Source organism: Sphingomonas sp. Ell38C01, from assembly GCF_055231975.1.
Genome location: NZ_JBUYVA010000001.1, coordinates 2,524,929 through 2,577,562, shown reverse-complemented (window position 1 = coordinate 2,577,562; position 52,634 = coordinate 2,524,929). Strand labels below are relative to the sequence as shown.

60 protein-coding genes and 2 tRNA genes (2 of these 62 cut by a window edge) are annotated in these 52,634 nt (G+C 68.7%); 32 read left to right on the top strand and 30 right to left on the bottom strand.

Translation table 11 applies throughout. From position 1 onward, the window contains the following. From ACV7NO_RS12170 to ACV7NO_RS12160, 3 genes are all read right to left on the bottom strand, one after another. Positions 1 to 252, bottom strand: partial view of a DUF2490 domain-containing protein gene (locus ACV7NO_RS12170; RefSeq protein WP_463406253.1) — the start only. Its footprint begins 417 nt before the window's first position; 252 of the gene's 669 nt are visible here — the first part of the coding sequence; its start codon is at positions 250 to 252; its stop codon lies beyond the left edge, outside the window. Beyond that, a complete protein-coding gene (astD, locus tag ACV7NO_RS12165) occupies positions 249 to 1,664 on the bottom strand; it encodes a succinylglutamate-semialdehyde dehydrogenase (protein ID WP_463407334.1) in 1,416 nt (471 codons plus the stop codon). Before astD ends, ACV7NO_RS12170 begins: the two co-directional genes overlap by 4 nt. 68 nt (positions 1,665 to 1,732) lie before the next feature. Further along, a complete protein-coding gene (locus tag ACV7NO_RS12160) occupies positions 1,733 to 3,097 on the bottom strand; it encodes a protein adenylyltransferase SelO (protein WP_463406252.1) in 1,365 nt (454 codons plus the stop codon). Positions 3,098 to 3,134: 37 nt separating this feature from the next. On the opposite strand from ACV7NO_RS12160, the gene ACV7NO_RS12155 reads away from it, so the two are divergent. The 5 genes from ACV7NO_RS12155 to ACV7NO_RS12135 all read left to right on the top strand — a co-directional run bounded on the left by ACV7NO_RS12155 (position 3,135) and on the right by ACV7NO_RS12135 (position 8,656). Beyond that, positions 3,135 to 4,010, top strand: coding sequence for an alpha/beta fold hydrolase (locus ACV7NO_RS12155; RefSeq protein WP_463406251.1), 876 nt, complete (start codon positions 3,135 to 3,137; stop codon positions 4,008 to 4,010). Between the two features lie 37 nt (positions 4,011 to 4,047). Further along, positions 4,048 to 4,800 (top strand): SDR family oxidoreductase, encoded by a 753-nt coding sequence (locus ACV7NO_RS12150; RefSeq protein ID WP_463406250.1) that lies wholly within the window; start codon positions 4,048 to 4,050, stop codon positions 4,798 to 4,800. Continuing rightward, positions 4,797 to 5,912: a glycoside hydrolase family 130 protein gene (locus tag ACV7NO_RS12145; RefSeq protein ID WP_463406249.1), complete on the top strand. Its 1,116-nt coding sequence runs from the start codon at positions 4,797 to 4,799 to the stop codon at positions 5,910 to 5,912. The genes ACV7NO_RS12150 and ACV7NO_RS12145 overlap by 4 nt, the downstream gene beginning before the upstream one ends. Positions 5,913 to 5,990: 78 nt before the next feature. Continuing rightward, on the top strand, positions 5,991 to 7,169 hold the full coding sequence (locus tag ACV7NO_RS12140; RefSeq protein WP_463406248.1) for a glycosyltransferase: 1,179 nt from the start codon (positions 5,991 to 5,993) through the stop codon (positions 7,167 to 7,169). An 83-nt stretch (positions 7,170 to 7,252) separates the two neighbouring features. Then, on the top strand, positions 7,253 to 8,656 hold the full coding sequence (locus ACV7NO_RS12135) for an NAD(P)H-dependent flavin oxidoreductase (protein WP_463406247.1): 1,404 nt from the start codon (positions 7,253 to 7,255) through the stop codon (positions 8,654 to 8,656). 109 nt (positions 8,657 to 8,765) lie between these two features. Here the strand turns inward: ACV7NO_RS12135 and ACV7NO_RS12130 are convergent, their stop codons facing one another. Together ACV7NO_RS12130 and ACV7NO_RS12125 are read right to left on the bottom strand one after the other, a co-directional pair. Further along, on the bottom strand, positions 8,766 to 9,170 hold the full coding sequence (locus tag ACV7NO_RS12130) for an acyl-CoA thioesterase (protein WP_463406246.1): 405 nt from the start codon (positions 9,168 to 9,170) through the stop codon (positions 8,766 to 8,768). A 50-nt stretch (positions 9,171 to 9,220) separates the two neighbouring features. After that, complete coding sequence (locus ACV7NO_RS12125) at positions 9,221 to 10,231, bottom strand: 2-hydroxyacid dehydrogenase (RefSeq protein ID WP_463406245.1); 1,011 nt, start codon at positions 10,229 to 10,231, stop codon at positions 9,221 to 9,223. A gap of 109 nt (positions 10,232 to 10,340) precedes the next feature. On the opposite strand from ACV7NO_RS12125, the gene ACV7NO_RS12120 reads away from it, so the two are divergent. The 4 genes from ACV7NO_RS12120 to ACV7NO_RS12105 all read left to right on the top strand — a co-directional run bounded on the left by ACV7NO_RS12120 (position 10,341) and on the right by ACV7NO_RS12105 (position 13,043). Continuing rightward, on the top strand, positions 10,341 to 10,838 hold the full coding sequence (locus ACV7NO_RS12120; protein WP_463406244.1) for an SH3 domain-containing protein: 498 nt from the start codon (positions 10,341 to 10,343) through the stop codon (positions 10,836 to 10,838). 154 nt (positions 10,839 to 10,992) lie between these two features. After that, positions 10,993 to 11,838 carry a carboxylating nicotinate-nucleotide diphosphorylase gene (gene nadC / locus ACV7NO_RS12115; protein WP_463406243.1) on the top strand — a complete coding sequence of 282 codons (846 nt, stop codon included), beginning with the start codon at positions 10,993 to 10,995 and terminating at the stop codon, positions 11,836 to 11,838. 42 nt (positions 11,839 to 11,880) lie between these two features. Continuing rightward, complete coding sequence (locus tag ACV7NO_RS12110; RefSeq protein WP_463406242.1) at positions 11,881 to 12,336, top strand: hypothetical protein; 456 nt, start codon at positions 11,881 to 11,883, stop codon at positions 12,334 to 12,336. Further along, positions 12,333 to 13,043, top strand: coding sequence for a ribonuclease T2 family protein (locus ACV7NO_RS12105; RefSeq protein ID WP_463406241.1), 711 nt, complete (start codon positions 12,333 to 12,335; stop codon positions 13,041 to 13,043). Before ACV7NO_RS12110 ends, ACV7NO_RS12105 begins: the two co-directional genes overlap by 4 nt. Positions 13,044 to 13,052: 9 nt before the next feature. On the opposite strand, the gene ACV7NO_RS12100 is transcribed toward ACV7NO_RS12105, so the two are convergent. The 7 genes from ACV7NO_RS12100 to aroA form a co-directional block, all read right to left on the bottom strand. Further along, a complete protein-coding gene (locus ACV7NO_RS12100) occupies positions 13,053 to 13,478 on the bottom strand; it encodes a DUF4112 domain-containing protein (protein WP_463406240.1) in 426 nt (141 codons plus the stop codon). Positions 13,479 to 13,483: 5 nt separating this feature from the next. Beyond that, positions 13,484 to 14,926 carry an ABC transporter substrate-binding protein gene (locus tag ACV7NO_RS12095; protein ID WP_463406239.1) on the bottom strand — a complete coding sequence of 481 codons (1,443 nt, stop codon included), beginning with the start codon at positions 14,924 to 14,926 and terminating at the stop codon, positions 13,484 to 13,486. 14 nt (positions 14,927 to 14,940) lie between these two features. Then, positions 14,941 to 15,027 (bottom strand) — tRNA-Leu (locus ACV7NO_RS12090). A gap of 55 nt (positions 15,028 to 15,082) precedes the next feature. Then, positions 15,083 to 15,361, bottom strand: a complete 279-nt coding sequence (locus ACV7NO_RS12085) for an integration host factor subunit beta (RefSeq protein WP_463406238.1) — start codon at positions 15,359 to 15,361, stop codon at positions 15,083 to 15,085. Between the two features lie 180 nt (positions 15,362 to 15,541). After that, on the bottom strand, positions 15,542 to 17,251 hold the full coding sequence (rpsA, locus tag ACV7NO_RS12080; RefSeq protein ID WP_463406237.1) for a 30S ribosomal protein S1: 1,710 nt from the start codon (positions 17,249 to 17,251) through the stop codon (positions 15,542 to 15,544). Between the two features lie 360 nt (positions 17,252 to 17,611). Then, a complete protein-coding gene (gene cmk / locus ACV7NO_RS12075) occupies positions 17,612 to 18,256 on the bottom strand; it encodes a (d)CMP kinase (protein WP_463406236.1) in 645 nt (214 codons plus the stop codon). Then, complete coding sequence (gene aroA / locus ACV7NO_RS12070) at positions 18,253 to 19,587, bottom strand: 3-phosphoshikimate 1-carboxyvinyltransferase (protein ID WP_463406235.1); 1,335 nt, start codon at positions 19,585 to 19,587, stop codon at positions 18,253 to 18,255. The genes cmk and aroA overlap by 4 nt, the downstream gene beginning before the upstream one ends. A 100-nt stretch (positions 19,588 to 19,687) precedes the next feature. On the opposite strand from aroA, the gene ACV7NO_RS12065 reads away from it, so the two are divergent. Both ACV7NO_RS12065 and ACV7NO_RS12060 read left to right on the top strand, forming a co-directional pair. After that, positions 19,688 to 20,011: a TIGR02300 family protein gene (locus tag ACV7NO_RS12065; RefSeq protein WP_463406234.1), complete on the top strand. Its 324-nt coding sequence runs from the start codon at positions 19,688 to 19,690 to the stop codon at positions 20,009 to 20,011. A gap of 151 nt (positions 20,012 to 20,162) precedes the next feature. Next, a tRNA-Ala gene (locus tag ACV7NO_RS12060) sits at positions 20,163 to 20,238 on the top strand. A gap of 54 nt (positions 20,239 to 20,292) precedes the next feature. On the opposite strand, the gene ACV7NO_RS12055 is transcribed toward ACV7NO_RS12060, so the two are convergent. Then, on the bottom strand, positions 20,293 to 20,760 hold the full coding sequence (locus ACV7NO_RS12055) for a GreA/GreB family elongation factor (protein WP_463406233.1): 468 nt from the start codon (positions 20,758 to 20,760) through the stop codon (positions 20,293 to 20,295). Between the two features lie 105 nt (positions 20,761 to 20,865). On the opposite strand from ACV7NO_RS12055, the gene ACV7NO_RS12050 reads away from it, so the two are divergent. Further along, the gene (locus ACV7NO_RS12050) at positions 20,866 to 21,027 is read left to right on the top strand and encodes a hypothetical protein (protein ID WP_463406232.1); all 162 of its coding nucleotides are present in this window, start codon (positions 20,866 to 20,868) and stop codon (positions 21,025 to 21,027) included. A gap of 6 nt (positions 21,028 to 21,033) precedes the next feature. Here the strand turns inward: ACV7NO_RS12050 and ACV7NO_RS12045 are convergent, their stop codons facing one another. Then, on the bottom strand, positions 21,034 to 22,347 hold the full coding sequence (locus ACV7NO_RS12045; protein WP_463406231.1) for an MFS transporter: 1,314 nt from the start codon (positions 22,345 to 22,347) through the stop codon (positions 21,034 to 21,036). A gap of 140 nt (positions 22,348 to 22,487) precedes the next feature. On the opposite strand from ACV7NO_RS12045, the gene pgsA reads away from it, so the two are divergent. From pgsA to ACV7NO_RS12030, 3 genes are read left to right on the top strand one after another with little or no spacing between them, the layout of a single operon-like run. After that, positions 22,488 to 23,039 carry a CDP-diacylglycerol--glycerol-3-phosphate 3-phosphatidyltransferase gene (gene pgsA, locus ACV7NO_RS12040; protein ID WP_463406230.1) on the top strand — a complete coding sequence of 184 codons (552 nt, stop codon included), beginning with the start codon at positions 22,488 to 22,490 and terminating at the stop codon, positions 23,037 to 23,039. Positions 23,040 to 23,044: 5 nt separating this feature from the next. Beyond that, positions 23,045 to 23,302 (top strand): molybdopterin converting factor subunit 1, encoded by a 258-nt coding sequence (gene moaD / locus ACV7NO_RS12035; RefSeq protein ID WP_463406229.1) that lies wholly within the window; start codon positions 23,045 to 23,047, stop codon positions 23,300 to 23,302. After that, complete coding sequence (locus ACV7NO_RS12030) at positions 23,299 to 23,733, top strand: molybdenum cofactor biosynthesis protein MoaE (protein WP_463406228.1); 435 nt, start codon at positions 23,299 to 23,301, stop codon at positions 23,731 to 23,733. Before moaD ends, ACV7NO_RS12030 begins: the two co-directional genes overlap by 4 nt. 169 nt (positions 23,734 to 23,902) lie before the next feature. Here ACV7NO_RS12030 and ACV7NO_RS12025 read toward each other — a convergent pair whose 3' ends face one another. Then, positions 23,903 to 24,538 (bottom strand): fasciclin domain-containing protein, encoded by a 636-nt coding sequence (locus tag ACV7NO_RS12025; RefSeq protein WP_463406227.1) that lies wholly within the window; start codon positions 24,536 to 24,538, stop codon positions 23,903 to 23,905. 47 nt (positions 24,539 to 24,585) lie between these two features. Further along, complete coding sequence (locus tag ACV7NO_RS12020) at positions 24,586 to 25,500, bottom strand: hydrogen peroxide-inducible genes activator (RefSeq protein ID WP_463406226.1); 915 nt, start codon at positions 25,498 to 25,500, stop codon at positions 24,586 to 24,588. 155 nt (positions 25,501 to 25,655) lie between these two features. Here ACV7NO_RS12020 and ACV7NO_RS12015 point away from each other — a divergent pair, with 155 nt between their 5' ends. Together ACV7NO_RS12015 and ACV7NO_RS12010 are read left to right on the top strand one after the other, a co-directional pair. After that, positions 25,656 to 26,201, top strand: a complete 546-nt coding sequence (locus ACV7NO_RS12015; protein WP_463406225.1) for a peroxiredoxin — start codon at positions 25,656 to 25,658, stop codon at positions 26,199 to 26,201. Between the two features lie 162 nt (positions 26,202 to 26,363). Then, positions 26,364 to 26,885: a carboxymuconolactone decarboxylase family protein gene (locus ACV7NO_RS12010; protein ID WP_463406224.1), complete on the top strand. Its 522-nt coding sequence runs from the start codon at positions 26,364 to 26,366 to the stop codon at positions 26,883 to 26,885. Between the two features lie 21 nt (positions 26,886 to 26,906). Here ACV7NO_RS12010 and ACV7NO_RS12005 read toward each other — a convergent pair whose 3' ends face one another. Continuing rightward, a complete protein-coding gene (locus ACV7NO_RS12005) occupies positions 26,907 to 27,677 on the bottom strand; it encodes a sulfite exporter TauE/SafE family protein (protein WP_463406223.1) in 771 nt (256 codons plus the stop codon). A 160-nt stretch (positions 27,678 to 27,837) separates the two neighbouring features. Here ACV7NO_RS12005 and epsC point away from each other — a divergent pair, with 160 nt between their 5' ends. After that, on the top strand, positions 27,838 to 28,524 hold the full coding sequence (gene epsC / locus ACV7NO_RS12000; RefSeq protein WP_463406222.1) for a serine O-acetyltransferase EpsC: 687 nt from the start codon (positions 27,838 to 27,840) through the stop codon (positions 28,522 to 28,524). Further along, positions 28,524 to 28,868: a DUF2794 domain-containing protein gene (locus tag ACV7NO_RS11995; RefSeq protein WP_463406221.1), complete on the top strand. Its 345-nt coding sequence runs from the start codon at positions 28,524 to 28,526 to the stop codon at positions 28,866 to 28,868. The genes epsC and ACV7NO_RS11995 overlap by 1 nt, the downstream gene beginning before the upstream one ends. Positions 28,869 to 29,066: 198 nt before the next feature. On the opposite strand, the gene ACV7NO_RS11990 is transcribed toward ACV7NO_RS11995, so the two are convergent. After that, positions 29,067 to 30,557, bottom strand: coding sequence for a serralysin family metalloprotease (locus ACV7NO_RS11990; RefSeq protein WP_463406220.1), 1,491 nt, complete (start codon positions 30,555 to 30,557; stop codon positions 29,067 to 29,069). 240 nt (positions 30,558 to 30,797) lie between these two features. Here ACV7NO_RS11990 and ACV7NO_RS11985 point away from each other — a divergent pair, with 240 nt between their 5' ends. Further along, positions 30,798 to 31,127, top strand: a complete 330-nt coding sequence (locus ACV7NO_RS11985; protein WP_463406219.1) for an AprI/Inh family metalloprotease inhibitor — start codon at positions 30,798 to 30,800, stop codon at positions 31,125 to 31,127. Here the strand turns inward: ACV7NO_RS11985 and ACV7NO_RS11980 are convergent. The 10 genes from ACV7NO_RS11980 to ACV7NO_RS11935 form a co-directional block, all read right to left on the bottom strand. After that, on the bottom strand, positions 31,115 to 32,140 hold the full coding sequence (locus ACV7NO_RS11980) for a hypothetical protein (protein ID WP_463406218.1): 1,026 nt from the start codon (positions 32,138 to 32,140) through the stop codon (positions 31,115 to 31,117). The genes ACV7NO_RS11985 and ACV7NO_RS11980 overlap by 13 nt on opposite strands. A gap of 249 nt (positions 32,141 to 32,389) precedes the next feature. Then, a complete protein-coding gene (locus ACV7NO_RS11975; protein WP_463406217.1) occupies positions 32,390 to 33,295 on the bottom strand; it encodes an SDR family NAD(P)-dependent oxidoreductase in 906 nt (301 codons plus the stop codon). Positions 33,296 to 33,391: 96 nt separating this feature from the next. Then, positions 33,392 to 33,826 carry a hypothetical protein gene (locus ACV7NO_RS11970; protein ID WP_463406216.1) on the bottom strand — a complete coding sequence of 145 codons (435 nt, stop codon included), beginning with the start codon at positions 33,824 to 33,826 and terminating at the stop codon, positions 33,392 to 33,394. A 264-nt stretch (positions 33,827 to 34,090) separates the two neighbouring features. After that, complete coding sequence (phoB, locus tag ACV7NO_RS11965) at positions 34,091 to 34,783, bottom strand: phosphate regulon transcriptional regulator PhoB (protein ID WP_463406215.1); 693 nt, start codon at positions 34,781 to 34,783, stop codon at positions 34,091 to 34,093. Between the two features lie 2 nt (positions 34,784 to 34,785). Beyond that, positions 34,786 to 35,484 carry a phosphate signaling complex protein PhoU gene (gene phoU / locus ACV7NO_RS11960; protein ID WP_463406214.1) on the bottom strand — a complete coding sequence of 233 codons (699 nt, stop codon included), beginning with the start codon at positions 35,482 to 35,484 and terminating at the stop codon, positions 34,786 to 34,788. A gap of 11 nt (positions 35,485 to 35,495) precedes the next feature. Then, positions 35,496 to 36,260, bottom strand: a complete 765-nt coding sequence (pstB, locus tag ACV7NO_RS11955; RefSeq protein WP_463406213.1) for a phosphate ABC transporter ATP-binding protein PstB — start codon at positions 36,258 to 36,260, stop codon at positions 35,496 to 35,498. Continuing rightward, positions 36,257 to 37,519, bottom strand: coding sequence for a phosphate ABC transporter permease PstA (gene pstA, locus ACV7NO_RS11950; protein WP_463406212.1), 1,263 nt, complete (start codon positions 37,517 to 37,519; stop codon positions 36,257 to 36,259). The genes pstB and pstA overlap by 4 nt, the downstream gene beginning before the upstream one ends. Then, positions 37,512 to 38,885 carry a phosphate ABC transporter permease subunit PstC gene (pstC, locus tag ACV7NO_RS11945; RefSeq protein ID WP_463406211.1) on the bottom strand — a complete coding sequence of 458 codons (1,374 nt, stop codon included), beginning with the start codon at positions 38,883 to 38,885 and terminating at the stop codon, positions 37,512 to 37,514. The genes pstA and pstC overlap by 8 nt, the downstream gene beginning before the upstream one ends. Then, positions 38,882 to 39,973, bottom strand: a complete 1,092-nt coding sequence (locus ACV7NO_RS11940) for a substrate-binding domain-containing protein (protein ID WP_463406210.1) — start codon at positions 39,971 to 39,973, stop codon at positions 38,882 to 38,884. Before ACV7NO_RS11940 ends, pstC begins: the two co-directional genes overlap by 4 nt. Before the next feature lie 67 nt (positions 39,974 to 40,040). Continuing rightward, positions 40,041 to 41,252 (bottom strand): sensor histidine kinase, encoded by a 1,212-nt coding sequence (locus tag ACV7NO_RS11935; protein WP_463406209.1) that lies wholly within the window; start codon positions 41,250 to 41,252, stop codon positions 40,041 to 40,043. Between the two features lie 281 nt (positions 41,253 to 41,533). On the opposite strand from ACV7NO_RS11935, the gene ACV7NO_RS11930 reads away from it, so the two are divergent. Genes ACV7NO_RS11930 through ACV7NO_RS11915 form a run of 4 tightly spaced genes read left to right on the top strand, consistent with a single transcriptional unit; the run spans position 41,534 to position 44,116 of the window. After that, the gene (locus ACV7NO_RS11930; protein WP_463406208.1) at positions 41,534 to 41,965 is read left to right on the top strand and encodes a hypothetical protein; all 432 of its coding nucleotides are present in this window, start codon (positions 41,534 to 41,536) and stop codon (positions 41,963 to 41,965) included. 5 nt (positions 41,966 to 41,970) lie between these two features. Continuing rightward, entirely contained in the window at positions 41,971 to 42,255 is a 285-nt protein-coding gene (locus ACV7NO_RS11925) for an HPr-rel-A system PqqD family peptide chaperone (RefSeq protein WP_463406207.1), read from the top strand. After that, positions 42,252 to 43,106, top strand: coding sequence for an HprK-related kinase A (locus tag ACV7NO_RS11920; protein WP_463406206.1), 855 nt, complete (start codon positions 42,252 to 42,254; stop codon positions 43,104 to 43,106). Before ACV7NO_RS11925 ends, ACV7NO_RS11920 begins: the two co-directional genes overlap by 4 nt. Further along, entirely contained in the window at positions 43,106 to 44,116 is a 1,011-nt protein-coding gene (locus ACV7NO_RS11915; RefSeq protein WP_463407333.1) for a nucleotidyltransferase domain-containing protein, read from the top strand. Before ACV7NO_RS11920 ends, ACV7NO_RS11915 begins: the two co-directional genes overlap by 1 nt. Here the strand turns inward: ACV7NO_RS11915 and ACV7NO_RS11910 are convergent. Together ACV7NO_RS11910 and ACV7NO_RS11905 are read right to left on the bottom strand one after the other, a co-directional pair. After that, entirely contained in the window at positions 44,097 to 44,462 is a 366-nt protein-coding gene (locus ACV7NO_RS11910) for a VanZ family protein (RefSeq protein ID WP_463406205.1), read from the bottom strand. The two genes, ACV7NO_RS11915 and ACV7NO_RS11910, sit on opposite strands and share 20 nt — an antisense overlap. Next, positions 44,459 to 45,154: an HAD hydrolase-like protein gene (locus ACV7NO_RS11905; RefSeq protein WP_463406204.1), complete on the bottom strand. Its 696-nt coding sequence runs from the start codon at positions 45,152 to 45,154 to the stop codon at positions 44,459 to 44,461. The genes ACV7NO_RS11910 and ACV7NO_RS11905 overlap by 4 nt, the downstream gene beginning before the upstream one ends. A gap of 82 nt (positions 45,155 to 45,236) precedes the next feature. Here ACV7NO_RS11905 and glmU point away from each other — a divergent pair, with 82 nt between their 5' ends. From glmU to ACV7NO_RS11865, 8 genes are all read left to right on the top strand, one after another. Beyond that, positions 45,237 to 46,601, top strand: coding sequence for a bifunctional UDP-N-acetylglucosamine diphosphorylase/glucosamine-1-phosphate N-acetyltransferase GlmU (gene glmU / locus ACV7NO_RS11900; protein WP_463406203.1), 1,365 nt, complete (start codon positions 45,237 to 45,239; stop codon positions 46,599 to 46,601). Next, positions 46,602 to 48,425, top strand: coding sequence for a glutamine--fructose-6-phosphate transaminase (isomerizing) (glmS, locus tag ACV7NO_RS11895; protein ID WP_463406202.1), 1,824 nt, complete (start codon positions 46,602 to 46,604; stop codon positions 48,423 to 48,425). It begins immediately after the preceding gene. A 64-nt stretch (positions 48,426 to 48,489) separates the two neighbouring features. Then, positions 48,490 to 50,412 carry a 1-deoxy-D-xylulose-5-phosphate synthase gene (gene dxs / locus ACV7NO_RS11890; protein ID WP_463406201.1) on the top strand — a complete coding sequence of 641 codons (1,923 nt, stop codon included), beginning with the start codon at positions 48,490 to 48,492 and terminating at the stop codon, positions 50,410 to 50,412. Continuing rightward, entirely contained in the window at positions 50,409 to 50,555 is a 147-nt protein-coding gene (locus ACV7NO_RS11885) for a hypothetical protein (protein WP_463406200.1), read from the top strand. The genes dxs and ACV7NO_RS11885 overlap by 4 nt, the downstream gene beginning before the upstream one ends. Next, positions 50,539 to 50,847, top strand: coding sequence for a LuxR C-terminal-related transcriptional regulator (locus tag ACV7NO_RS11880; protein WP_463406199.1), 309 nt, complete (start codon positions 50,539 to 50,541; stop codon positions 50,845 to 50,847). Before ACV7NO_RS11885 ends, ACV7NO_RS11880 begins: the two co-directional genes overlap by 17 nt. Further along, positions 50,847 to 51,233: an Ig-like domain-containing domain gene (locus ACV7NO_RS11875; protein WP_463406198.1), complete on the top strand. Its 387-nt coding sequence runs from the start codon at positions 50,847 to 50,849 to the stop codon at positions 51,231 to 51,233. The genes ACV7NO_RS11880 and ACV7NO_RS11875 overlap by 1 nt, the downstream gene beginning before the upstream one ends. A gap of 74 nt (positions 51,234 to 51,307) precedes the next feature. Then, positions 51,308 to 52,297 carry a L,D-transpeptidase family protein gene (locus ACV7NO_RS11870; RefSeq protein ID WP_463406197.1) on the top strand — a complete coding sequence of 330 codons (990 nt, stop codon included), beginning with the start codon at positions 51,308 to 51,310 and terminating at the stop codon, positions 52,295 to 52,297. A 16-nt stretch (positions 52,298 to 52,313) separates the two neighbouring features. Continuing rightward, positions 52,314 to 52,634, top strand: the 5' portion of a protein-coding gene (locus ACV7NO_RS11865) for a M23 family metallopeptidase (protein WP_463406196.1). 267 nt of this gene lie beyond the right edge of the window; the window shows 321 of its 588 coding nt (coding positions 1-321); the start codon lies at positions 52,314 to 52,316; its stop codon lies beyond the right edge, outside the window.

Sequence of the window (52,634 nt, the reverse complement as noted above, 5' to 3'; positions counted from 1 at the left end):
GTCGATGACGCGGGCATAGCCCTGGTACAGCGTGACCGTGTCGGTCAGCTTCCAGCCGAGCGCGCCGCGCGCGATGAGCTGGCCGAGCCGCGAGACACCGTCGTGGAGACGCGGCTGGACCTCGGCGAAATAGACGACGCGGTCCTTGACCGGGCCCTGGACCGTGACGTTGATCCACGCCGCCTCGTCCTTCGTGACTTGTGCGGCTGCCGGAGTCGCGACCAGCAACAGGGGCAGGACGATATGCTTCACGAGTCGCGCAGTCCAAGGCCGATCGACGCGCGTGCAGCCTCCGCCTCGTTCGAGGCGACCGGATAGGCGCAGTAATCCGCGGCATAATAGGCGCTGGGGCGGTGGTTGCCCGACCAGCCGATGCCGCCGAATGGCGCGCCCGAGGAGGCGCCGTTGGTCGGCTTGTTCCAGTTGACGATGCCCGCGCGGATGTTCGCCCAGAAACGGTCGTAGAGCGACGGCGTCTGGCTGATGAGGCTGGCGGACAGCCCGTAGCGGGTGTTGTTCGCCTCCGCGATCGCGGCGTCGAAATCGGCGACGCGGATGACCTGGAGGATCGGGCCGAACAGCTCGACATCGGGGCGATCCGCGACGTCGGTGGTGTCGATGATGCCGGGGGTGAGAAACGGCCGGCCCTCGATCGGGCGGCCGAGATGGCGCAGCGGGCGGCCGCCGCGCATCAGCAGCGTCAGGAAGCTTTCACCGAGTTCGTCCGCCGCCTCGTTGTCGATCACCGGGCCCATGAAGGGGGCGGGATCGGCGTGGGGCTCGCCGACGATGATCCGCGCGACGATCTTGTCGAGCTCGACCATCAACGGTTCGTAGATCGACTCGCCGACGATCAGACGGCGCGCGGCGGTGCAGCGCTGCCCCGCCGAGGTGAAGGCGGACTGCACGATGAGGACCGCGGCGGAATAGAGATCGGGCGTGTCCCAGACGACGATCGGGTTGTTGCCGCCCATTTCCAGCGCCAACATCTTCTCGGGCTTTTCGGCGAAGGCGCGGTTGAGCGCGAGGCCGGTGCGCGCGGAGCCGGTGAAGAGCAGCCCGTCGATCCCGGCATGCGCGGCGAGCGCCTTGCCCTCCGCAGGGCCGCCGACGACGAGGCGGACGCAGGCTTCGGGCACGCCGGCGGCGTGATAGCAGTCGACGAGGAACTTGCCCGCTGCGGGGGTCTTTTCCGACGGCTTGAAGACGACCGCGTTGCCCGCGATCAGCGCAGGCACGATGTGTCCGTTGGGGAGATGCGCGGGGAAGTTGTAGGGGCCGAGCACCGCGAGCACGCCGTGCGGCTTGTGGCGCACCGCCATGCGGCTGCCCATCGGCGCGTCGAGCCGGCGCTGCGCGGTGCGATCGGCATAGGCACTGACGGAGATGTCGACCTTGGCGACGACGCTCTCGACTTCGGTCCGGGCTTCCCACAGCGGCTTGCCCGTCTCGCGTGCGATCAGGTCCGCGAAGGCGTCGGCACGCTGGCGGACGATGTTGGCGAAGCGGCGCAGCGTCTCGACCCGGTTGGTCAGCGGGCGCGCGGCCCAGGCGGCCCAGCCCGAGCGCGCGGTCGCGACCTCTTGGTCGACGTCGCTGATCGCGCCGCGCCACAGCGTGGCACCGGTCGCCGGCTCGGTCGAGACGAGTTCGATCGCGCTCATGCTGGTTCCGTGCTCCATGTGCGACCGTTACGCATCCGGCGGCTCTTGCCGCAACGCGCGCGGGATTTCTACCCGTCTCTCAGGGCGGCGCCCATCGCGCGGATCGCGGCGACCTTGGCGTGGAAGGGGGACCAGTCGTCGTCGGCGTCGATCGCGCGCCAGATCGCCTCGACCTCCTCGATCGGCATGCCGCAGGGGGTTTCCTGCCAATAGGCTTGGCCACGGGCGGCGCGCGGGGTGTAGCCGGCAAGGGCGGCGCGGACGGCGTCCCATTCCGTGCCGTAGCTGGCGGGCAGGGTGCCGGGAAAGGCGTCGAAGAAGACGTTGTCGATATTCGCGCCGGTTTCGCGGAGCGCGCGTTCGAGATGCTGGACGAGCGCCGTATCGTCGGCGGTGCCGTGGGGCGTGACGCCGAGACGCCAGAGGATCGCGTCGGCGACGGCGGGCTGATAGCGGTCGGCGAAGGTTTCGAGCGTGGCGATCAACGGCTCGGCGTCGCAGATGGGGCGGAGCGAGACCGCGAGTTGCATCGCGTTCCAGTGGATCGCCTCGGGCTGGCGGCCAAAGGCGTAGAGACCGGCATGGTCGAAATAGGCGGCGGTAAAGGTAGGGTCCCAAGTCTGCGCGAACCGCCATGGGCCGTAGTCGAAGCTCTCGCCGGTGACGTTGATGTTGTCGGTGTTGAGTACGCCGTGAACGAATCCGGCGGCCATGTAGCGCGCGGCCAGCGTCGCGGTGCGCGCGACGACGAGGTCGAGGAGGCGGATGGGATCGTCGGACTCCTCGCCGTAGAGATTGCGCAGAACATAGGCGGTGAGGCGGCGCAGCCCGTCGTCATCGCGGAGGTAAGCCAGCCGCTGGAAGGTGCCGATGCGGATATGGCCGTGGCTGAGCCGGACGAGGACGGCGGAGCGGGTGGGGGAGGGCTCGTCGCCGCGATCGAGTGCCTCGCCCGTCTCGATCAGCGACAGCGAGCGCGAGGTGGTGACGCCGAGCGCCTCGAGCATCTCGCTCGCCAGCACCTCGCGGACGCCGCCCTTGAGCGTCAGCCGGCCGTCGCCGAACCGGCTCCACGGCGTGGTGCCCGAGCCCTTGGTGCCGAGGTCCATCAGCCGTCCCCCGACATCGCGCATCTGCGCGAAGGTGAAGCCGCGGCCGTCGCCGATCTCGGGGTTGTAGGTGCGGAACTGGTGGCCGTGATAGCGCAGCGCCAGCGGGTGCGGGAGCGTGCCCGGAAGCGGCACGAACCGACCGAAATGCCCGGTCCATTCGGCGTCGTCGAGTGTGTCGACGCCGATCCCGGCGGCGGCGCGATCGTTGCGGAAACGCAGGCGCGTCTCGGGAAAGTCGGCGGCGACGACGGGGTCGTAGAAGTCGTCGCCGAGGGACAGGATCGCGGTTTCGGGACGCCAGGCTTGCGGGTGTACGGGCATCCGGCGATATGGGGCATCGCCAACGCGGGACGCAACCATGCCAGCTTACGAAAATCGGTACTGGTGGTCGAACGACGGCCTGCGCCTTCATGCGCGCGACTATCCCGGCGGCGCGGACGGGCGGCCGCCGATCCTGTGCATGGCCGGGCTGACGCGCAACGCGCGCGACTTCGCCGACCTGGCCGAGCGGCTGGCGGGGCAATGGCGCGTCATCGCGATCGATTTCCGTGGACGCGGCGAAAGCGCCTATTCGAAGGATCCGATGACGTACGTCCCGCTCACATACGTGCAGGATGTCGAGGCGCTGCTGGGGGAGCTGGCGATCGATCGCTACATCGCGTTCGGGACGTCGCTGGGCGGGATCGTGACGATGCTGCTCGCGGGGACGGCACAGGCGCGGCTTGCGGGCGCGCTGCTCAACGATGTGGGGCCGGAGATCGAGGCGGCGGGGCTGTCGCGGATCCGCGGCTATGTCGGCAAGTCGAGCGTCTGGCCGACCTGGATGCACGCGGCGCGCGCGGTGCAGGATGCGAACCGGGACGTGTATCCCGACTGGGGCGTCGAGGCGTGGCTGGCGATGGCGAAGCGGCTGTACCGGCTCAACAGCTCGGGGCGGATCGTGCTCGACTACGACCTGAAGATCGCGGAGCCGTTCCGGGTTCCGGGCAACGAGGCGGGGCCGGATATGTGGAAGGCGCTGGCTTCGCTGAAGCAGGTGCCGACTCTGGTGGTGCGCGGGGCGCGGTCCGACGTGCTGTCGGCGCGGGTCGCGGAGCGGATGGTGGGCGCGCTCGACCGTGCCGAGCTGGTGACGGTGCCGGGGGTTGGGCATACTCCGACGCTGGTCGAGCCCGCACTCCACGCGCCCATCGAGCGGCTGCTGGCACGCGCGACGGAACCCGCCCCCGCCTGACGCGCTTGTCGGCGACACCCCAAACGCCGGAGCCGCCATGATCGATCTAGCCGACGCGCATACCCATGTCGTACCCCTCAAGGGAAAACGCGTGCTCGTTACCGGGGGCACGACCGGGATCGGGCGCGCGATCGCGGTGCTGCTGGCGAGCGAGGGGGCCAAGGTCTTCATCTGCGGGCGCGACCAGCAGCATCTCGCCGACGCGCTGGCGCGGATCCGGGAGGTGGGCGAGGGCAACGGCATCGCGATCGACCTGGCCGAGGCGGACAATGTCGGTGCGTTCTTCGAGGCGGGGCTTGCCTATCTGGGCGGGCTCGACGTGGCGGTGGTCAACGCGGCGAAGCATGCCGAGGGGCTGACCGAGATGAGCGAGGAGGATCTTCGCTATACGATCGGCAGCAACTTTACCGCCTATCTGCTGAGCGCGCAGCGCGCTGCGGGGGCGATGGAGGGTGAAGGCGACATCGTCCTGATCGGATCGATGAGCGCCTATGTTCTGGGGCCGGGCTCGACCGTCTATGCGGGGATCAAGTACGGCATCCAGGGGTTCGCGATCGCGCTGCGGCGCGAACTGGGGACGCAGGGGATCAAGGTGTCGCTGGTCGAGCCGGGGCTGACCGGGAGCGACATGCAGACCGACCCGCCCGAAAAGCAGCGCGAGAAGATCGCGAAGGACGAATCGCTGCGCGCCGAGGATATCGCGGTGGGCGTCCACTATCTGCTGACCCAGCCGCGCCGTGCGGTCGTCCAGCAGCTGACCATTTCGCCACGGATGCAGGATCAGGAATGACCTACCCCCTCGACCATCTCGTCTTCGCACCCGACGATATCGACCTGTCGCGCTCCCCGCTGGCGGGGAAGATCGACGCGGAAACCTACATTCTCGGCGCGTTCAATCCCGGCATGACGCGGCTGCCGAATGGCAACCTGTTGCTGATGGTGCGCGTGGCGGAAGCATTGCGGACGCCGGTGTTCGACGGCAATGTCAATGCGATCCGCTGGGACGATAGTGGCTATGCGCTCGATCCGTGGCCCCTCCAGCTGGTCGACACCGCCGATCCGCGCAAGTTCATGATGCGCGGCGGCGGGTGGAAGGTGATGGCGCTGACGTCGCTGTCGTGGCTGTTGCCGATCGAGCTCGACGTCGAGGGGCGCCGCGTCGAGGCGGTACATTACGATCGCGCGATCGTGCCGCGCGCGTCTTACCAGTGCTATGGCGTCGAGGATGCGCGGATCAGCCGGGTGGGCGAGCGGTACTTCATGACGTCATGCTCAGTGAGCCCGGAGCGGCATGCGACGGCGCTCTACACCTCGGACGATGCGGTCGACTGGCGGCTCGACGGGATCGTGCTCGACCACCAGAACAAGGACATGCTGATCTTCGAGGGGCTGATCGGCGGGAAATACTGGGCGCAGACAAGGCCGCTGGGCGACCTGTATTTCGCCTATCCGCCGGGGAGCGACTATCGCGCCGGGCCGTCGATCAACCTCGCCTCTTCGCCCGACGCGCTGCACTGGAAGCCGTGCGACAAGCCGGGCATCCGTCCACACGCGGATACGGTGGCGACCGCGCGGATGGGCGGCGGCGCGCAGCCGGTACTGACCGACCGGGGCTGGCTGACGCTGTGGCACGGGGTGGAACCGTCGGGGATGGTGGGCATCTACCGCACCTACTGGACGCTGCTCGACCGCGACGATCCGAGCGTGACGATCGCGACGGGGCATGCCCCGCTGTTGGAGCCCGCGCCGACGCTGACCGAGCCGATCGCGCACCAGATGTATCTCGATAACGTCGTCTTCACGACGGGGTTGGTCGATGGCGGTGACGTGTGGATCGTCGCGAGCGGAGAGGCGGACCTGGCGTGCCGGATCACGCATATTCCCAAGGATGCGATCGGGTAACGAATGGCGTCATGCCGGGCTCGTCCCGGCAGGCGTGTTCGGCTATCGGATGCGGACCGTCCCGCGCGCGCGTGGTGGATGTCGGGAAGAGCCCGGCATGACGGGTGCTACGGAGTTCACGGGTTGTCCGTACCGCATATCCTTCACCTCCATTCCAGTTTCGATCTTGGCGGCAAGGAGGCGCGCGCGGTCCGGCTGATGAACGCGTTCGGAGACCGGGCGCGGCACACGATCGTGTCGGGCGTACCCGAGGCGCTGGGCGCCCGCGCGGCGATCGACAAACGCGTGAAGTACGAGATCGCGCAGGATCCGCCGCCGCTCAAGGGGCGGCTGTCGGTGGCGCGATTCCAGGCGGTCGCGCGGTACATGCAGCGGTTCGATCTGGTGCTGACGTACAACTGGGGCGCGATCGACGGGGTGATGGCGCGGCAGGTGTTCGCGAAGGGCGCGCCGCCGCTGGTGCACCACGAGGACGGGTTCAACGAGGACGAGGCCAACGGGCTGAAGCGAGAGCGGAATTACTACCGCCGCATCGCGCTGGGCGCGGCGCATGCGCTGGTGGTGCCGAGCCGGACGCTCGAGATGATCGCGCTGGAAACGTGGAAGCAGCCGCGCGCGCGGGTCCACCGGATCGTCAACGGTATCCTAACGATGCAGTACGCGAATGCACCCGATCCCAAGGCGATACCGGGGTTCGTTCGCAACGAACGCGAAGTCGTGATCGGGACGGTCGCGGGGTTGCGCGCGGTGAAGGACCTGCCTGCGCTGGTGCGCGCGGCGGGTGGGCTGTCGGGGCAGTTCCGGCTTGTGATCGTCGGCGAGGGGCCGGAGCGGCAGGCGATCCTCGATGCGGCGGAGGCGATGGGGATCGAGGACCGGGTGGTGTTGCCGGGATTCCTCGACCGACCCTATCGCTATTTCGGGCATTTCGACCTTTTGGCGATGTCGTCCCGCTCCGAGCAGTTCCCGATCGCGATCGTCGAGGCGATGGCGGCGGGGCTGCCGGTGGTCGCGCCGCCGGTGGGCGACATCGCCGCCATGGTCGCGGCGGAGAACGCGCCATTCATCACGAAGCATGGCGGCGAAGTGCGGCTGCGCGACGCCATGCAGGCGCTGATCGACGATCCCGCGATGCGCGCGTCGATCGGCGCGGCGAACCGGGAGAAGGCGCGCGCGGAGTATGACGAGGGGGTGATGATCGCGCGCTATGCCGCGCTCTATGCTGAGGCGATGGGGCGGCCGGGCATCCTCGGCTAGGCCCTAAGCGTATTTCCTCGCGTCGCGGCGGCGTTTCGCTATATGGGGCCGCGAAAATTGTGTTCGAAAGGTGTCGTTCCGTCGTGTTCAAGGGCCTGAAGCCGATCGTCTATGGAGGCCGCGAGGTCTGGCCGCTCGTCGAGGGCGGGAAGGGCGTCGCCGCGACCAACCACGCGTCCGCGGGCGCCTGGGCGGCGGCGGGCGGGATCGGGACGGTCAGCGCGGTCAATGCCGACAGCTATGACCCCGACGGCAAGATCATCCCCCAGATCTACAGCGCGCTGACCCGGCGTGCGCGCCACGAGGAACTCGTGGAGTACGCGATCGAGGGCGCGGTCCAGCAGGTCGAGCGCGCGCACGACATCGCGGGCGGCAAGGGCGCGATCAACATCAACGTGCTGTGGGAAATGGGCGGCGCGGAGCGGATCCTCCATGGCGTGCTCGAACGCACGCGCGGATTGGTGGCGGGGGTGACGTGCGGCGCGGGTATGCCGTACAAGCTGTCGGCGATCACCGCATCCTACGGCGTCAGCTATCTGCCGATCGTCAGTTCGGGACGGGCGTTCAGCGCGCTGTGGAAGCGCGCCTATTCCAAGGCCGCGGAGTGGCTGTCGGCGGTGGTCTATGAAGATCCGTGGCTGGCGGGCGGGCATAACGGGCTGTCGAACGCGGAAAATCCGTTGCAGCCGCAGGATCCGTACCCGCGCGTGAAGATACTGCGCGAGACGATGCGCGCGGGCGGGATTCCCGACAGCACCCCGATCGTGATGGCGGGGGGCGTCTGGTATCTGCGCGACTGGAACGACTGGATCGACAATCCGGAACTGGGATCGATCATGTTCCAGTACGGCACGCGCCCGCTGCTGACGCGGGAGAGCCCGATCCCCGAGGGATGGAAGGCGAAGCTGACGCAGATCGAGGAGGGTGAGGTGCTGCTCCACCGCTTCTCGCCGACCGGCTTCTATTCGTCGGCGGTGCGCAACCCGTTCCTGCGCGCATTGGAAGCGCGCAGCGAGCGGCAGATCGCGTTTTCCACGCAGGAGGCAGGGGACCATGTCTTCCAGCTCGACGTGGGGGTGAAGGGCAAGAATTTCTGGGTGACGAAGGGCGACCTGCTGCGCGCGCGCGAGTGGTTCGGTCATGGCTTCACCGATGCGCTGAAGACCCCGGACAACACGCTGGTGTTCGTGTCGCCGGGCGAAAAACAGGACATCCGCAAGGATCAGGCGGATTGCATGGGCTGTCTGTCGCAGTGCCTGTTCTCGAGCTGGGCGGATACCGAGACGAACTCGACCGGACGGCTGGCGGATCCGCGCAGCTTCTGCATCCAGAAGACGCTGCAGGATATCGCGCATGGCGGCGATATCGAACAGAACCTGATGTTCGCCGGGCATGCGGCGTACAACTTCAAGCGCGATCCCTTCTATTCGAACGGGTTCGTGCCGACGGTGAAGCAGTTGGTGGACCGGATCCTGACGGGCGATTGAGAACGCGTCATCCCGGCGAACGCTGGGATCTGTTTTTGCACGCGCCGTCCTTGCTGCACGAGATCCCAGCTTTCGCTGGAATGACAGTTTTGGCCGTGGTGACGGCCGCTCAATCTTTCGGGAAGAACCGTTCCACCACGTTCGCCGCGAGCCTGGCCGGGCGCAGCGTCTCCGCATCGAGGCAGCACCAGCTCGACTTCACTTCCGCGAGAACCTCTTCACCGCGGCGTATGATCGTCTCGTAGAAGGCGCGTGCGCCGTGGACCTTTTCGAGGAGGACGGTGGCAATCACCTCGTCGTCGAGAAAGGCGGGCTTGCGGTAGGTGATCTCGTGCTTGAGCGCCACCCATGCATGGGTGGCGACGGCTTCTGCCGGCGCCAGCCGCTGCCAGTGGCTGATGACCGCGTCCTGCACCCACTTCAGGTAGCTGGCGTTGTTGACGTGCCCCATGAAATCGATATCGGCCGGATCGATGCCGATCGGGAAGTGATGGGGGGCGGGCGCTGTAGTCACCCGGACGATATAGCAGGTCACGGAGGCGTTTGCGACGGCCCTCGTGAAATTCAGGCCCAGCCTTCGAGCACCTGGTCGGGCGGGCGGTGGCCGTCGGCCCACATACGGATATTCTGGATCACCTTGTCCCCGGTCGCGAGACGGCCTTCATAGGTGGCCGACCCCATGTGCGGCGTCATGACGACGTTGGAGAGTGCGAGCAGGCGCGGATCGATCGCGGGTTCATGGCACCACACGTCGAGCCCGGCGCCGGCGAGGCGACCGGCTTCCAGTGCCTCGACCATCGCATCCTCGTCGACGATGCCGCCGCGGCTGGCGTTGATGAGGTAGACGTGGGGGCGGAGCAGCGCGATCCGCGCGCGGTCGATCAGGTTCTCGCTGTCCGCGTTGCGTGGAGTGTGGATCGTCAGAATGTCGATCGCGGCGAGCATCTCGTCGAGATGGGGGTGCCACTGCGCGCCGAGTTCGGCCTCGACCATCTTGGGCAGGCGGTGGCGGTTGTGATAGTGAATCGTGAGCCCGAAGGCGCGCGCGCGGCGGGCGACCGCCTGGCCGATGCGGCCCATCCCGACGATGCCCAGCGCCTTGCCGCCGATCCGGTGGCCGAGCATCCCGCCGGGGCTCCACCCGGTCCACTCGCCCGAGCGGACGAGCTTCTCGCCCTCCGCCAGGCGCCGGGGGACCGAGACGATCAGCGCCATCGTCATGTCCGCAGTATCCTCGGTCAGGACGCCGGGGGTGTTGGTGACGATGATCCCGCGGGCGCGGGCGGCCTTGAGATCAATATGATTCACACCCGCGCCGAAATTGGCGATCAGCTTCAGCCGCTCGCCCGCGCCCGCGATCAGGCCCGCATCGATCGTGTCGGTGACGGTGGGGACGAGGACCTCGCACTCCGCCATCGCCGCAGCGAGCGCGGCGCGGTCCATCACAGCGTCGGCGCGGTTGTTGCGTGCGTCGAACAGCGCCTCGAGCCGGTCCATCACCGTATCCGGCAACTCGCGGGTGACGATCACGCGAGGAGTGGTCCGAGGATTCACGGGGCGGTTCGGCTCGACCATGCGAGTTGGATTGGCGAAGCGCGTGCCGGGCGTCAACCGGTGGTTGCTGCAAGGGGGCGCCGGGCGCTACAGGAGGACGGCGCAGGCAGACGCGACAGGGGTGAAGAAGATGCGGCGAAACAGGGGCTTGATGGCGGCGGCGCTCGCGCTGGGCGCGGCGGCGCTGGTATCGGACGGAGCCGGCGCGGCGGACGCGAAGCGCAAGACGCCGTATTTCGCCTCGATCAGCGCGGGCAAGGCGCGGATGCGCACCGGGCCGGGCCGCACCTATCCCGCAAGCTGGCTTTACGTACGCCCCGACCTGCCGGTGAAGGTGGTCGACGTGTTCAAGGAGTGGCGCAAGGTCGAGGACCCGGGCGGCACGCAGGGCTGGATGCTTGCCGCGCTGGTCAGCGAGACGCGCACCGCGATGGTTCAGGGCGGCGTGGTCGAACTGCGCGAAGGGCCGAACGGCAGCGCCAAGGTGGCATGGCGCGCGGAGCCCGGCGTGGTCGGACGGGTGACGCAGTGCACCGGCGGCTGGTGCCGGCTCGACGTGCGCGGGCAGGCGGGGTTCGTCGAGGCTGCGCGGCTGTGGGGCGTGGGGGCGGACGAGGCGTTGCCTTGATCGGGTTGGTTTTGCGTCTGCGCTGAGCTTGTCGGAAGGACGTCTTTCCTTTTGCCGTCCGACGAGAGAAGGACGGTGCCCTTCGACTGCCTGCCAAGGCAGGCGCTCAGGACAGGCTTCGACAAGCTCGGCACGAACGGATATGGGCCGTGCCATGACCTTCTCGCTCTCCGGTTTCAATCTCGACGCCTTCGTTGCCGCCACGCTCGCCGAGGATCTGGGCGAGGGCGGAGACGTGACGTCCGACGCCGTCATACCCGCCGACGCGCGGTTCGATGGCGTCATGGACTCGCGCGATGCGATCGTCGTGGCGGGGCTGGGGATCGCGGAGGCGTTCTTCCGGGCGCTCGACCCCGCTGTGCGCGTCGAGATGCTCGCGGTGGACGGCGACCGGGTGGCGAAGGGCAGCGACGTGATGCGGATCGCGGGCAATGCGCGCGCGCTGCTGACTGCGGAGCGGTCCGCGCTCAACACCGTCCAGCATCTGTCCGGGATTGCGACGATGACGCGGGCCTATGTCGACGCGATGCGGGGCACGGGCGCGACGCTGCTCGATACGCGCAAGACGATCCCCGGGCTTCGCGTGCTCGAGAAGTACGCGACGCGGATGGGCGGCGCGAAGAACCACCGCATGGGGCTGTGGGATGCGGCGATGATAAAGGACAATCACGTCGCGGTGGCGGGCGATGTGGGCGAGGCGGTGCGGCGCGCGAAGGCGGCCGGCATCGCGCAGATCATCGTCGAGGTCGACCGCGTCGACCAGATCGAGCCTGCGCTGGCCGCGGGCGCGACGCACCTGCTGCTCGACAACATGCCGCCGCCGGTGTTGCGCGGCGCGGTGACGCTGGTCGGCGGGCGCGTGCCGACCGAGGCGTCGGGCGGCGTGACGCTGGAGACGATCCGCGCGATCGCGGAAACGGGGGTGACCTATGTGTCGGTCGGGCGGCTGACGCAGTCGGCGCCGGCGGCGGACCTGGGGCTCGACTTCGCAGCGGCGTGACCGGCTTGGCGCGGCGCGCTGCGCGGGTTAGCCTTGGGCGGCATGACAGGGGGACATGATTCGATGCGGCCAAGGGCGATCGTCACCTACGAGCGGCTCTATTGGGCGGCCTATGCTCTGCTGTTCGTCGGCACCGCGATGAGCTGGAAGGCCGGGCAGGCGGCGCTGGCGGCCAATCCGATGATGTCCGACATGGCTTGGGTGATGCCGATGACGCAGGTGCTGCGGATCGCGATCGCTGTACTGCTGTGGTATTTCACCGCGCGGGTGCCGAACGTGGTGACCAAGTGGATCGTGGCGGTGTTCGCCGCGTTGGCCGCGATCGGCGTCCTGCTGGGCGGGTTCGGGCTGCTGACCGGGACGACTCCGGCGCCGCTCGGTACGATCTTCGGGATCGTGGCGAATATCGTCTACGCAGTGGCGGCATCGTTGCTGTTCAAACCCGAGGCGAAGGCTTGGTTCGGCGAGGATCGTGACGAGGGCGGGGTGACGACATGAAGGCGGTTCTGCTCGGATTGGCGGCGGTATTCGCCCCCGCGGTCGCGTCGGCGCAGGCCTACAGTTGCGCGGTGCCATCGACGATCCCGCGACCGCGGCCCGACCTGCCCTCGGCGAACCAGCCCGAGCGGCGGTTGCCGATCGGGAGCTATACGCTCGCGATCAGCTGGGCACCGCAATATTGCCACGAGGTGTCGCGGCGCGAAACGGCGCAATTCCAGTGCGGAAGCGGCAACCGATTCGGGTTCGTACTGCATGGCCTGTGGCCCGATGGCGTGGGCAAGGACTGGCCGCAATATTGTCGCGCGACTCCGCTGCTGTCGCGGCAGGTGATCGCGGCGAACCTGTGCTCGACGCCGTCGGCGCAGTTGCTCCAGCACGAATGGGCCAAGCACGGGACGTGCATGCCTGGGCTGGCGCCGGCGGACTATTTCGCGCGATCGACCGGGCTGTACGCGCGGCTGCGCTATCCCGACATGGACGCGCTGTCGCGTGCGCCGCTGACCGCAGGCGGGTTCGCGCAGGCGATGGCGCGCGCGAATCCGGGGCTTGGGGCGGACATGATGCGCGTCACCGCGAACCGGCGCGGCTGGCTCGACGAGGTTTGGATCTGCCTCGACAAGCGCTTCGCCTATATGCGGTGCTCGGCGGACAAGGGTGGGCTCGCACCGGGGGCGACGTTGAAGATCTGGCGTGGTGCGCGGTAACGACCGGACTCAGCGGTCGATCGTCACCGTGGCGGGGTGATGCTTGTCGAGGTGGCGCTTGATCGTCTTCAGGTTGCGGGTGTTCGAGCGGTAGAAGAAGTCCGCGGCGTCGCCGACGAACGGGATGATGCCGATCGCCGCGTCGAACGCGACGCGACCGAACATCCGCGTCATCTGGAAGCGGCTCATGCCCAGGTTGCGCGCTTCCCAGACCAGCCATGCGCCGAGCGCCGCGGCGGCGAGATCGCCGATGACAGGCACGAGGCCGAGGATCGCGTCGAGCCCGACCCGGCGGTTGATCCCCGGGATGACGAACATCCCCTCGAGCAGCTTCTCCATCGCCTCGACCCGCAGCCGGACCGAGGCGGGATCGTTGCCGAGCGGCAGGAGGCTGCCGATCGTGGCGGCGTCGAACGGGCGGGCGCGAGTTTCCATCGCGTTCACTTGGGGTCGGGACGCACCCGGTTCAACGGGTGCCACGCGCGCGGATTGGGCTGCCACGCGCGAAGACGGAGCGCGACGAGCGACCAGCGGAACGGGCGTGCGATGGGAATGAACGCCGAGTCCTCGGTCAGCGCCGCGTCCGCGGTCGCGATCGCGGCGGCGCGCGCGGGCAGCGTGGTCGCGAGGCGAGCGGCTTCCAGCGCGTCCTGCGCCTGGTCGCTGCACGCGATGCAGGCGGTGGCGAGATACCAGCGCGCGCTGTCATAGGGGGCGACCGCATCGATCAGGCGCAGGTCCGCCGCGGCGTCGTCGAGCGCGACACGGCGCGGCGTCACGCCGATCGCGATCAGCGACGCGGCGAGGCGGCCCCAGATCTGGGTCGCGCCCGGCCCGGCCGGCAGCGCGATCGCGAGCGTCGGGGCGCCCTGGCCCGGGTTGGCGGTTCGCCATGTCGCGACGCGCCGTACCGCGCCCGCTCGCCTCGCGTCGGAGGGCAGAGCGCTCCATGCAGGTGTGGCGGGGGCGTTGGCCGAATCGAGCTGTTCGGGCAGGATCTGTTCGGTCGGCTGCCATTCCGCAGCGATCGTGCCGGTGAGCGTCGCCCGATCGATCGTGGCGGCGATCGCGGCGCGCCCCGCGACATCGGCCAGCAGCCCCTCGCGACGGACGACCGCGAGGCCGAACAGCCCGGCTGCCGGATCGATGCGCCGGTTGGCGGGCGGCACCTCCGCGGCGGCGACGAGCGGCCAGTCGACGACCGTGCCGCCCGATACCAGATCCGAATCCTTCGCCACGAACCGCGCGATCGCCCGCGCGGGACGCTCGCCGATGAGGCGGACACGGTCCTCGGGGCGCGAGGGGCGGATTTCGTCCTCCGCGCGGTCGGGATCGATCACGGGGGCGAGCATCACCGCATCGCGTTGGGCGGTGGCGCGAAACGGGCCGCTGCCGCCGGGGGGGCGCAGCCGCAAAATCGCGAGTTCGGGCTGGGCGAACAGCTTGAGCAGATCGGGGCGCGGGCGCGACAGCTGGATCTCGATGACCTGCGGCGTCATCTCGACGATCGAATCGATCGCGGTGAGAAACGGCTTGAGCGGATTGCGCGAGGCGGGTGCGATCTGGCGGCGGAGAATCGCGACCACGTCGCGCGCGGTCACCGCGGACCCGTCGGGCCAAGTCGCGGCGCGCAGGCGGAAGATATAACTCATGCCGTCGTCGATGACGATCCAGCGCTCCGCGATGCCGGGCTCGATCTGGCCGCTGGCGTCGAACGCGACGAGACCCTGCGCGGTGGCGCCGGAAAGGGTGCGTTCGGCGGTGGTGAGCGGCCGCCGGCTGGCCTCCGCGAGCGCGGGACGGACGCCTATCACGCTGACGACGACCGGGCCGACATCGGGGCGACGATCGCACCCGGCGGTCGCGAGCAGCGCCGCGATCATTGCGGCGGTGGCAATGGTGCGGACGGCGGGGCTCGAACCCGCATACCCGTGAGGGCGGGGGATTTTAAGTCCCATGCGTCTACCAATTTCGCCACGTCCGCACATCGAGCGCCACGAAGCCGCTGGCGGTGGCGGCGTCAAGCCGGATGCGGCATTTCAGACGTTCAGGCGGACGCGCATTTCCTTGCCGGGCTTGAAATACGGCACACGCTTGGCCTCGACCGCGACGAGTTCGCCGGTGCGGGGATTGCGGCCAGTGCGGGCATCGCGGGGGCGGGTCGAAAAGGCGCCGAAGCCGCGCAGTTCCACCCGGCCGTCGGAAGCGAGACGACGGCTGATCTCGTCGAAGAAGGTGGTCACGATCGCCTCGATATCGCGCACGGCGAGACCGGGATTGTCGGCGACAAGTTTCTGCACCAGTTCCGAACGGATCATTGTCTTCACCCCATCACACAGGACCGGTCCGGCCGGATGTGTGTCGTCGGACTGATACAGGTTTATGGGTGCGGCGATAGGAGCGAAACGACATCGCCGCGCCGACCTGTGCAAAAAAATGGCCGGGAGCGAAGATTTTCGCGCCCGGCCAATAACTTGCCTACGTATTTCTACCTAGTCTCACTTCGTGTTGCGGGCTTTCAGCGCCTCGCCGAGGATGTCGCCCAGCGATGCACCCGAATCGGATGAACCGTACTGCGCCACGGCCTGCTTCTCTTCGGCGATCTGCATCGCCTTGATCGAGAAGGTGGGCTTCTTCGAACGATCGAAGCCGGTGACCATCGCGTCGAACTTCTGCCCGACCTGGAACCGCTCCGGGCGCTGCTCGTCACGGTCGCGGCCGAGATCGGTGCGCTTGATGAAGCCGGTCGCGCCATCGTCACCCTGCTGGACTTCGAGGCCCGCGTCGCGGACTTCGAGGACGGTGACGGTGACGATCGCGTTCTTGTTGAGGCGATCGCCCGCCGCTGCCGTGCCGCCGGCCGCCGGGCCGCCGCGCTCGAGCTGCTTCATGCCGAGCGAGATGCGCTCCTTCTCGGCATCGATGTCGAGCACCACGGCCTGGACGGTCTCGCCCTTGCGATGGAGGTTGAGCGCGTCTTCACCCGACACGCCCCAGGCGATGTCCGACATGTGGACCATGCCGTCGACGTCGTTGTCGAGCCCGATGAACAGGCCGAACTCGGTCGCGTTCTTGACTTCGCCCTCGACGGTCGAACCGACGGGATGCGCGGCCAGGAAGGCCTCCCACGGATTCGCCTGCGCCTGCTTGAGGCCGAGCGAGATGCGGCGCTTGTCCTGATCGACCTCGAGCACGACGACATCGACTTCCTGCGAGGTCGAGACGATCTTGCCCGGATGGACGTTCTTCTTGGTCCACGACATTTCGGACACGTGGACGAGGCCCTCGATACCGGCTTCCAGCTCGACGAACGCACCGTATTCGGTGATGTTCGTGACGCGGCCCGAGAGCTTGGCGCCGACCGGATACTTCGCACCCGCGCCATCCCAGGGATCGCTCTCCAGCTGCTTCATGCCGAGGCTGATGCGCTGGGTGTCCTTGTTGATGCGGATGATCTGCACCTTGACGGTGTCGCCGATGTTCAGGACTTCCGACGGATGCCCGACGCGCTTGTACGACAGGTCGGTGACGTGGAGCAGGCCGTCGATGCCGCCGAGGTCTACGAACGCACCGTAATCGGTGATGTTCTTGACGACGCCCTCGATGATCTGGCCCTCGGCCAGGCTCTGGATGAGGCCCGAGCGCTGCTCGGCGCGGGTTTCCTCGAGCACCGCGCGACGCGACACGACGATGTTGCCGCGCTTGCGGTCCATCTTCAGGATCTGGAACGGCTGCGGGATGTCCATCAACGGGGTGACGTCACGCACCGGACGAATATCGACCTGCGAACCGGGAAGGAACGCCACCGCGCCCGACAGGTCGACGGTGAAGCCGCCCTTGACGCGACCGAAGATCACGCCTTCGACGCGGGCCGACTTGCTGAACTCGAGCTCGAGCTTGTCCCAGGCGGCTTCGCGGCGTGCGCGATCGCGCGACAGCATCGCTTCGCCATGCATGTTCTCGACGCGGTCGACATAGACTTCGACTTCGTCGCCGACCTTCAGCTCGGCCTTCTGGCCCGGCGCTGCGAACTCGCGCAGCGGCACGCGGCCCTCGCTCTTGAGGCCGACGTCGATGACGGCCATGTCGTTCTCGATGCCGGTCACGGTGCCATGGACCACGCGGCCCTCGAAGCTGTCCGCGCCGCCGAACATCTCGTCGAGCATCGCCGAGAAGTCGTCGCGGGTCGGCATTACCTGGGTTGCCATAAAGATCTGTATTCCTAAGACTATTTCGGGCCAGCCGGTTGGGTCCGGCGGTCTTGGCCATCACGCCGTCGCGCACCGGACGTGCACGCGGCATCCCACGGATCGGGGACATGAAGACGACGTTCCCGCGAATGCGAAAAGGGCGCGTGAAGAGATCTTCCGCGCCACGCCTCCGCGAGCCCCAGCCCGCCGGACGGGGCGCGCTTAGCGCAGGAGCGGGCGAAAGGCAAGGTTGGGGCGGGGTGGCTTCCGTTTGCCCTAAGCCTGTCGAGGACCGGTCCTATCTCTTCAGCTCAGAGAAGAAGGACGGTGCTTCGACAGGCTGGGCACGAACGGCATTGGGAGGGCTGCGCGGTCAGGTCAGGTTCCGGCGGTCACCAGGCGCCCGGCGACGCGGGCGTCGACCAGCGCGATCGCCTTCTGGACCGAAGCTTCGATCGACAGGAAGCTGGTGTCGAGCGAGGCGGCGTCGGCGGCCGCGGTCAGCGGAGCGGCGGCGCGGGTGCTGTCGCGCAGATCGCGCGCGCGAATATCGGACAGGACCTTGTCGAAGGTCGCGTCGGCGCCGTGCGAGAGAAGCTCGGCGTGGCGACGCTTGGCGCGGATCGTGGGGGTGGCGCGGACGAAGAGCTTCGCATCGGCGTCCGGCGCGATCACGGTGCCGATGTCGCGCCCGTCGAGGACCGCGCCGCCCGGCTGGTGCGCGAACCGCTTCTGCCGCGACAGCAGTGCGGAGCGGACGAGCGGGTGCGCGGAGACGATCGAGGCGAGCTTGCCGATATGATCCTCGCGCAGCAGTGGCTCTGCGAGCACGCTGTCGTCGAAATCGCACGCGGCGACCGCGTCCGCCTCGATCGCGGGATCGAGCTCGAGCCGCAGCACCGTAGCGGCGACCGCGCGGTAGAGCAGCCCGGTGTCGAGGTGCGGGAGGCCATAGTGCCGGGCCAGCGCCTTGGCGATCGTGCCCTTGCCCGACGCCGCCGGGCCATCCACCGCGATAATCATTCAGTCCCCCCGGACAACAGGCCAAGCGTCTGGAAGAACGACGGATAACTCGTCGCGACCGGGCCGGCATCGTCGATGGTGACGGCGTCGCGCGCGTGAAGTCCAGCGACGACCATGCTCATTGCGATACGATGATCGAGTTTCGAGGCGACCCGTGCGCCACCCGCGATCGCGGCACCGGCCGAGCCGTCGATCGACAGCCCGTCCTCATGCTCGACGAGCGAGACGCCGTTGGCGGAGAGCGCGTCGCGCATCGCCGCGATCCGGTCCGATTCCTTGACGCGCAGTTCGTCGGCGCCGCGCGCGATCGTGCGGCCGTCGGCGAAGGCGGCGGCGACGAACAGGATGGGGTATTCGTCTATCATCGACGGGGCGAGATCGTGCGGGACCTCGATGCCCTTCAGTGCGGCGTGGCGGACGCGCAGGTCCGCGACGGGCTCGCCGCCGACGGTGCGCGGGTCGAGCTCGGTGATGTCCGCGCCCATCAGGCGCAGCGCGGTGACGAGGCCGGTGCGGGTGGGGTTCATGCCCACATTCTCGACGACGATGTCGCTGCCCGGTACGATCGACGCGGCGACGAGCCAGAAGGCGGCGGACGAGGGGTCGCCGGGAACGATGATCTGCTGCGGCTTCAGCTCGGCCTCTCCGCGGATCGAGATGACGCGGCCCTGCTGGGTGTGCTCGACGGTCAGGTCCGCGCCGAAGCCGGCCAGCATCCGCTCGCTGTGGTCGCGCGTGGCGACGGGTTCGATCACGCGGGTAATGCCCGGCGTGTTGAGCCCGGCGAGAAGGATCGCGGACTTCACCTGCGCGGAGGCGACGGGAAGCGTGTAGTCGATCGGCACCGCTGGGCACAGGCCGCGCAGCATCAGCGGCAACTTGCCGCCGGGCGACGCGGTGACGTCCGCCCCCATCCGCGACAGCGGCTCGATCACGCGACCCATTGGCCGCGCGGAGAGCGAGGCGTCGCCCACGAAGGTGGCGGTGATCGGGTGCGACGCGACGAGGCCCATCAGCAGCCGGGTCGAGGTGCCCGAATTGCCCATGTCGAGCGCGGTCGCGGGCTGGAGCAGGCCGCCGACGCCGACGCCCTGGATCGTCCAGACCGCGTCCGCGCTCCGCTCGATCGTCGCGCCCATCGCGCGCATCGCGGCGGCGGTGGCGAGCACATCCTCGCCCTCCAGCAGCCCTTCTACGCGCGTCTCGCCGACCGCGAGCGCGCCGAGCATCAGCGAGCGGTGGCTGATCGACTTGTCGCCGGGGACACGGACGCGTCCCGACAGGCGGGCGGCGGGACGGACGACATGGGGAACGGGGAGGGGGTGTTGCATCGCGGCGGCGCTTTGACAGCCGGGTTGCGCTATGGCAAGGCGCGCACCACTTCGCGGGGGCTGTCCCCCGGGACACACCCATCCGAAAGGCCGACACGGCATGATCAAGCCGGAATGGGGCACGAAGCGTACGTGCCCGAAATGCGCGACGCGTTTCTATGACCTCGAAAAGAACCACCCCGTCACCTGCATCGAATGCGGGAACACGTGGGAGCCCGAACCCATCCTGAAGTCGAAGCAGCCGCTGCCCTTCGAGGCGCAGAAGGTCGACAAGGAAAAGGCCGACAACGACCTGGCCGGCGATGACGAGGATCTGGACATCGACACCGGCGAGGACGAGGAGCCCTCGGCCGACGACGAAGTCGATCTGGGCGGCGACGACGACCTGGGCGTCGAGACGACCAAGGAAGACGACGAGCATTGAGTTCGTGAGGATCGGGCCGGGTTCGCGAGAGCGACCGGCCCGATCGAAACCGGGTCGGAAGAGGGTTGCGAGATTTCTTGCGAACCGGCTTGCCAACCCCGGAGCGCCCGGCTAGTGGGCGCTTCCCGGACGAATTGGCCGGACGGAAATTGGGGCCGTAGCTCAGCTGGGAGAGCGCTGCAATGGCATTGCAGAGGTCAGGGGTTCGATCCCCCTCGGCTCCACCATTCCCGTTCCCGTCCGTGATCGTCGCCTGTTTGGGCGACAGCTTTCCCCGATAATCAGACGTCGATCGGCTCGACCGACAGCAGTTCGATCGCGTCCTCGCGGCCGTTGAACGCGACGCGTTCGCCGGGCTCCGCGCCGGAAATCGCGCGAGCGAGCGGGGCGGACCAGGCGATCGATCCATTCGCAGGATCCGCCTCGTCGTCGCCGACGATCGCGATCGTTCGCGTGGTTCCCGCCATCCGGATCGCGACGCGGGTGCCGAAGCCAGCACTGCCGTCGGGCGGGGGCAGCGTGGGCTCCGTGGTGGTGCGTCGCGTCTGCCAGTAGCGCAGCGTGCGTTTCAGGTCGGCAAGCACTTCGTCGTCGGACGCCGCCGCGATCGCGGCCTCCGTGTCGGCGAGCCGTGTCTCGATCAGCGCCAGGCCTGCGCGGGTGACGCGATTGGGCCCCGCAGGCAGCGGCAGTTCGAACCGGGGTTCCTTGTGTTCCTCGTCGCTCTCACGGCGGAATGCCACGCTCACCTTGGTATCTCTCCGATAGGGAGCGACTGTCCCATCGTCGGACGGTCGCGCGTTAACCTTCAATGCCGCTGGGCGAAATCGTAAACATCGCGTTAACGTTTCGCCATGAAGAGACAGCTAGTCCTGACCAACGAAGCCGCGGGCCATCCGCTCCGCCGCTCGCTGCCGCCACCCGCCGTCGCGCCGCGCGGTGACGATCACGACCTCAAGCTGTTCGTGCTGAGCTTCACCGCGTTCTTCATCTGCTTCTATACATTCATCTTCTGAGCCGGGTCATGCGCATCCGGGCACACCATCGCAGGCACGGTGAAGCTTCTGCGCGAGCCATGCCGAGACGCCGCACATCGCAACCACGAGCAGCAGCAGTTCGCCCGCGGTGACGCCGAGCGCGGTGACGCCCGCGACCGCAGCCGATCCGATCGTCATCGCGCCCGCGTTCACCACGTTGTTGGCGGCGACGGTGCGCGCGGTCTGGTCCTTGGCGACCGTCGTCGTCAGGAACGCGTAGAGCGGCACGACGAACATTCCGCCGAATACTGCGACCCCAAGCAGCGTGACGAGCACGAGCGGCGCGCCGGGATGCGTGACGAAGGCAGCGATGTCGTAGAGGTGCCCGGCAGGCGCAGGGGTCCACATCCGCACGACTGCCCAGAAGGCGAGCACCGCGCCGCCCATCGCGATGACCGACGCGGGGGAGAAGCGCGCCGAGATCCGTCCCTTGAGCATCAGGTTGATGACGACCGATCCGATCGCGACGCCGACCGAGAAGATCGCGAGGACGAGGCTGGCGACCGAGGCGTCCGCGGTCAGCACGTTCTTCACCAGCGGCGGGAAGACGATCACCAGCACCGAGCCGATCGTCCAGAAGAAGCTGATCGCGCAGATCGCGAGGAACAGCCGCGGAATGTGCATCGTCGCGGAGATGAGCCGCCAGGAGGCGCGGAACGGGTTGAGATCGAGCACGAGCTTCGGCCCCAGCCGCGGCGCAGGTGGCACCTGGCGCGCGGTGAGCAGTCCCGCGATCGCGACCGCGAAGGTCAGCGCCATCACCAGCAGCGTCGATTCGTAGATGAAGCCAGCGACGATCGTGCCGAGCAGGATCGCCAGATAGGTGCCCGCCTCGACCAGTCCGGTGCCGCCCAGCACGTCCTCCTGCTCCAGATGCTGCGGTAGGATCGCGTACTTGATCGGGCCGAAGAAGGTGGAGTGGACGCCCAGCCCCGTCACCGCGGCCAGCATCAGCCCGACCGGCAGCGCGATCGCGCCGGTCTTCGCGAGCAGCAGGCCGGAGCAGCCGACCGCCATGATCCCGATCTCGACGATCTTCACGACGCGGATGATCCGCGCCTTGTCCATCGAATCGGCGATCTGGCCGGCCAGTGCCGAAAACAGAAAGAAGGGCAGGATGAAGAGCGCGGCGGCAAGCGCGTTGAAGAAGCTTTCCTGCGCCTCGTCCGCGAAGATCTGGTAGGTGGCGAACAGGACCATCGCGGTCTTGAACAGATTGTCGTTGAACGCGCCGAGAAACTGGGTGGTGAACAGCGGCAGGAACCTGCGCCGCTTGAGGAGCCCGAGGGCATTTATCATGACGGGAAAGTGCCCCGATTGTGGCTGTTATCGGGCGGGCATAGCGGTTCGCGCGGCCGCACGCCAACGCCAAAAGCATCGCGGGCTACCTCGGAGCGAAGCGGGGTTGCGCCGCGCGCCGCCGGGACTAGACCGGGCGCATGTGGTCCGTCCCCAACCTTTTGACATTGTCGCGGATCGTCGCGATCCCCCTGCTGGTCGCGTGCCTGTGGTGGCCGGGATGGCCCGCAGGGTACGGGATCGCATTCGCGCTGTACTGCCTGATGGGCATCACCGACTATTTCGACGGCTATCTGGCGCGCGCGCAGGGGACGGTATCGAAGCTGGGCATCTTCCTCGATCCGATCGCGGACAAGATCATGATCGCCGCGGTGATCCTGATCCTGGTGCGGACGCAGGACATCGCCGGGTTTCACGTGATTGCCGCATTGGTGATCCTGTTGCGCGAGATCGCGGTGAGCGGGCTGCGGGAGTTCCTCGCGCAGCTGCAGGTGTCGGTGCCGGTGTCGCGGCTGGCGAAGTGGAAGACGACGTTGCAGCTCGTCGCATTCGGCGCGCTGATCCTCGCGGGTGCGCTACCCGCATGGGGGTGGATCAAGGATGTCGGGCTGGTCACGCTCTGGGGGGCGGCGGTGCTGACGATGGTGACGGGGTGGGATTATCTGCGCGTCGGCCTGAAGCACATGGATTGAGGCGGGTGGCGATCGAAATCCTGTATTTCGCATGGGTGCGCGAGCGGGTGGGCGTCGCGTCCGAGCGGGTCGATCCGCCAGCGACCGTGGTCGACGTCGTGGGGCTGGTCGCGTGGCTGGCGGGGCGGAGCGTGGCGCATGCGGCGGCGTTCGCGCAACCGGAGCGGCTGCGCGCGGCGGTCGACCAGCGCTTCGTCGCGATGGACGCGCCGATCGCGGGTGCGCGCGAGATCGCGCTGTTCCCGCCGGTGACGGGCGGATGATCCGCATCCACGTCTCGACCGATCCTATCGAGGTCGCCGCGGAACATGCCCTGATCGAGCATGAGGCGGGCGCGGTCGCGACCTTCGTCGGGTTGGTGCGCGCGGACGACGGCGTATCGGTGCTGGAGCTGGAGCATTATCCGGGCGCGACCGAGGCGGCGCTGGAGGGCGTGGCGCGCGAGGCGGTCGCGCGGTGGTCGCTGTCGGCGGCGACGATCGTCCACCGCGTGGGGCCGATGGCGCCGGGGGAGCGGATCGTGTTCGCCGCCGCCGCTGCGCCGCATCGCGGGGCGGCGCTGGAGGCATGTGCGTATCTGATCGACCGGTTGAAGACCGATGCGCCGTTCTGGAAGCGCGAGACGCGCGGCGAGCGGAGCGACTGGGTCGAGGCGCGCGAGGGAGATGCGGCGCGAGCGGAGCGGTGGGGCTGAGCGGCGGCTCCGCTTCGAAAACCGGTATCCGTTCGCACTGAGCTTGTCGAAGTGCTGCCCTTCGTCCACTTTATGGAGGAAAGAAGGACAGTGCTTCGACAAGCTCAGCACGAACGGGGTAGGGGTTGCGTCCGGACCGTGGAGGACCGTGCCGTCGCGCTGTCCCAAGTTAGCCCAGCTTCGGCACCACCACGCCGTTGACGACATGGACCACGCCGTTCGACTGACGGACGTCGGGCGTCTCGATATAGCTCTTGTTGCCGTTGACGTCGGTCAGGACGAAAGCCTGCCCCTCGGCGTTGACCTTGAGCGGTTCGCCCTCGACCGTCGTCAGCGTCGCGGTGCCGCCGCCGGCGGTGACCTGCGTGCGGATCTGGTCGAGCGTGAGGCTGCCGGGGACGACGTGATAGGTCAGCAACTTGACGAGCGACGCCTTGTTCTCGGGTTTCAGCAGGGTGTCGAGCGTGCCCGGGGCGAGGCGGCCGAAGGCGTCGTTGGTGGGGGCGAAGACGGTGAACGGGCCCGGACCGGACAACGTCTGGGCGAGCCCGGCGGCCTGTACCGCGCGGACGAGCGTCGTGAGGTTAGGCGCAGCGGCGGCGTTGTCGACGATCGACCTGGTCGAGAGCATCGCGGCGCCGCCGACGGTGGGGTTGGCTATGGCGGGTTGGGCAGCCGGGGCGGGGCCTGCAGGGGCTGCGGCGGGTGCGGCGGGCGCAGGCTCGGCCTTGTCGGATCGGCCGACGCACGCGGCCAGCGCGAGCGCGGCGGTGAGGGCCAGCAGGGGAAGCGTGATCGTCCGCATCGGTGTCTCCGTCGAAAGGGGTCGCGGGGTGATACGGTCGACCAGCGTCAAGGTTGCACTGCGCCCGCCTGAGCCGCGCCGGCGAAGACGTCGGCGAGCAGCCGGAAGTCGCGTTCGCGCGGGGAGGCGGGTCGCCAGGCGAGCGCGATGGTGCGCGCGGGATTCTCGGCGGACAACGCGCGCGCGACCAGCCCGGTATGGTCGAGGATGCCGGCGTCGATCGCCATTTCGGGCAGCATCGTGACGCCGAGGCCGCTGTCGACCATCTGGACGATCGTGTGGAGCGAGGTGCCCATCATCGTCGCCTCGCCGCGCATCTCGGGCCGGTTGCATGCCGCCAGCGCGTGATCGGTGAGGCAGTGGCCGTCCTCGAGCAGCAGCAGCTGGGTGGGATCGATGTCCGCCGCGGTGATCGCGCGATCGGGGGCGTCGGCGGGGAGCGCGAGGAACAGGCGGTCCTCGAACAGCTTGACCGTCGTCACGTCGCCACACGCGTAGGGGAGTGCGAGCAGGACGCAGTCCGCACGGCCGTTCTGGAGCGCCTCGCATGCCGCCGCGCTCGGCTCCTCGCGCAGGAACAGCTTCAGGTCGGGATAGTCCGCGCGCAACGTGGGCAGGATGCGCGGAAGCATGAACGGCGCGATCGTGGGGATCACGCTGAGCCGCAGCTCGCCCGACAGCGGACGCCCCGCGGCGCGCGCGAGATCGCCCAGCTCGTCCGCCTCGCGCAGCACCTTGCGCGCCTTCGCGGCGATCTGGTCCCCCAGCGGCGTGAAGCGGACGACGCGGCGGGTGCGCTCGACCAAGGTTACGCCGATCAGCGTTTCCAGCTCCCGGATGCCGGCCGACAGCGTCGACTGGGTGACGAAACACGCCTCCGCCGAGCGGCCGAAATGACCATGGTCCTTTAGCGCCACCAGATATTGCAGCTGCTTGAGCGTCGGTAGATAGGTCGCGGCCATGCGTAATCGTCTTTCTCGATCGTCACGTGTCAGATAGACGGTTGGATCGATTACGCGAACCCCTATATCGCGGTGGCAAGAGGCGGGATCACCGTCCGCCAGCATCGGTCGAGAGGATGCGAGAGGCCTGCGATTTCACACAGGAGGCCAATCCCATGCTCACCGTCGGCGACATCTTCCCCGCCATCACCGTTCCCGTCCAGCAGGGCACCGCCGCGCTGCCCGCGGGCGAGACGCTCGACCTGACCAGCGCCTATCCGGGCAAGTGGAAGGTACTGTTCTACTGGCCGAAGGACTTCACCTTCGTGTGCCCGACCGAGATCGTCGGCTATGCCGCGCTGGGCGAGGATTTCGCGGATCGCGACGCGGTGCTGATCGGCGCCTCGACCGATACCGCGCACGTCCATCTCGCGTGGCGCAAGTCGGACGCGGACCTGGCGGCTGCGGACTTCCCCTGGCTGGCGGACAATGGCGCGAAGCTGGCCGACGCGCTCGGCATCCTCGACAAGAACGAGCATGTCGCGTTCCGCGCGACGTTCATCGTCGATCCCGACAACGTGATCCAGGCGGTGCAGGTCAACGGGCTGAACGTCGGCCGCAACCCGGCGGAGACGCTGCGCGTGCTCGACGCGCTCCAGACCGACGAGCTGTGCCCGTGCAACTGGAACAAGGGCGACGACGTGCTGCAGCTGGCAGCGTGATCCGACCGGGGCGGGGGCGGTCGGCCTCCGCTCCATCCCGTCATCCCCGCGCAGGCGGGGATCCCTCTCCCGACACGCGCCCGGTCACGACCGTCCGGATGCGCGCGATCGTCATGGAGGGATCCCCGCCTGCGCGGGGATGACGACTCATGGAGTTCAAGAATGTCGCTCAAGGATTTCGCCGGGGGGCTCCCCGATTACGCCAAGGACATCCGCCTCAACGTCGGCTCGCTGCTGAACGAGACGGTGCTGAACGACCAGCGCAAATACGGCACGCTGCTCGCCTGCGCGCACGGATCGGGGCACAAGCCGCTGGTCGAGGCCGCCGAGGCGGAGTGTGCGTCCAAATTGTCGCCCGAGGCGGCGACTGCGGCGCGGGCGGCGGCGGCGGTGATGGCGATGAACAACGTCTATTACCGGTTCACGCACCTCGCCGGAAATCAGGAATATCGCAACCTGCCCGCCAAGCTCAGGATGAACGTGATCGGCGCGCCCGGGATCGACAAGGTCGATTTCGAGCTGTTCAGCCTCGCGGTCAGCGCGATGAACGGGTGCGGCATGTGCATCGACGCACACGAGGCGGTGCTGAAGAAGGCGGGCGTCTCCGCCGAGCAGATCCAGGCATCGGTGCGGATCGCGGCGGTGATGACCGCGGTGGCGACGATCGACGCGACGGTGCGGTGAAACGATGGGGTAGGGCGAGCCCTACCCCTTGATCGCGCGATAGAGGCCGAACAGGCTGGTGATCGTCAGGATCGTGCCGACGAGGAACAGCAGCTTCTGCGCAGGCACGCGCTTGGCGAGCAGCGCGCCGAACGGGGCCGCGATCACGCCGCCGATCAGCAGCCCGACGGTGGCGATCGTGAACGCCGACAAGCCGAGCTGGGTGATGAAGGTGGCGGAGATCGTCGCGGTCAGGAAGAACTCGGCGGTGTTGACGGTGCCGATCGTGGTGCGCGGGCTGGCGCCCTGGACGAGCAGGTTCGAGGTGACCACCGGCCCCCAGCCGCCGCCGCCCGCCGCGTCGAGAAACCCGCCGACGAGGCCGAGCGGCTCGACGATCTTCGGCTCCTTCTGCGTCGGCGGATAGCGCAGGCCGCGATAGAGCAGATAGGCGCCGATCGCGGCGAGATAGGCGAGAATGAACGGCTTGGCGACCGCGGCGTCGATGTTCGACAGGACGTACGCGCCGAGCACCCCGCCGATTACGCCAGGGATCATCAGCCGCAGGAACAGCCGCCAGTTGACGTTGCGGTGGAGCACGTGACTGACGCCAGACACCGCTGTGGTGAACGTCTCGACCATGTGGACGCCAGCGGACGCGGCGGCGGGCGGCACCCCGATCCACAGCAGCAGCGTGTTCGAGATCACCCCGAACGCCATCCCCAGCGCGCCATCGACGATCTGCGCGGCGAAACCGATGGCGATGAACGGCAGCAGCGCGCTCCATTCGAAACTGGCGAGAAAGTCCGGCATGCGCGCTCCCGTGCGATTGGGCTCCGTGGGTGGCGGGTCCCATGAAATCCTACAATCAAGATAGAGTTTGGGCCAGACAAGCCTGTATGCGAGCGACTGGAAACTTCGCCGCCGCCTTCCTAGATAAGCCACTTCCGCGTGAAGGGGACCACGCCCGACCATGTCGATTGCCAGCTATCTCGATTCGATCCGCGCGCGCGATCCGGCCCCGCATTCGCGGCTGGAGGTGCTGACCTATCCCGGCGTGTGGGCGCTGGGCTATCACCGCGTCGCGCACCGGCTGTACAAGGCCCGGCTGTTCTTCCTGGCGCGGCTGGTCAACCACTGGTCGCGGATGCTGACCGCGATCGACATCCATCCGGGCGCGACGATCGGGCGCAACTTCTTCATCGACCACGGCTTCGTCGTGATCGGCGAAACCGCGGAGATCGGCGACGACGTGACGATCTACCAGTGCGTGACGCTGGGCGGGACGAGCCCCGACAACGGGGTGGCGGGCAAGCGCCACCCGACGATCGCGGACGGCGCGATCATCGGATCGGGCGCACAGGTGCTCGGGCCGATCCTGGTCGGCAAGCGCTCTCGCGTGGGCGCGAATGCGGTGGTGACGCGGGACGTGCCCGAGGGCGCGGTGATGGTCGGCATCCCTGCGCGCGCGACGATGGTCGAGGGCGGGCAGGCGGAGACGAAGCGATTCGTCCCCTATGGTACGCCGTGCAGCGAAACGTTCGATCCGCAGACTCAGAAGGTGGAGCTGCTGCGCTGCGAACTGGAGACGATGCGCAAGCGGCTCGATGCGCTGATCGAGGAGCAAGCGCAGGGCGAGGGACGGCGCGACCGCGCCTGATGGGGACGGTTACGCCCTTTCCACTGCCCGCCGGTCGTGCGACGCAGATCGGGTTCGAGCGGCTGGAACTGACACGGATCCTCGATCTCTATGGCCGGATGGTCGCGGCGGGGCACTGGCGCGACTATGCGATCGAGCTAGGTCGCGATGCCGCGATCTTCGCTGCATTCCGCCGCGCGGCCGAGCGGCCCGAGTTTCGAATCGAGAAGCGGCCCGCGCTGCGCAATCGGCAGGGGATGTGGGCGCTGGTCAACGAACAGGGTGCGGTGCTGAAGCGCGGGCATGAGCTCGCGCCGGTGCTGGCACCGGTCGAGCGGCGGCTGATGAAGCTGGTCGAGGAATAGGGCGCACTTTTCGAGGAGGCGGTTATCGTACTTTCGTCATGCCGGCTTGGTCCGGCATCCACCGCCCCCCGATCGATCACGCCCTTTCTTTCGCGGCACCGTGGACCCCGGGACAAGCCCGCGGTGAGGAGATTTTCGGAGTAAGCTCGTTCCAGACGGCCGCTGCGTCGCCCCGCATTGTGGGACGACGCCCGAACCTCAGTAGATCACGTCAGTGATCGGATCGACAGGGCCGCGGACCTGGAGCACCAGATCGGCAATCCGGTCGCCATTGCCGTCGAGGCTGACGGTCGTGGTGTTGCTGGCCGAATCGAACGCGAAGACCGCCTGTCCGGCCGCGCCGGTGAAACCGGTGACCTGGGCGAACGCCTGGTCACCGCTCGCGGACGGATTGGCGTCGATCGCGGAGAAGTCGATCCGGTCGCTGCCCGAGACGAAGTCGAGCAGCCGGTCGATCGCGTTGGGCGCCGAGTCGGCGAGCGCGTCGTAGACGAACACGTCCGCGCCGGTGCCGCCGTAGAGGATGTCCGCGCCGCCACCGCCATCGATCGTGTCGTTGCCCGCATTGCCGCGGATCGTGTTCGCCACCTCGTTGCCGATGATCCGGTCCGCGCCCGATCCGCCGACCGCGTTCTCTACCGTCACGCCCACCGCGATCGCGACATTGCCGACGAGCCCGCCGACGTTCGAGAAATGGCCGTCATTGAGGTCGATCAGTTGCGCCTGCGTGAAGCCCGAGAAGTCGAGCGTGTCGTTGCCGCCGCCGTCCCAAACCGCGAAGATGACGGGCGAACTGCCGCTCGTCGCAGTGTAGTAATCGCGCCCGGTGTTCGAGTTGAAGCCGTAGGTGGTGTCGCCCGCGCGTGTCGCGGTGTTGGCACCGTAGAGGCGCTGTGCGGCGGCGATGTCGTCGAGCAGCGGCGCGGCGGCGTAATACCCGCCATTGTTGCCGCCGGTGTTCGTTTCCGACCAGTAGCTCATGACGGTGTACTGGCGCGTATCCTCGTAATATTGCGCACTGTTGGCGTAGGTGGGGGAGCCGTTGCCGGCATTGTAGTCGCCCGGATGGCCCAGCCCGATCGCGTGGCCGATCTCGTGGATCAGCACCTGCCCGCCATAGTTGAGATTGTCGGGCGCGCGATTGTAGCTGAGCGAACTGTTGTACCAGCTGTCGCCGCCGACGCCGCTGCCGGGATGATAGGCGAACGCCGCCGCGCCCGAGGCACCGGTCGAATAGTTGCCGAAGAGCATCTGCGCGCTGTTCGAATAACCGTTGGAGCCCGTGACGCGGGTGAAGCGGATCTGCGCGACGTCGGCCCAGGCCTGGAGCGCGATCTGCGTCTGTTCGATCTGCGCGGCGTTGAAGACCGAGAAGCCGCTGGTGCCGTTGGGCATCGAGGCCGGGGCGGACGCGCGGAAGGCATAGCTGACGTCGGCGGGCTGGCCGAGCGCGGATCCATTCCACGTCGTGTTGGCGCGCCCGATCTGCGCGGCGGCCTCTCCGCTCGTCAGCGAGGGCTTGCCGTTGGGGCCGCTGTCGCCGCGATCCTCGACGTTGAGTGCGCCGTAGGGGGCGGGGGTGTGGCCCTGATCGGGGGTCGCGCCGCCGCTCTGGCACGCCCAGCAGTGGCACATTTGCGGGTCGTTGGTCGTTAAGGCTCCGTCGAACACGTCGGAGCGCAGTTCCATGTCGAAACCGGTTGCGACCCCGGTCGCTTCGTCCCCAAGCTCTTGCGCTGCGGCGAAGTTTCTTTCCCAAATCATGGCATTCTCCCGGTGAACGGCCGGGCGCATCCCTCCTGCCGGGTGGCTGACGCCCGGCCCCCTGCGCGGCGCCGGCTTTCCCGTCCGGCGTTCGCGATACTGGTCTCCGCGCTAGTCGGCTGTACGGCAAGCCCGGCGGCGGATCGAACCGCGAAAGGACGCATAATGACGGTCGAACCGGGCGAAATGCGAGACAGCTTGAGACTGCGCGAGGCTGGAGAACTAGTGGGCCGCTGGTCTGTCAGCGCTGTCAACCTACGGTGCGGACTGGATTTTCTCGCCGGGCGTATCGAATCGGCGAACGCATGGGCGCTGTCCGATCCGGGGCGATGCCTTGCCATGATCGTACCGGGCGCGGTCGGGTGGCGGCCCGCCCCCGACGGCATCGAACTGGTCGGCGCGGATCGTCTGACGCTGATCCTGTTCGATGCCGAGGGCCACGCGACCACGCGCGACGGAACCGCGCTGAGGCTCGCGCGCGATCAGGCGGGCTGAGCGACCGGCGGCAGGCGAAGCCGCGCACCGTCGGGGAGGAACGACACCGCGCGGGCGCGCATCGGCTGCCAGAAGGCGGACAGCGTCAGCAGCGCGGAGCCGATCACCATCGCGGTGAACGCGGTCGATAGCTCGACCGCGCCGGCCGAGCGGAAGAGCGCGTACATCGCGTAGAGTACGTAGACGAGGCTCGACACCAGCAGCGCACGCCGATCGACCGCGAGCGCGACGAACGCGAAGGCGACATAGAGCGTGAGGACGACGATCGCGGTGGGGACGCCGACATCGTCGAACACGCCGAGCATCTGGAACACCGGATGCGCGATCAGCGGCGCGGCGGCGAGGTGGAGCCAGAAGGCGACGTCCGCCTTGCGCGTGCGGCGCTCGCGATCCGACAGGTCCCACCGCATCGCCAGCGCGAAGACTGCCACGCCCGCGACGAGCAGGAGCGGATAGATCGCGTCCTTCACCCCCGGAAACGCGGCGACCACCAGCCCGACGACGACCGCGACGACCGCGCACGCGCCCGCTGCGACGGTGATCGGGACCATGAAGCGGCGCCAGTGGATCCATGTGGCGGCGGCAGTCAGCGCCGCGACTCCGGCCGCGATCAGCCCGCCGACGCGTGGCGAGGGATCGGGGAGGACCAGCGCGAGCGTCCACACCTGCGTCCAGGCGATGCCGCCGACGAAGGCGAGCAGCAGCAGGATGCTGGGCAGCGCCATCCGGCGGCGGCGCGTGAAATATTCGGCGAGGCCCCAGGCGGTCGCGGCGACGAACGCGCCCGCAACCGGGTTCGCGATCGTCGCGCCGATCTGCCCGACCGCGGCGAGCAGCAGCGCGATCGCGATCGAGACGAAGATGTCGTTGAAGCCGGTGAGGAGGCGGAAATGCTCCTCGTCGACCGCGGGCGTCTCGCGCTGGGTGGCGATGTAGCCGCGGAACGCCGACGCGGCGTCCTGGGTGAGTGCGCCGGCGGTCACCGCGCCGTCGATATCGCTTTCGCTGTACATTCGCGTCCTCCTGTCGGGCGGAGGATGGCAGAGGTGTATTGATTGTGCAATACACGCCGGTAGGGACGAGCCCTGGGGCGGATCGATAGCCAGCGGCGGTGGTAGATCTGGCCACGGCTTCAAACCGGCGAGACGCATTTAAACCGCCGTTCGAGAGGAAGCGGGACCCCGGATCACGTTCGGGGTGCCGGTGTCCTCCGGGCGGATCTCGTCGCGCGAACGCGAACGTCGATCCGCCCGGACCCGTCGTCAGCCCTGCAGCTTCTGCGCGATCAGCATCGATTGACCCGCGCCCGAATCGGGGACGATCTCGCCGGTGCGGTCGATGATCTCGGCCCAGTGCGCCGCGACGCCCTCGACCGACAGGTCGGTGCCGGTCAGCAGCTTGCCGGGGGTGAGCGTGACGTAGCTGGCCTGGAACACGCCCGCGCCCGCGCCGACGATCTGGTTGGTGGGCGCGTCCTCCGACACGAGGAACAGCGCGGCGGGGACGACCTTTTCGGGCGCGAACGCCTTGAACGCCTCGGCGGGGAACAGGTCTTCGGTCATCCGCGTGCCCGCGACGGGGGCGATCGTGTTGACCTTGATGTTGTTCTTCGCTCCCTCGAGATAGAGCGTCTTGGTAAGGCCCGCGAGCCCCAGCTTGGCGGCGCCGTAGTTCGCCTGGCCGAAATTGCCGAACAGCCCGGTCGACGACGCGGTCATCAGGATGCGGCCGTAATTCTGGTCGCGCATCGTCTGCCATGCCGCCTTGGTGGCGTTGGCGGAGCCGACGAGATGGACCTTCACGACGAAGTCGAAATCGCCCGGCTCCATCTTCGCGAAGGTCTTGTCGCGGAGCACGCCGGCGTTGTTGATGAGAATGTGGACGCCGCCCCATTTCTCCTTGGCCTTGGCGACCATCTCGACCATCTGGTCATATTCGGTGACGCTGCCGCCGTTCGAGATGGCCTCGCCGCCCAGCGCCTCGATTTCCTCGACGACCTTCAGCGCAGCGTCGGAATGCCCGGTGCCGTCGCGCGTGCCACCGAGATCGTTGACGACGACCTTCGCGCCGCGCCGCGCGAGTTCGAGCGCATATTCGCGACCGAGCCCGCCGCCGGCCCCGGTGACGATCGCGACCTTATTGTCGAAGCGGATGGAATGATCGGCCATGGGAAAAGGCGCTCCTCTCATGTGAGTGAAGCGCCTTCCCTTAACGTCAACGGTGCCGGGCGCAATGCCCTACGTAACACGCGTTATGCGTGGCGCTTACTTGCCGCCGCGCTGCATGCAGTTGTCGTACTGACCCTTCTTGCAGATGGGGTATTTCGCCATCGGGGCCGGGGCGGGATAGGCCTGGTCCGGGGTCGGCGCCTGCTGGAAGCGGACGGTCGCGCCGGGGGCTGGTGCGCCCTGCGTCGCGGGGCCTGCGGGCTGATAGCCGCCAGCCGGATCGGCGCCGTCCGCCGCGGGGGCCGGGGCGGGGGTCTGTGCGACCGGGGCGGGGGGCGCGGCGGGTTCGGCGGCCGGCGGGGTCGCCGGCGCTGCGGGATCGGCCGGAGCCGCCGCGTCTGCAGGCGCGGCGGCCTGATCGGCGGGGGCGGTCGCCGGCGCAGTCTGGTCGGCGGGCGGGGTCGTCGGCGCGGTCTGCGCGATCAGCGGGGTGGCGATGAACGCGGCGGCTGCCAGAAGCATGGTCTTCATATCGGATCTCTCCTCGAACTGGGCACGAACCGACTGCGTCGATCCGGTGCACGGGAGAGGCAGCGCTTCACGGCTGCGAAGGTTCCTTCGTTTCGTTTGCGACTCGAGGATGTGCCCAGCGTTGCAAAGCAAAATCCCGTTCGTTTCGAGCGAAAATCCCGTTCGTTTCGAGCGAAGTCGAGAAACGCGTTTCGTCGGTTGCGCGATGTTTCACGACTTCGCTCGAAACGAACGGCCGGGTCTTCGCGCGTCGCGCTGGCGTCTCTAGGCTCCCGAATCGAGCGCGTACCCCGCGGAGCGCACGGTGCGGATGATGTCCGGGCGGCCGCCGTCGTTGATCGCCTTGCGCAGGCGGCGGATATGGACGTCGACGGTGCGGCTCTCGATGTCGCTGTCATGGCCCCAGACCGCGTCGAGCAGGCGCTCGCGCGAGAAGACCCAGCCGGGATGCTCGAGGAAATGCTTGAGCAGGCGGAATTCGGTCGGCCCGAGGGGCACGATCTCGCCGCCGCGGCGAACCTTGTGGCCGACGGTGTCCATCTCGAGATCGCCATAGGTCATCATCTCGCCCGCCAGCGCAGGGCGGACGCGGCGCAGCACCGCGCCGACGCGCGCGACCAGCTCGCGCGGGGAGAAGGGCTTGGTGACGTAGTCGTCCGCGCCCGTCTCGAGCCCGCGGACCCGGTCCTCCTCCTCGCCACGCGCGGTGAGCATGATGATGGGGACGTTCTGCGTTTCGGGCGCGCGGCGCAGGCGTCGGCAGACCTCGAGCCCGGACAGCCCCTCGACCATCCAGTCGAGCAGCACGATGTCGGGCACGTGCTCGCGCGCGAGGAGCAGCGCTTCCTCGCCGTCGATCGTGTGCGCGACGTCGAAGTCCTCGCGCTTGAAATGCCAGATCAGGAGTTCGGCGAGGCTGGCATCGTCCTCGACCAGCAGCATGCGTGCGCGCGGCATCTTCAGTCTCCCAACGCCCGCGAGAGCGTCTCACGATCCGCCATCCGGGTGCCGGTGGCGGCAAAATACACCATTTCCGCGACGTTGGTCGCGTGATCCCCGATCCGCTCGAGGTTCTTCGCGACGAACAGCAGGTGCGCGACCTGGCTGATCGTCTTGGGATTCTCGACCATGTGGGTGACGAGGGTGCGGAAGATGCTGTCGTAGAAATCGTCGAGCGCAGTATCGCGGTCGACGATCTCGATCGCGGCCTCCGCATCGCGCGCGGCGAACGCGTTCAGCGCGTCGTGGACCATCTCGGCGGCCATCCGCCCCATCGCGGGCAGGATCGAGATCGGCTCGATCCGGTGCTCGCTCTCGATCATCGGCACCCGCTTGGCGATGTTCTTGGCATAGTCGCCGATCCGCTCCACCACCGCGGCGATCTTCATCGCGGCGACCACTTCGCGCAGGTCGTTCGCCATCGGCGCGCGCAGCGCGATGATGCGGACCGCCATCTTCTCGACCTCGGTCTCGATCGCGTCGATCCGGCGATCGTCGGCGCGCAGCATGCTCGCCAGCGCGAGGTCGCCGCGCTGGAGCGCCTTCATCGCGTCCGCGATCTGCTGTTCCGCCAGCCCGCCCATCTGCGAGATCAGCCCGCGCAGCTGGCCGATGTCCTGGTCGAACGCCTTGACGGTATGGTCCTGTCCGGTCGGCATGCCTGGTCCCCTCAGCCGTACCGGCCGGTGATGTAGTCGCGCGTGCGGTCCTGCCGCGGGTTCGTGAAGATGTCCGACGTGTCGCCATATTCGACGAGCGTGCCGAGGTGGAAGAACGCGGTCTTCTGGCTGACGCGCGCGGCCTGCTGCATGTTGTGCGTGACGATGACGATCGCATAGCGGCCGCGCAGCTCGTGGATCAGCTCCTCGATCCGCGCGGTGGCGATCGGATCGAGCGCGCTGCACGGCTCGTCCATCAGGATCACTTCGGGATCGACCGCGATCGCGCGCGCGATGCACAGCCGCTGCTGCTGCCCGCCCGACAGCGCGGTGCCGCTGTCGGTGAGGCGGTCCTTCACTTCGTCCCAAAGCCCTGCGCGGCGCAGCGACTGCTCGACGACGCGGTCCATCTCCGCTTTGCCCGCCGCGAGGCCATGGATGCGCGGGCCGTAGGCGACGTTCTCGTAGATCGACTTGGGGAAGGGATTGGGCTTCTGGAACACCATGCCGACGCGCGCGCGCAGCTGCACCACGTCCATGTCCGGCGAATAGATGTCCTCGCCGTCGAGCCGGATGTCGCCCTCGACGCGTGCGGAGGCGACGGTGTCGTTCATGCGGTTGAGCGTGCGCAGGAAGGTGGACTTGCCGCACCCCGACGGGCCGATGAACGCGACGACATTGTCCATGTCGACGTCGATCGACGCGCCGCGGATCGCGTGGTTCGCCCCGTACCAGACGTTGACGTCGTGCGCGGTTATCTTGTGCTTCGGGGTCACCAGCGGGTCTCGAATCGGTTGCGGAGATAGATGGCGAGGCCGTTCATCGCGAGCAGGAAGACGAGCAGGACGATGATCGCCGCCGACGTCTTCTCGACGAAGCCGCGGCTGACCTCGTCGGACCACAGGAAGATCTGGACGGGGAGGACGGTGGCGGGATCGGTCAGCCCGTCGGGCGGCGCGGCGATGAAGGCGCGCATCCCGATCATCAGCAGCGGCGCGGTCTCGCCCAGCGCGCGCGCCATGCCGATGATCGTCCCCGTCAGGATGCCGGGCAGCGCGAGCGGGAGGACGTGGTGGAACACGACCTGCACCGGCGACGCGCCGACGCCGAGCGCGGCGTCGCGGATCGAGGGGGGCACCGCCTTGATCGCGTTGCGCCCCGCGATGACGATGACGGGCATCGTCATCAGCGCCAGCGTCAACCCGCCGACGATCGCGGCGGAGCGCGGCAGGTGGAAGGTGCCGAGGAACACCGCGAGCCCGAGCAGCCCGAAGATGATCGAGGGCACCGCGGCCAGGTTGTTGATCGACACCTCGATCAGGTCGGTCCAGCGGTTCCGGGGTGCATATTCCTCGAGATAGAGCGCGGCGAGCACGCCGACCGGGAAGGCGAGCCCGAGCGTGACGACCATCGTCAGCAACGAACCCTTGAGCGCGCCCCAGATGCCGACGCGGGTCGGATCGGTCGCATCGGCGGTGGCGAAGAACGACGTGTTGAGCGCGGCCGAGAGCTTGCCACCCAGCGCCTTGACGGTCGCCTCCGCTTCGGGTGTGCCGTCGCCCTTCCACGCGGTGTCGATCGGGCTGGCGACGGGGACGTCGAGCACGACGCGGCGCGCGAGCAGCGACGGGTCGCGCTCGATCGCGTCGCGGACGGCGAGCCAGGCGCCGTCGGAGAGAAGTTCGGCGCCACCCTGCCGGGGATAGGCGGAGTCGGCGGCTGCGTCGACCGCGCCTTCGAGGCCTGCGCCCGCGAGCGCGAGATCGGCGCCGGGACCGCGCAGCCGGGCGGGATCGAGCGCGATCTTCCCCGACAGGTCGACCGGCAGCGCGATGCGCGTCTCGAGGAAGCCGCCCGCGCCCTGCACGACCATCGTGACGAGCAGGAAGGCGAGGAACGCCGCGGACAGCGCGACCGCGGCGAGCCCAGTCAGCCGGAAGCGGCGTTCGGCGGCATAGCGCTGGCGGATCCGGCGCCGCATCGCGGGCGTCGTCCAGTCGGTCGGCGCGCGATCGGGGGCGGGCGCGCTATTCATACGCCTCCCGATAGCGCTTCACGACGATCAGCGCGACGATGTTGAGGATCAGGGTGACGACGAAGAGCGTGAGCCCGAGCGCGAAGGCGGCGAGCGTCTTGGCGCTGTCGAACTCGGCCTCGCCGGTCAGCAGGTCGACGATCTGCTTGGTGACGGTCGTCGTACTGGCGAACGGGTTGGCGGTGAGCGTCGCGACGCCCGACGCCGCCATGACGACGATCATCGTCTCGCCGATCGCGCGGCTGACCGCGAGGAGGACGCCGCCGACGACGCCGGGAAGCGCGGCGGGGACGAGGACCTTGCGGATCGTCTCGGACGGGGTCGCGCCCATCGCCAGGCTGCCGTCGCGCATCGAGGCGGGCACCGCGGACAGCGAATCGTCCGCCATCGACGAGACGAAGGGGATTATCATGATCCCCATCACCAGCCCGGCCGCCAGCGCGCTTTCCGACGAGGCGTCCGCGATGCCGAGCGTGACGCCGAGGCTGCGGACGGCGGGTGCGACCGTCAGCGCGGCGAAATAGCCGTAGACGACGGTGGGGACGCCCGCGAGGATCTCCAGCAGCGGCTTCATCCAGCGCCGGGTCGATGCGGCGGCGTATTGGGTGAGATAGATCGCGCTCATCAGCCCGAACGGGATCGCGACCGCCATCGCGATGACCGCGCCGATGAAGAAGGTGCCCCAGAACAGCGGCACCGCGCCGAGACTGGCGCCGGGATCGCGCGCGTCGATCACCTGCGGGCTCCAGTGCGTGCCGAACAGGAAATCGGTGAAGGGTACGAGCCGGAAGAAGCGGATGCTTTCGAACACCAGCGAGGCGACGATCCCGATCGTCGTCAGAATCGCGATCAGCGAGGCGGCGAGCAGCAGCCCCATGACGACGCGCTCGACCTGGGTGCGTGCCGAGAAGCCCGGCTTCGAGCGGAGGAAGGCGAGCGCACCGCCCGCGAAGGCGAGCAGGATCGCGGCACCGGTCGCGAGCCAGTCGTAGCGGGACTGGGCTTCGGCATAGGCGGGGGCGAGTGGCGCGGCGAGCGGGTTGAGCGCGCCGTAGTTGCGGCCGTCCGCCAGCGCGCGCGCCTCTGTGAGGATCGCGGCGCGTTCGAAGGCGGAGGCCGGGAGCCGCGCCGCGGCCGGGGACGCGAGGACCGCATCGGTGACGAGCGCGGGGGCAGTGAAGCTCCACACCGCGAGGAAGACGAGCGGGGGCAGGACGGTCCACAACGCGGTGAACCATCCGAAATGGCCGGGCAGCGAGCTGAACCGCCGCCCCGACTGCCGGAACCGCGTCGCGCGGACGCGCGCGGCGAGCCACCCGATGAGGCCGAGCCCGAGGACGACGAGGGTGAGCGCGACGGGGCTCATTTGAGCGCCGCCGCGTCGAGCGGGGTCTCGTTCGCGACGATCGCGGCGGAGCGCGTCTGCACGGCGGCGGGCGCCGCGATCAGCCCGCGGCGGACGAGCGGCCCGTCCTTGCCCCACAGCGTCGTGTAGAGGCGCACGAACGCGCGCAGCCCGGGGATCGCGGCGAGGTGCGCCTTCTTGACGTAGATGTAGAGCGGTCGAGAACCCGGATACGCGCCCGATGCGATCGCGGCATAGGTGGGCGCAACCCCGTTCAGCGCGACGCCGTTCACGGTCGCGAGATTCTCTTCGAGATAGCTGTAGCCGAACACGCCGATCGCGTTGGGGTTGGTCGACAGCTTCTGGACGATCAGGTTGTCGTTCTCGCCCGCATCGACATAGGCGCCGTCCTCGCGAACGCGGGTGCAGCGCGCCGCGAAGGCGTCGGGCTGCGCATCCTTCATCGCCTTCGCGGCGGGATCGAACGCCTCGCAGCCCTTGGCGAGGATCAGCTCGGCCAGCGCGTCGCGGGTGCCGCTGGTCGAGGGCGGGCCATAGACTTGGATCGCGGTGGCGGGGAGCGCGGGGTTCACGTCGCGCCACGTCCGTGCCGCGTTGGGCTTTCCGCCCGGATTGGCTGCGAGCGCACGGTAGAGGTCGACCGGGGTAAGCTGCATGCCCGGGCCGGCCTTGGCCTCCGCGAAGGCGATGCCATCGATCCCGACCTGCACCTCGAGGATCGCGCCGACGCCATTCCTTTCGCAGGCGGCGTATTCGGCGCGCTTCATCCGGCGCGAGGCGTCCTCGATATCGGGATGCTGCGCGCCGAGCCCGGCGCAGAACAGCTTCATCCCCGCGCCGGTGCCCGTCGATTCGATCACCGGCGGCCGCGCGTCGGCGTTGGCGGCGAGATATTGTTCCGCGACGATCGTCGTGAACGGATAGACCGTCGACGAGCCGACCGCCTTGATCTGCCGCCGCGATCCCGCGCCGCCCGCATCCGCCTGATCGCGCCACGCGCCGGTCGAGATCGCGGGCGCGACCCCGATCAGCGCCGCGAGCGCGAGGAGCCCGGGAAGGGCCCAGGAAAAGGCGGCATTGCGGGGCATCATGGTCCTTGGGTGCGCCGTCGACCCCCCGGCCGCCCTGTCGCCAGCGCGCTGTGTGACACCGACGTTACGGCTTGATGACAGCGTCCGCGGCAGGGAGCGACACGGTGACGCGCGTGCCGACGCCGACCGTGCTCGCGATATCGAGCCGGCCGCGGTGACGCTCGACGATATGCTTGACGATCGCGAGGCCGAGCCCGGTGCCGCCGAGCGACCGGCTGCGCCCCGAATCGACGCGGTAGAAGCGCTCGGTGAGGCGCGGCAGGTGATCGGCGGCGATGCCGTCGCCCTCGTCCGCCACGGTCAGCCGGATCGTCCGCGCGGAGTCGCTCGCCAGCGCGATCGTCACCGGGGTGCCCGCGCGACCGTATTTCATCGCGTTGCCGACGAGGTTGTGGAGCATCTGCGACAGCTGCGTCCGGTCTGCAAGGACGGGGGCGATCCCGGCATCGAGCGATAGCGCGATGTCCGCGCCGCGGCGGCCATGCGTGTCGAGCAGCTCGCCGCGCACCTCCTCGATCAGCCGCGCGAGATCGACCGGGGTGGCGGGGACGCGGTATTTCTCCGATTCGATCCGGCTGAGCGAGATGAGATCCTCGACCAGCCGTTCCATCCGGCGCGCTTCGTCGTCGATGATCTTGAGGAAGCGGTCACGCGTCTCCGCATCGTCACCCGCGGCGTCGCGCAGCGTTTCGACATAGCCCAGGATCGAGGCGAGCGGGGTGCGCAGTTCGTGGCTGGCGTTGGCGACGAAATCGACGCGCATCCGTTCCGCGGTGTAGCTGCCGCTCTGGTCGATGAGGTGGACGACGCGCGCGCCAGCAGGCGTCTCGGCGACGCGCATCTCCCAGCGCTGGTCGCGGGTGCCGAGCCCGGCGAGGTGGACCGGGGCGGCGTCCGCATCGACCTGCGCGGCGGCGAGGCGTTCGGTCGCGGCGGGGTGGCGGATCGCGACGCGAACGTCCTCGCCGACGATGTGCGCGCCCAGCAGCGTGCGCGCGGCGCGGTTGGCGAGCGCGACGCGGCCCGCGCGGACGAGGATGACGGGTTCGACGATCGCGTCGAGCAGTTCGGCCTCCGCGACGCCCGCGGTATCGGGCGCGGCGGCGTCGGGCGCGGCCTCCGCCTCGCCGGTGCCCGCCGCCACCAGCACCGCGGCGGCACCCAGGACGAGGACGAGCACCGCATGCTGGGCCTGCGAGTCGATCGCGAACGCCGCGATCGCGGCGACCGCGACCAGCGCGAGCGCGATCATCGTGCGGAGGGCGAATCCCTGCATGAGGCGAGGTCCTGACGTTGGGTCTGTCCGCGACCCGGTTCGTACTGAGCTTGTCGAACCACTGTCCTTCCCTGCAACGGCGCAGAAGAAAAGCAGCAGTTCGACCAGCTCGGTGCAAACGGAGCGGTGGGGGCGGGTCTAGGCGCACCGGCCGATCTTGTCATCACGCCCGGGGGGACAGGTCAATGCGACCGCCTCTCGTCCCGCGGTGGTACGGCGCGGGGGCGTGGCTTGTGTCGCGTCAACGGATATGAAAGGGCGGCGGGTGCAGGATATCCAAGATGACAGACCCGATCGATCCATCCAACACCTCAGAGACGCGACCCGCGGAGACGCCGCCCGTGGGCGCGACTCGTCGCCGTGCGCTGATGCTCGGCGCGGCGGGGGCGGTGTCGGTGGTGACGATCCGGCCGGCGCTCGCGCAGACCGCGGGATCGGTGCTGAACTGCGAGATCCCGGTGCCCGATGCCGGGCATGCGGGGCGCTATATCGCCGCGGACGGCTCGCTCGTCGCGCCGGGCACCGCGGGCGCTTTTCCGCCGCCGGTCCGTCCGCTCAAGGGCGAGGAGGTGCGCCGCGCACTGGCCAACGGCTATACGCTGCCGGGCGTCGATAACGAGCGCAGCCGCGCTTATCTGAAATACGTCTCGCGACTCCAGCGCGGGACGAGCGGGTTCACCTGCTTCGCCTCGCTGCAGATGCCGCGCGCCTGAGCGCGATGGCGCTCCGCTATCGCGCGCCGGACGCCGACGCGCTGCGTGTCGTCGATCTGGGCGACATCGTCGCGATCCTCCACCGTCGATCCGGGATGACTCATCTGGTCGCGTCACCTGCGCCGGAGATCCTGGCGATGTTGTCAGGCGATGGGATGACGCTCGATGCGCTTTCGTCCGCGCTCGCGGCGGCGTATGACATGGTCGCCGATGGGGCGGCGTTGCGCGCGCGGGTCGACGAGCTGGTCGAGGCCGGGCTGGTCGAGGCGGGGCTGGTCGAGGCGCGATGAGGCATTCCACGACGGTGCGGATCGGGCCGGTCGGGTTTCGCGTCGGCAGCGACTGGCGCGCGCCGATCGCTGCGCTTCGCGACCTGTATCGCGACTACCCGCGGCCCGAGGTCGCCGACTTCACCGTGCGGCTGTTCGCGGCGCGTCCGTGGCGGCGTGTGGTGCGGCCGTCGGTGACGATCGGGGGCGATTACATTTTGCCCGATGCGCTGCCGTTGCCGTTGCGCCAGGGGGTGCTCGCGGCGGAGATGGGGATGAACCTCCAGATGGCGCTGGGTCAGCGGCGCTACCTGCTGCTCCACGCGTCGAGCGTCGAGCGCGACGGGCGCGCGATCGTCATGACGGGCGAATCGGGGGCGGGGAAGTCGACGCTGGCGGCGCTGCTGATGACGCGCGGATGGCGGCTGATGGGCGACGAGTTCGCGCTGCTCGATCCCGAGACCGGGCTGCTCCACGCCTTCCCTCGCGCGATCAGCCTTAAGAACGCGGCGATCGGGGTGATGGAACGCGCGGCGGCGGGCGCGCGGTTCGGCGCGCTGCTGGCGGGGACGCCCAAGGGGGACATCCGCCATCTCGTCCCCGATGCGCGCGCGATCGCGGCGATGGCGGAGCCCGCGACGCCGGCGCTGATCCTGTTTCCGCGGTTCGGGGAAGCGCCCGATGCGCGTGAAGTTGGCGCGGGCGAGGCGTTCGTGCGGCTGACGCAGGCGTCGACCAACTACACCGCGCTGGGAGAGCGCGGGTTCGATGCGCTGACCCGGCTGGTGACGACGGTGCCTGCGCGGGCGATCGACTATCCCGATACGCAGGGCGCGATCGATGCTGTGGAGGCCGCGTGGCGCGCGCTGTGATTCGGGACGCTTCGGTGCTCGCGCAGGTGCTGGCCGAGCCCGGGCGTGCGCTGGCGCTGGATGCGGACGCTTGGACCGCACTGATCGCGATCGCGCGCGCGGAGCAGCTGGCGGGGACGCTGGCGATGCGGCTCGACGGCGTCGCGGTGCCGGCAGCGGTGGCGGGGATGCTCGAGGAGGCGCGGTGGGGGGCGGAGGAGCAGCGGCGGCAGGCCCTGTGGGAGGCGGAGATGGCGCGGCGTGCGCTGGCGCCGCTCGGGGCGCCCGTCGTACTGCTGAAAGGCACCGCGTTCGTGGCCACCGGGCTCGATGCGGGGCGGGGGCGGTCGATCGGGGATCTCGACATCCTCGTGCGGCGCGTGGATCTTGATGCGGTCGAGGCGGCGCTGCTGGCGGCGGGGTGGGAGTGGGTGAAGCCCGATCCCTATGACGACGCCTATTATCGCCGCTGGATGCACGAGTTGCCGCCGCTGATCCACCGGACCCGCGACCGGATGATCGACGTCCACCACACGATCCTGCCGCCGACCGCCCGCGGCGCGCCGGATGCGGCGGCGCTGGTGGCGGATGCGGTGCCGCTGGGGAACGGTCTGGCGGTGCTGTCTGCGGAGGACATGGTGGTCCATGCAGCGATCCACCTGTTCGCGGACGGCGATCTGGCGGGGGCCCTGCGCAACCTGTGGGACGTCGACCGGCTGGCGCGCGAGTTCGCGGACGAGGCCGGGTTCTGGGACCGGTTGCGTGCGCGCGCGGCGCGGCATCGGGCGGAGGGTGCGGTCGGGCTGACGTTGCGGCAGGCGCGGGCGCTGTTCGGGACGCCGGTGCCGGACGACTCGGGCGCGGACGGCTGGTTCGACCGGGTCGCGCGGCGGCGGGTGCTGGCGCGTGACGGCTGGGGACGGGCGACGCGGCCGGTGACGCGGCTGGCCTTCTATGTTCGCTCGCACCGGCTCAGGATGCCGCCTGCGATGCTCGCGCGGCACCTGTGGATCAAATGGCGCCGCGCCTGAGGTTGCGCCCGATCGCGACGACGACAAGGACGCCGATGATGACCGTTGTGTCCGCCAGCCAGTCGTGGATGTCGCAGTCGCGGTGGAGCGCGGGGATCGACTGGAGCACCTCGATCATCGCGCCGAGGAACGACAGCCGCTCGCCGACGAGGTGGAGCGGCATCTTCGGATAGGCGAGCACCGTCAGCAGCGTCAGCGTGCCGAAGGCCAGCATGTGCTCCGCCTTGTCGCCGAACCGGTCGATCGGCAGGAGCGGCGGCTGCGGGAGCAGCGCCATCAGGATCGCGAAGGTGAGCGCGAGGGCGAGCATCAGCCGCCACATCGTCCGCCGCTGAGATTCGATCATAGCCGCGCGAGCGTGGGCAGGAGATCGTCGAAATGATCGATGATCGCGTCGGCGTCCAGATCCTCGACCGGCTGCATCAGGAAGCCGAAGCGGCAGGCGATCGCGGGGATCCCCGCCGCATGCGCCGCGCCGACGTCGAAGATCGAATCGCCGACGAACGCGGCGCGCCCGCCGCCGCAGCGCGCGATCATTTCATGGATCGGGACGGGGGAGGGCTTCGACGTGCCCGGCCCCATCGTGTCGCCCCCGATGACGCAGGCGAACCGCGGAGTCAGCGTGAGGTCGTCGAGCACCGCGCGCGCGAACCGTTCGAGCTTGTTGGTGACGATCGCGGCCTTCACGCCGAGCGCATCGAGCGCGTCGAGAACCGCGAGCGCGCCGGGATAGGGCACGGTCTCGACCGAGATGTTCGCTTCGTAATGGTCGAGCAGGCGGCGGTGGAGGATGTCGAGCGTCTGCTCGTCGCATCCGCCCGTCGCAGCCATGCCCTGTGCCAGCATGTGGCGCGCACCGCCGCCGATCATCGGCTTGACGTCGGCCACCCCCAGCAGCGGTCGCCCGATCGAGGCGAGCGCGTGGTTGACCGCCGCCGTCAGGTCCCCCGAGGTGTCGAGAAACGTGCCGTCGAGATCGAACCCGACGATGTCGAAGGGGATCGATGCGGGATGAAGGGGAGATAAATTCGGCGTCATGGAAGGTGCGCAAGACAGCACCGCTATGGAAATGGCAAGCATTGGCTGGCAGGGCGGCGGGACGAAACCCGATGAGGTCCCGATGTCGTCGCTCCCAAATCCCGTCGCCGCGATCGTCCTTGCCGCGGGCAAGGGGACGCGGATGAAATCCGATCTCCACAAGGTGCTGCACCCGATCGCGGGGCGCGCGATGCTGCTGCATCTGGTCGACAGCGTCGCGCAGCTGGCGCCGGCGCGGACCGCAGTGGTGGTAGGCGCGGGGCGCGAGCAGGTCGAGGCGGCGGTGGCGCCGCTGGGGATCGCGGTGGTGGTGCAGGCGGAGCAGCTGGGGACGGGGCATGCGGTGGCGCAGGCGGCGGTCGCGCTCGACGGGTTCGAGGGCGACGTGCTGGTGCTGTACGGCGACGTCCCGCTGGTGAGCGCGGGGACGATGCGGCGGATGCTAGAGCGGTTGAACGCGGGGGATGCGCCGACGGTGGTGGTGCTCGGGTTCCGGCCCGACGATGCCGCCGCCTATGGCCGGGTGATCCTGGACGGCGGGAGCGACCGAATCGCCAAGATGGTCGAGTTCAAGGATGCGACCGACGCCGAGCGCGCGGAAACGCTGTGCAATTCGGGGCTGATGGCGGTGCGTTCGGGCGATCTGTTCCGGCTGCTCGCGCAGGTCGGCAACGACAATGCGGCGGGGGAATACTACCTGCCCGACATCGTGATGCTGGCGCGCGAAGAGGGCGGGAGCGCGGCGGTGGTCGAGACGGCGGCGGACGAGGTCGCGGGGGTCAACAGCCGAGGCGAACTGGCGGTGGTCGAGCTGGCATGGCAGCGCGAGCGGCGCGCGCGCGCAATGGCTGAGGGCGTGTCGCTGGTCGCGCCCGACACCGTGTGGTTCGCGCACGATACCGTCGTCGGGCGCGACGTGACGATCGAGCCCAACGTGGTGTTCGGCCCCGGCGTGACGATCGCGGACCGCGCGACGATCCATGCGTTCAGTCACCTCGAAGGCGCGAACGTCGGCGAGGGAGCGGAGGTCGGCCCCTATGCGCGGTTGCGGCCGGGCGCGGTGATGGAGCGCGACAGCAAGGTCGGCAATTTCGTCGAGATGAAGAAGGCGGTGCTGGGCGTCGGCGCGAAGGCGAGCCACCTGACCTATCTGGGCGACGCCGATGTCGGCGCGGGCGCGAACATCGGCGCGGGAACGATCACCTGCAATTACGACGGGTTCTTCAAATACCGTACCAGGATCGGCGCGGGGGCGTTCGTCGGCTCCAATTCCGCTCTGGTGGCGCCGGTGTCGATCGGGGATGGCGCGATCGTGGCGGCGGGATCGGTGGTAACCAGAGACGTCGAAGCGGATGCGCTCGTCCTCGTCCGGCCCCCGCAGGAGTCGAAGCCTGGATGGGCGGCCAAGTTTCGTGATCGCATGCGTGCCAAGAAGGAAGCCCGGTAAATGTGTGGAATCGTTGGGATCGTCGGTGCCGAGGATGTCGCGGATCGCCTGCTCGACGGGTTGAAGCGGCTGGAATATCGCGGATACGACTCGGCGGGAATCGCGACGGATCATGACGGTGCGATCGAGCGGCGGCGCGCGTCGGGCAAGCTGGTGAACCTGGCGAAGGAACTCGCCGCGCATCCGCTGCCGGGCCGGACGGGGATCGCCCACACCCGCTGGGCGACGCATGGCGGGCCGACGACGAACAACGCGCATCCCCATGCGACCGACGAGGTCGCGGTGGTGCACAACGGGATCATCGAGAATTTCAAGCCGCTGCGCGACGAACTGATCGCGCGCGGACGGGTGTTCACGAGCGAGACCGATACCGAAGTGGTCGCGCATCTGGTGAGCGAGCAGGTCGAGGCGGGGCTGGCGCCGGCGGATGCGGTGCGCGTGGTGCTGCCGCGATTGCATGGCGCGTTCGCGCTGGCGATCCTGTTTCGCCAGCACCCCGATCTGCTGATCGGGGCGCGGCTAGGGTCGCCGCTCGTCGTCGGGCATGGCGAGGGCGAGACGTATCTGGGGTCGGACGCGCTGGCGCTGGCGCCGCTGACGCAGCGGATCGCGTATCTGGACGAGGGCGACTGGGTCATCTGTACGAAGGATGGCGCACAAGTCTTTGATCGGGATAACAATTCGGTCGAGCGCGCGATCACGATCTCGGGCGTGACGGGCGATCTGGTGTCGAAGGGCAACCATCGGCACTACATGCTGAAAGAGATCTACGAGCAGCCGATCGTCGTCGCGCAGACGTTGCGATCGTATCTCCACCGGATGGAGGGGACGGTATCGCTGCCGATCCCGGAATTCGACCTGTCGGGGATCAAGCGCGCGACGATCGTGGCGTGCGGGACCAGCTTCTACGCCGGAATGGTCGCGAAATACTGGTTCGAGCAGTTCGCGCGGGTGCCCGTCGATCTCGATGTGGCGAGCGAATTCCGCTATCGCGCGCCGGTGATGGAAGAGGGCGGGCTGGCGCTGTTCATCTCGCAATCGGGGGAGACGGCGGACACGCTGGCGGCGCTGCGGCATGCGCGCAGCGAGGGGCAGACGATCGCGGTCGTCTGCAACGTGCCGACCAGCTCGATGGCGCGCGAGGCGGACCTGCTGCTGCCGACGCATGCGGGGCCGGAGATCGGCGTCGCCTCGACCAAGGCGTTCACCTGCCAGCTGGCGGTGCTGGCGGCGCTGGCGGCGAACCTCGCCAAGGCGAAGGGGCGGCTAAGCGAGGCGGACGAGCGCGGGATCGTCAAGCATCTGGCGGAGGCCCCCGCCGCGCTGAACGGTGCGCTGGCGTATGACGAGGCGATCGAGGCGATGGCGGGCGCGGTCGCGAGTGCGCGCGACGTGCTGTATCTGGGGCGCGGCACGGACTATCCGCTGGCACTGGAAGGTGCGCTGAAACTCAAGGAAATCAGCTACATCCATGCCGAAGGTTATGCGGCGGGCGAAATGAAGCACGGGCCGATCGCGCTGATCGACGAGAACGTGCCCGTGATCGTCATCGCGCCGTCGGGACCGCTGTTCGACAAGACCGTGAGCAATATGCAGGAAGTGCAGGCGCGCGGCGGCAAGGTGATCCTCATCAGCGACTATGACGGGATCCAGGCGGCGGGCGAGGGGTGCATCGCGACGATCACGATGCCCAAGGTCCATCCGCTGATCGCGCCGCTGGTGTATGCCGTGCCGGTGCAGCTGCTGGCGTACCATGTCGCGGTGCTGAAGGGGACTGATGTGGACCAGCCGCGCAATCTTGCGAAATCGGTGACGGTCGAGTGAGGATTTGAGGGATTCGGGACGGTAACAATCGACACCGCCCCGAGCGTGGGCTAAACCCCCGGAAATGTCCGATCTTCCCGCGACGCCGTTGCTCGACACGGTCGCCACGCCCGCCGACCTCCGCACGCTCAAGCCCGAGCAGCTCCGCCAACTCGCCGACGAACTGCGCGCGGAGGTGATCTCCGCGGTGGGGACGACCGGGGGGCATCTGGGCTCCGGCCTCGGCGTCGTCGAGCTGACGACCGCGATCCATTATGTGTTCGATACGCCGGCGGACAAGCTGGTGTGGGACGTCGGCCACCAATGCTATCCGCACAAGATCCTGACCGGGCGGCGCGACCGGATTCGCACGCTGCGGCAGGGCGGGGGACTGAGCGGCTTCACCAAACGCTCCGAAAGCGAGTATGACCCGTTCGGCGCGGCGCATTCGTCGACCTCGATCTCCGCCGCGCTGGGCTTCGCGACCGCGAACAAGCTCGCCGGTACGCCCGGCAAGGGGATCGCGGTGATCGGCGACGGCGCGATGTCCGCGGGCATGGCGTACGAGGCGATGAACAACGCCGAGGCTGCGGGCAACCGGCTGGTCGTGATCCTGAACGACAACGACATGTCGATCGCGCCGCCGGTCGGGGGCCTGAGCGCATATCTGAGTCGGATGGTGTCGAGCTCCGAATATCTGGGGCTGCGCGGGCTGGCCAAGAAGATCGCGCGGCGGCTTCCCAGGCGCGTGCAGAGCGCGGCCGAGAAGGCCGAGGAGTTCGCGCGCGGGATGGCGACCGGCGGCACGCTGTTCGAGGAACTGGGCTTCTATTATGTCGGGCCTATCGACGGGCATAACCTCGATCACCTGATCCCGGTGCTCGAGAATGTGCGCGACGCGAAGGAGGGCCCGATCCTCGTCCATGTCGTGACGAAGAAGGGCAAGGGCTATGCGCCCGCCGAGGCGTCGGCGGACAAGTATCACGGGGTGCAGAAGTTCGACGTCATCACCGGCGCGCAGGCGAAGGCGCCGCCGGGGCCGCCACAGTACCAGAACGTGTTCGGCAAGGCGCTGGCGGACGCCGCGGCGACCGACGACCGGATCTGCGCGATCACCGCGGCGATGCCGTCGGGCACCGGGCTCGACGCGTTCGCGAAGGCGCATCCCGACCGGTTCTTCGACGTGGGCATCGCCGAGCAGCACGCGGTGACGTTCGCGGCCGGGCTGGCGGCGCAGGGGATGCGGCCGTTCTGCGCGATCTATTCGACGTTCCTCCAGCGCGCGTACGACCAGGTCGTCCACGACGTCGCGATCCAGAACCTGCCGGTCCGCTTCGCGATCGACCGCGCCGGGCTGGTCGGTGCGGACGGCGCGACGCATGCGGGATCGTTCGACGTCACCTATCTGGCGACGCTCCCCAATTTCGTCGTGATGGCGCCCGCCGACGAGGCGGAGCTGGTGCACATGACGCACACCTGCGTGCTCCACGATTCGGGGCCGATCGCGGTGCGCTATCCGCGCGGCAACGGCACGGGCGTGGCGCTGCCCGCGGTGCCGGAGCGGCTGGAGATCGGGAAAGGCCGGATCGTCCGCGAGGGCAAGACGGTGGCGATCCTGTCGCTCGGCACGCGGCTGGCGGAGGCGCTCAAGGCCGCCGAGCAGCTGGAGGCGAAGGGGCTGTCGACGACGGTGGCCGACCTGCGCTTCGCCAAGCCGCTCGACGAGGCGATGATCCGGCGGCTGCTGACCACGCACGAGGTCGCGGTGACGATCGAGGAAGGTGCGGTCGGCGGGCTGGGCGCGCATGTGCTGACGCTGGCGAGTGACGAGGGGCTGATCGACGGCGGGTTGAAGCTGCGGACGATGCGGCTGCCCGACCTGTTCCAGGACCAGGACAAGCCCGAGGTGCAATATGCGCAGGCGGGGCTCGACGCGGATCATATCGTGTCCACGGTGCTGAAGGCGCTGCGGCATAACGCGCTCGAGGTGGAAGGCGCGCGGGCGTGACGGGCTGGCCCGCGGTCGCGACGACGACGGGGCTGATGGTGGTCGCGCTCACGGGGTTCAACGTGCGGCTGTATCGTCGGATGAAGGCGGCGAGCGCGGCGGCGAAGGCGCGTGCCGAGACGGGCGATGCCGGGCGGGATTGACGCGCTGAACGAGAGCGAGCGCTGCATCCTGCGACTGCTGGCACAGGGGCGCACCGCCAAGACGATCGCGGCGACGCTCGACCTGAGCGTCGGCGCCGTGAACGAGCGGCTCCGCGAGGCCCGGCGCAAGACGGGCGCGGCGAGCAGCCGGGACCTGGCGCGAACGTTGAGCGCCCAGGAAAATCGTGACGAGCGAATCCGGGTGGCGGAATCCACCGCGAACCCGGATCGGTCCGGGCGACCGGCACTGGCGCCGATCGTACGCAGGAGCCTGATCGCGATGGGCTTTTGATGACGGGCGGCGCGATGGCCGCGGTGATGCTTGGGCAGGCAGGGGCGGGCAAGGCGGATGCCGTCGATGCCACCGCGCCGAAGGTGGAGGCGACGTCGCCGCGCGACGGGGCGACGATTGCGCCGGGGCCGTTCGCGCTGACGGTGACGTTCGATCGCGCGATGCGCCCCGACGGCTATTCGTTCGTGACGATCGACGGTGCGGCGTTCCCGTCCTGCGCGGCCGGCGTGACCGCGCTGCCAGACGGGCGGAGCTTTGCGATGACGTGTACGGCTGCGGCGCGCGCGCGCTATGGCGTCGGATTGAACCATGGGCGGTTCCGCAACTTTCTCGGGCGCGACGGCACGGTCGCTTCGGGTCGCGTGATCCGTTTTTCGGTGCGGTGACCGGGGTTTCGTTGCGCGGGGGAAACAAGCGCGCGCTGGGCCGTTGATCGTGGGTCCTCGAACAGGAGACCTGTGTGCGTATCGTCCTTCTCGCGGCGCTTGCCGCTTCGGCCCTTGCCCCCGCCGTTCGCGCGCAGACCGCGCCGCCGCCGATCGACCGCAACGTGATGCATGTGCAGGTGATCCTCGACAAGCTGGGGTTCGGCCCCGGCGTGATCGACGGGCGCGGCGGGCAGTCGCTGGTCGCCGCGCTCAAGGGGTTCCAGGAGAGCCGGGGGTTGCCGGAGACGGGCAAGGCGGATGCGGCCACGCTGCGTGCGCTCTATCCCTATCGTACGGCGCGACCCACGGTGACGATCGCGCTGACGCCGGACATGCTGGCGGGGCCGTTCCAGTCGATCCCGAAGGACTATGTGCTTCAGTCGAAGCTGCCCGCGATGGGGTACACGTCGGCGATGGAGAAGGTGGCGGAGATGTTCCACACCACGCCCGCGGTCTTGCTAGCGCTGAACTCGCCGCAGACGCGGCTGGAGCCGGGATCGAAGGTCATCTTCCCCAACGCGCTGCCGACCAGCCGCGATTATGACGCCAAGCTGCCGGCGACGTGGCGTGCGACGCTGTCGTCGCTCAACGTCGATGCGAACCAGCCGGCCGGGGCGAAGGTGGTGGTCGACAAGTCGGACGGGGTGCTGCGCGTGCTCGACAAGGCGGGCAAGCTGGTCGCGCAATTCTCCGCGACGATGGGATCGAGCCACGATCCGCTGCCGATCGGAACGTGGAAGATCCTGGGCCCGGCGTACAATCCCGACTGGAAGATGAATCCGAAGATCCTGCGCAACGTCAACGACTCGAAGCCCGCGCAGATCATCCCGCCGGGGCCGAACAATCCGGTGGGCGTGGTGTGGATCGACCTGAGCAAGGAGCATTACGGCATCCACGGCACGAGTGCGCCCGAACAGATCGGGCGCGCGGAAAGCAACGGGTGCATCCGCCTGACCAACTGGGACGCGGCGCGGGTGGCGCTGATGGTCAAGGCCGGGATGCCGGCGGTATTCCAGAACTGACCCGGGGACTGGCGGCGTGACGAAGCTGGGCTGGGGAATCCTTGGCGTCATCCTTCTGTCGGTGCTGGCGTTCGCGTCGATGCTGTCGATCGGCGACGGGACGCGGCCGTCGCCGATCGCGCGCGTGAAGGCGCGGATCGAGCCGGTGGTGCGCGATGGCGACCGGCTGACGGTGCCCGTCGCAGGCGTCGCGCGAACGGCGTTGACGGACAGCTGGGGCGACGCGCGCGGCGGCGGGGCGCGGCATCATCAGGCGATCGACATCATGGCGGCAGGCGGCACGCCGGTGGTCGCCGCAGCGCCGGGGACGGTGGAGAAGCTCTTCCAGAGCGCGGCA

What these genes read in the sequence shown, in the direction of transcription:
- ACV7NO_RS11970 (WP_463406216.1), bottom strand. Translation starts at nt 33,826, where the DNA reads ATGAAGACCATGCTTCTGGCAGCCGCCGCGTTCATCGCCACCCCGCTG.
- ACV7NO_RS11940 (WP_463406210.1), bottom strand. Translation starts at nt 39,973, where the DNA reads ATGCCCCGCAATGCCGCCTTTTCCTGGGCCCTTCCCGGGCTCCTCGCG.
- ACV7NO_RS12065 (WP_463406234.1), top strand. Translation starts at nt 19,688, where the DNA reads ATGATCAAGCCGGAATGGGGCACGAAGCGTACGTGCCCGAAATGCGCG.
- ACV7NO_RS12155 (WP_463406251.1), top strand. Translation starts at nt 3,135, where the DNA reads ATGCCAGCTTACGAAAATCGGTACTGGTGGTCGAACGACGGCCTGCGC.
- ACV7NO_RS12125 (WP_463406245.1), bottom strand. Translation starts at nt 10,231, where the DNA reads ATGGTCGAGCCGAACCGCCCCGTGAATCCTCGGACCACTCCTCGCGTG.
- glmU (WP_463406203.1), top strand. Translation starts at nt 45,237, where the DNA reads ATGTCGTCGCTCCCAAATCCCGTCGCCGCGATCGTCCTTGCCGCGGGC.
- rpsA (WP_463406237.1), bottom strand. Translation starts at nt 17,251, where the DNA reads ATGGCAACCCAGGTAATGCCGACCCGCGACGACTTCTCGGCGATGCTC.
- ACV7NO_RS12140 (WP_463406248.1), top strand. Translation starts at nt 5,991, where the DNA reads ATGTCGGGAAGAGCCCGGCATGACGGGTGCTACGGAGTTCACGGGTTG.
- ACV7NO_RS11980 (WP_463406218.1), bottom strand. Translation starts at nt 32,140, where the DNA reads ATGTACAGCGAAAGCGATATCGACGGCGCGGTGACCGCCGGCGCACTC.
- pstA (WP_463406212.1), bottom strand. Translation starts at nt 37,519, where the DNA reads ATGAATAGCGCGCCCGCCCCCGATCGCGCGCCGACCGACTGGACGACG.
- ACV7NO_RS11905 (WP_463406204.1), bottom strand. Translation starts at nt 45,154, where the DNA reads ATGACGCCGAATTTATCTCCCCTTCATCCCGCATCGATCCCCTTCGAC.
- ACV7NO_RS12120 (WP_463406244.1), top strand. Translation starts at nt 10,341, where the DNA reads ATGCGGCGAAACAGGGGCTTGATGGCGGCGGCGCTCGCGCTGGGCGCG.
- ACV7NO_RS12095 (WP_463406239.1), bottom strand. Translation starts at nt 14,926, where the DNA reads ATGATCGCGGCGCTGCTCGCGACCGCCGGGTGCGATCGTCGCCCCGAT.
- ACV7NO_RS11995 (WP_463406221.1), top strand. Translation starts at nt 28,524, where the DNA reads ATGGGGACGGTTACGCCCTTTCCACTGCCCGCCGGTCGTGCGACGCAG.
- glmS (WP_463406202.1), top strand. Translation starts at nt 46,602, where the DNA reads ATGTGTGGAATCGTTGGGATCGTCGGTGCCGAGGATGTCGCGGATCGC.
- astD (WP_463407334.1), bottom strand. Translation starts at nt 1,664, where the DNA reads ATGAGCGCGATCGAACTCGTCTCGACCGAGCCGGCGACCGGTGCCACG.
- ACV7NO_RS12020 (WP_463406226.1), bottom strand. Translation starts at nt 25,500, where the DNA reads ATGGCCGCGACCTATCTACCGACGCTCAAGCAGCTGCAATATCTGGTG.
- ACV7NO_RS12045 (WP_463406231.1), bottom strand. Translation starts at nt 22,347, where the DNA reads ATGATAAATGCCCTCGGGCTCCTCAAGCGGCGCAGGTTCCTGCCGCTG.
- epsC (WP_463406222.1), top strand. Translation starts at nt 27,838, where the DNA reads ATGTCGATTGCCAGCTATCTCGATTCGATCCGCGCGCGCGATCCGGCC.
- phoU (WP_463406214.1), bottom strand. Translation starts at nt 35,484, where the DNA reads ATGCCGACCGGACAGGACCATACCGTCAAGGCGTTCGACCAGGACATC.
- pstC (WP_463406211.1), bottom strand. Translation starts at nt 38,885, where the DNA reads ATGAGCCCCGTCGCGCTCACCCTCGTCGTCCTCGGGCTCGGCCTCATC.
- ACV7NO_RS11910 (WP_463406205.1), bottom strand. Translation starts at nt 44,462, where the DNA reads ATGATCGAATCTCAGCGGCGGACGATGTGGCGGCTGATGCTCGCCCTC.
- ACV7NO_RS11990 (WP_463406220.1), bottom strand. Translation starts at nt 30,557, where the DNA reads ATGGAACTGCGCTCCGACGTGTTCGACGGAGCCTTAACGACCAACGAC.
- ACV7NO_RS12100 (WP_463406240.1), bottom strand. Translation starts at nt 13,478, where the DNA reads ATGGAAACTCGCGCCCGCCCGTTCGACGCCGCCACGATCGGCAGCCTC.
- nadC (WP_463406243.1), top strand. Translation starts at nt 10,993, where the DNA reads ATGACCTTCTCGCTCTCCGGTTTCAATCTCGACGCCTTCGTTGCCGCC.
- ACV7NO_RS12050 (WP_463406232.1), top strand. Translation starts at nt 20,866, where the DNA reads ATGAAGAGACAGCTAGTCCTGACCAACGAAGCCGCGGGCCATCCGCTC.
- ACV7NO_RS12030 (WP_463406228.1), top strand. Translation starts at nt 23,299, where the DNA reads ATGATCCGCATCCACGTCTCGACCGATCCTATCGAGGTCGCCGCGGAA.
- ACV7NO_RS11880 (WP_463406199.1), top strand. Translation starts at nt 50,539, where the DNA reads ATGCCGGGCGGGATTGACGCGCTGAACGAGAGCGAGCGCTGCATCCTG.
- ACV7NO_RS11935 (WP_463406209.1), bottom strand. Translation starts at nt 41,252, where the DNA reads ATGCAGGGATTCGCCCTCCGCACGATGATCGCGCTCGCGCTGGTCGCG.
- ACV7NO_RS11975 (WP_463406217.1), bottom strand. Translation starts at nt 33,295, where the DNA reads ATGGCCGATCATTCCATCCGCTTCGACAATAAGGTCGCGATCGTCACC.
- pgsA (WP_463406230.1), top strand. Translation starts at nt 22,488, where the DNA reads ATGTGGTCCGTCCCCAACCTTTTGACATTGTCGCGGATCGTCGCGATC.
- ACV7NO_RS12110 (WP_463406242.1), top strand. Translation starts at nt 11,881, where the DNA reads ATGACAGGGGGACATGATTCGATGCGGCCAAGGGCGATCGTCACCTAC.
- cmk (WP_463406236.1), bottom strand. Translation starts at nt 18,256, where the DNA reads ATGATTATCGCGGTGGATGGCCCGGCGGCGTCGGGCAAGGGCACGATC.
- ACV7NO_RS11930 (WP_463406208.1), top strand. Translation starts at nt 41,534, where the DNA reads ATGACAGACCCGATCGATCCATCCAACACCTCAGAGACGCGACCCGCG.
- ACV7NO_RS11875 (WP_463406198.1), top strand. Translation starts at nt 50,847, where the DNA reads ATGACGGGCGGCGCGATGGCCGCGGTGATGCTTGGGCAGGCAGGGGCG.
- ACV7NO_RS12160 (WP_463406252.1), bottom strand. Translation starts at nt 3,097, where the DNA reads ATGCCCGTACACCCGCAAGCCTGGCGTCCCGAAACCGCGATCCTGTCC.
- ACV7NO_RS12105 (WP_463406241.1), top strand. Translation starts at nt 12,333, where the DNA reads ATGAAGGCGGTTCTGCTCGGATTGGCGGCGGTATTCGCCCCCGCGGTC.
- ACV7NO_RS12085 (WP_463406238.1), bottom strand. Translation starts at nt 15,361, where the DNA reads ATGATCCGTTCGGAACTGGTGCAGAAACTTGTCGCCGACAATCCCGGT.
- ACV7NO_RS12005 (WP_463406223.1), bottom strand. Translation starts at nt 27,677, where the DNA reads ATGCCGGACTTTCTCGCCAGTTTCGAATGGAGCGCGCTGCTGCCGTTC.
- ACV7NO_RS12010 (WP_463406224.1), top strand. Translation starts at nt 26,364, where the DNA reads ATGTCGCTCAAGGATTTCGCCGGGGGGCTCCCCGATTACGCCAAGGAC.
- ACV7NO_RS11985 (WP_463406219.1), top strand. Translation starts at nt 30,798, where the DNA reads ATGACGGTCGAACCGGGCGAAATGCGAGACAGCTTGAGACTGCGCGAG.
- ACV7NO_RS12145 (WP_463406249.1), top strand. Translation starts at nt 4,797, where the DNA reads ATGACCTACCCCCTCGACCATCTCGTCTTCGCACCCGACGATATCGAC.
- dxs (WP_463406201.1), top strand. Translation starts at nt 48,490, where the DNA reads ATGTCCGATCTTCCCGCGACGCCGTTGCTCGACACGGTCGCCACGCCC.
- ACV7NO_RS11920 (WP_463406206.1), top strand. Translation starts at nt 42,252, where the DNA reads ATGAGGCATTCCACGACGGTGCGGATCGGGCCGGTCGGGTTTCGCGTC.
- ACV7NO_RS12150 (WP_463406250.1), top strand. Translation starts at nt 4,048, where the DNA reads ATGATCGATCTAGCCGACGCGCATACCCATGTCGTACCCCTCAAGGGA.
- ACV7NO_RS12025 (WP_463406227.1), bottom strand. Translation starts at nt 24,538, where the DNA reads ATGCGGACGATCACGCTTCCCCTGCTGGCCCTCACCGCCGCGCTCGCG.
- aroA (WP_463406235.1), bottom strand. Translation starts at nt 19,587, where the DNA reads ATGCAACACCCCCTCCCCGTTCCCCATGTCGTCCGTCCCGCCGCCCGC.
- ACV7NO_RS12015 (WP_463406225.1), top strand. Translation starts at nt 25,656, where the DNA reads ATGCTCACCGTCGGCGACATCTTCCCCGCCATCACCGTTCCCGTCCAG.
- phoB (WP_463406215.1), bottom strand. Translation starts at nt 34,783, where the DNA reads ATGCCGCGCGCACGCATGCTGCTGGTCGAGGACGATGCCAGCCTCGCC.
- ACV7NO_RS11925 (WP_463406207.1), top strand. Translation starts at nt 41,971, where the DNA reads ATGGCGCTCCGCTATCGCGCGCCGGACGCCGACGCGCTGCGTGTCGTC.